Origin of the sequence: Pseudomonas sp. ME-P-057 (assembly GCF_030208975.1) — a bacterium.
In the GTDB taxonomy this organism is placed as follows: domain Bacteria; phylum Pseudomonadota; class Gammaproteobacteria; order Pseudomonadales; family Pseudomonadaceae; genus Aquipseudomonas; species Aquipseudomonas lutea.
Genome location: NZ_JARVSX010000033.1, coordinates 1 through 57,671 on the forward strand (window position 1 = coordinate 1; position 57,671 = coordinate 57,671).

General features: G+C 59.3%; 41 protein-coding genes and 1 rRNA gene (1 of these 42 running past the window's edge). 20 read left to right on the plus strand and 22 right to left on the minus strand.

What is annotated here, in order from left to right; all coding sequences use genetic code 11:
• Nucleotides 1-168: 168 nt before the first annotated feature.
• The 4 genes from rrf (at nucleotide 169) to recD (ending at nucleotide 9,768) form a co-directional block, all read left to right on the plus strand.
• Nucleotides 169-284 (plus strand): 5S ribosomal RNA (rrf, locus tag QRN48_RS16610).
• Between the two features lie 222 nt (nucleotides 285-506).
• Entirely contained in the window at nucleotides 507-3,989 is a 3,483-nt protein-coding gene (gene recC / locus QRN48_RS16615; protein WP_285351769.1) for an exodeoxyribonuclease V subunit gamma, read from the plus strand.
• Nucleotides 3,986-7,684 carry an exodeoxyribonuclease V subunit beta gene (gene recB, locus QRN48_RS16620; RefSeq protein ID WP_285351770.1) on the plus strand — a complete coding sequence of 1,233 codons (3,699 nt, stop codon included), beginning with the start codon at nucleotides 3,986-3,988 and terminating at the stop codon, nucleotides 7,682-7,684. The genes recC and recB overlap by 4 nt, the downstream gene beginning before the upstream one ends.
• The gene (gene recD, locus QRN48_RS16625; protein ID WP_285351772.1) at nucleotides 7,681-9,768 is read left to right on the plus strand and encodes an exodeoxyribonuclease V subunit alpha; all 2,088 of its coding nucleotides are present in this window, start codon (nucleotides 7,681-7,683) and stop codon (nucleotides 9,766-9,768) included. Before recB ends, recD begins: the two co-directional genes overlap by 4 nt.
• Nucleotides 9,769-9,980: 212 nt before the next feature.
• On the opposite strand, the gene QRN48_RS16630 is transcribed toward recD, so the two are convergent.
• From QRN48_RS16630 to QRN48_RS16650, 5 genes are all read right to left on the minus strand, one after another.
• The gene (locus QRN48_RS16630; protein WP_285351774.1) at nucleotides 9,981-11,549 is read right to left on the minus strand and encodes an amino acid ABC transporter permease/ATP-binding protein; all 1,569 of its coding nucleotides are present in this window, start codon (nucleotides 11,547-11,549) and stop codon (nucleotides 9,981-9,983) included.
• Nucleotides 11,550-11,714: 165 nt separating this feature from the next.
• Nucleotides 11,715-12,533, minus strand: a complete 819-nt coding sequence (locus QRN48_RS16635) for an ABC transporter substrate-binding protein (protein ID WP_285351775.1) — start codon at nucleotides 12,531-12,533, stop codon at nucleotides 11,715-11,717.
• A 74-nt stretch (nucleotides 12,534-12,607) separates the two neighbouring features.
• Nucleotides 12,608-13,672, minus strand: coding sequence for an isopenicillin N synthase family dioxygenase (locus QRN48_RS16640; protein ID WP_285351777.1), 1,065 nt, complete (start codon nucleotides 13,670-13,672; stop codon nucleotides 12,608-12,610).
• Between the two features lie 13 nt (nucleotides 13,673-13,685).
• On the minus strand, nucleotides 13,686-14,537 hold the full coding sequence (locus QRN48_RS16645; RefSeq protein WP_285351779.1) for a sugar phosphate isomerase/epimerase family protein: 852 nt from the start codon (nucleotides 14,535-14,537) through the stop codon (nucleotides 13,686-13,688).
• Nucleotides 14,538-14,968: 431 nt separating this feature from the next.
• Complete coding sequence (locus QRN48_RS16650; protein ID WP_285351781.1) at nucleotides 14,969-15,916, minus strand: LysR family transcriptional regulator; 948 nt, start codon at nucleotides 15,914-15,916, stop codon at nucleotides 14,969-14,971.
• Nucleotides 15,917-16,668: 752 nt separating this feature from the next.
• Here QRN48_RS16650 and QRN48_RS16655 point away from each other — a divergent pair.
• The 3 genes from QRN48_RS16655 (at nucleotide 16,669) to mmsB (ending at nucleotide 20,717) form a co-directional block, all read left to right on the plus strand.
• Nucleotides 16,669-17,997 carry an MFS transporter gene (locus QRN48_RS16655; RefSeq protein WP_285351783.1) on the plus strand — a complete coding sequence of 443 codons (1,329 nt, stop codon included), beginning with the start codon at nucleotides 16,669-16,671 and terminating at the stop codon, nucleotides 17,995-17,997.
• Between the two features lie 58 nt (nucleotides 17,998-18,055).
• A complete protein-coding gene (locus tag QRN48_RS16660; protein WP_285351785.1) occupies nucleotides 18,056-19,582 on the plus strand; it encodes a CoA-acylating methylmalonate-semialdehyde dehydrogenase in 1,527 nt (508 codons plus the stop codon).
• 247 nt (nucleotides 19,583-19,829) lie between these two features.
• Nucleotides 19,830-20,717, plus strand: coding sequence for a 3-hydroxyisobutyrate dehydrogenase (gene mmsB / locus QRN48_RS16665; protein ID WP_037012668.1), 888 nt, complete (start codon nucleotides 19,830-19,832; stop codon nucleotides 20,715-20,717).
• Nucleotides 20,718-20,950: 233 nt separating this feature from the next.
• Here mmsB and argH read toward each other — a convergent pair whose 3' ends face one another.
• Nucleotides 20,951-22,378, minus strand: a complete 1,428-nt coding sequence (argH, locus tag QRN48_RS16670; protein WP_285351787.1) for an argininosuccinate lyase — start codon at nucleotides 22,376-22,378, stop codon at nucleotides 20,951-20,953.
• A 262-nt stretch (nucleotides 22,379-22,640) separates the two neighbouring features.
• On the opposite strand from argH, the gene QRN48_RS16675 reads away from it, so the two are divergent.
• From QRN48_RS16675 to QRN48_RS16685, 3 genes are all read left to right on the plus strand, one after another.
• Nucleotides 22,641-23,405 (plus strand): sulfite exporter TauE/SafE family protein, encoded by a 765-nt coding sequence (locus QRN48_RS16675; protein WP_285351789.1) that lies wholly within the window; start codon nucleotides 22,641-22,643, stop codon nucleotides 23,403-23,405.
• A 229-nt stretch (nucleotides 23,406-23,634) separates the two neighbouring features.
• Complete coding sequence (gene mdaB, locus QRN48_RS16680) at nucleotides 23,635-24,219, plus strand: NADPH:quinone oxidoreductase MdaB (protein WP_191944309.1); 585 nt, start codon at nucleotides 23,635-23,637, stop codon at nucleotides 24,217-24,219.
• A 127-nt stretch (nucleotides 24,220-24,346) separates the two neighbouring features.
• On the plus strand, nucleotides 24,347-25,243 hold the full coding sequence (locus QRN48_RS16685; RefSeq protein ID WP_285351793.1) for a LysR substrate-binding domain-containing protein: 897 nt from the start codon (nucleotides 24,347-24,349) through the stop codon (nucleotides 25,241-25,243).
• 233 nt (nucleotides 25,244-25,476) lie between these two features.
• Here QRN48_RS16685 and QRN48_RS16690 read toward each other — a convergent pair whose 3' ends face one another.
• Entirely contained in the window at nucleotides 25,477-26,355 is an 879-nt protein-coding gene (locus QRN48_RS16690) for a LysR family transcriptional regulator (RefSeq protein WP_285351795.1), read from the minus strand.
• A 112-nt stretch (nucleotides 26,356-26,467) separates the two neighbouring features.
• On the opposite strand from QRN48_RS16690, the gene QRN48_RS16695 reads away from it, so the two are divergent.
• From QRN48_RS16695 to ggt, 3 genes are all read left to right on the plus strand, one after another.
• Nucleotides 26,468-27,424, plus strand: a complete 957-nt coding sequence (locus QRN48_RS16695; protein ID WP_285351797.1) for a DMT family transporter — start codon at nucleotides 26,468-26,470, stop codon at nucleotides 27,422-27,424.
• Between the two features lie 95 nt (nucleotides 27,425-27,519).
• Nucleotides 27,520-28,419, plus strand: coding sequence for an NAD-dependent epimerase/dehydratase family protein (locus QRN48_RS16700; protein ID WP_285351801.1), 900 nt, complete (start codon nucleotides 27,520-27,522; stop codon nucleotides 28,417-28,419).
• Between the two features lie 168 nt (nucleotides 28,420-28,587).
• On the plus strand, nucleotides 28,588-30,255 hold the full coding sequence (gene ggt, locus QRN48_RS16705; RefSeq protein WP_191944314.1) for a gamma-glutamyltransferase: 1,668 nt from the start codon (nucleotides 28,588-28,590) through the stop codon (nucleotides 30,253-30,255).
• Between the two features lie 246 nt (nucleotides 30,256-30,501).
• Here the strand turns inward: ggt and QRN48_RS16710 are convergent, their stop codons facing one another.
• Complete coding sequence (locus QRN48_RS16710; protein WP_285351805.1) at nucleotides 30,502-32,085, minus strand: peptide chain release factor 3; 1,584 nt, start codon at nucleotides 32,083-32,085, stop codon at nucleotides 30,502-30,504.
• Nucleotides 32,086-32,418: 333 nt separating this feature from the next.
• Between QRN48_RS16710 and QRN48_RS16715 the strand changes: the two genes are divergently transcribed.
• The 4 genes from QRN48_RS16715 to QRN48_RS16730 are packed head-to-tail and all read left to right on the plus strand — an operon-like array spanning nucleotide 32,419 to nucleotide 35,960.
• Entirely contained in the window at nucleotides 32,419-33,132 is a 714-nt protein-coding gene (locus tag QRN48_RS16715; protein WP_037012654.1) for an ABC transporter permease, read from the plus strand.
• Between the two features lie 28 nt (nucleotides 33,133-33,160).
• Nucleotides 33,161-34,129 carry a glycine betaine ABC transporter substrate-binding protein gene (locus QRN48_RS16720; protein WP_191944316.1) on the plus strand — a complete coding sequence of 323 codons (969 nt, stop codon included), beginning with the start codon at nucleotides 33,161-33,163 and terminating at the stop codon, nucleotides 34,127-34,129.
• Nucleotides 34,126-34,779, plus strand: coding sequence for an ABC transporter permease (locus tag QRN48_RS16725; RefSeq protein ID WP_191944317.1), 654 nt, complete (start codon nucleotides 34,126-34,128; stop codon nucleotides 34,777-34,779). The genes QRN48_RS16720 and QRN48_RS16725 overlap by 4 nt, the downstream gene beginning before the upstream one ends.
• 11 nt (nucleotides 34,780-34,790) lie before the next feature.
• Complete coding sequence (locus QRN48_RS16730) at nucleotides 34,791-35,960, plus strand: osmoprotectant ABC transporter ATP-binding protein OsmV (protein ID WP_037013288.1); 1,170 nt, start codon at nucleotides 34,791-34,793, stop codon at nucleotides 35,958-35,960.
• Between the two features lie 120 nt (nucleotides 35,961-36,080).
• On the opposite strand, the gene QRN48_RS16735 is transcribed toward QRN48_RS16730, so the two are convergent.
• Entirely contained in the window at nucleotides 36,081-36,542 is a 462-nt protein-coding gene (locus QRN48_RS16735) for a hypothetical protein (RefSeq protein ID WP_285351809.1), read from the minus strand.
• Nucleotides 36,520-36,915 (minus strand): polymorphic toxin type 44 domain-containing protein, encoded by a 396-nt coding sequence (locus QRN48_RS16740; protein ID WP_285352116.1) that lies wholly within the window; start codon nucleotides 36,913-36,915, stop codon nucleotides 36,520-36,522. Before QRN48_RS16740 ends, QRN48_RS16735 begins: the two co-directional genes overlap by 23 nt.
• Before the next feature lie 721 nt (nucleotides 36,916-37,636).
• On the opposite strand from QRN48_RS16740, the gene QRN48_RS16745 reads away from it, so the two are divergent.
• Nucleotides 37,637-38,800 carry a type III PLP-dependent enzyme gene (locus tag QRN48_RS16745; RefSeq protein ID WP_191944320.1) on the plus strand — a complete coding sequence of 388 codons (1,164 nt, stop codon included), beginning with the start codon at nucleotides 37,637-37,639 and terminating at the stop codon, nucleotides 38,798-38,800.
• Between the two features lie 53 nt (nucleotides 38,801-38,853).
• Here QRN48_RS16745 and QRN48_RS16750 read toward each other — a convergent pair whose 3' ends face one another.
• The 5 genes from QRN48_RS16750 to QRN48_RS16770 all read right to left on the minus strand — a co-directional run bounded on the left by QRN48_RS16750 (nucleotide 38,854) and on the right by QRN48_RS16770 (nucleotide 43,696).
• Nucleotides 38,854-39,681 carry a hypothetical protein gene (locus QRN48_RS16750; protein ID WP_285351810.1) on the minus strand — a complete coding sequence of 276 codons (828 nt, stop codon included), beginning with the start codon at nucleotides 39,679-39,681 and terminating at the stop codon, nucleotides 38,854-38,856.
• A gap of 59 nt (nucleotides 39,682-39,740) precedes the next feature.
• Nucleotides 39,741-40,736 carry an alpha-xenorhabdolysin family binary toxin subunit B gene (locus QRN48_RS16755; protein WP_285351812.1) on the minus strand — a complete coding sequence of 332 codons (996 nt, stop codon included), beginning with the start codon at nucleotides 40,734-40,736 and terminating at the stop codon, nucleotides 39,741-39,743.
• Nucleotides 40,737-40,748: 12 nt separating this feature from the next.
• Nucleotides 40,749-41,987 (minus strand): alpha-xenorhabdolysin family binary toxin subunit A, encoded by a 1,239-nt coding sequence (locus tag QRN48_RS16760; RefSeq protein WP_285351814.1) that lies wholly within the window; start codon nucleotides 41,985-41,987, stop codon nucleotides 40,749-40,751.
• 221 nt (nucleotides 41,988-42,208) lie between these two features.
• Nucleotides 42,209-43,012, minus strand: coding sequence for a tetratricopeptide repeat protein (locus QRN48_RS16765; RefSeq protein ID WP_285351816.1), 804 nt, complete (start codon nucleotides 43,010-43,012; stop codon nucleotides 42,209-42,211).
• A 3-nt stretch (nucleotides 43,013-43,015) separates the two neighbouring features.
• A complete protein-coding gene (locus tag QRN48_RS16770) occupies nucleotides 43,016-43,696 on the minus strand; it encodes a Fe2+-dependent dioxygenase (protein ID WP_191944325.1) in 681 nt (226 codons plus the stop codon).
• Nucleotides 43,697-43,901: 205 nt separating this feature from the next.
• Between QRN48_RS16770 and QRN48_RS16775 the strand changes: the two genes are divergently transcribed.
• Entirely contained in the window at nucleotides 43,902-46,154 is a 2,253-nt protein-coding gene (locus tag QRN48_RS16775) for a TonB-dependent receptor (RefSeq protein ID WP_285351817.1), read from the plus strand.
• 247 nt (nucleotides 46,155-46,401) lie between these two features.
• Nucleotides 46,402-48,960: a PepSY domain-containing protein gene (locus tag QRN48_RS16780; RefSeq protein ID WP_285352118.1), complete on the plus strand. Its 2,559-nt coding sequence runs from the start codon at nucleotides 46,402-46,404 to the stop codon at nucleotides 48,958-48,960.
• A 775-nt stretch (nucleotides 48,961-49,735) separates the two neighbouring features.
• Here QRN48_RS16780 and QRN48_RS16785 read toward each other — a convergent pair.
• The 7 genes from QRN48_RS16785 to QRN48_RS16815 all read right to left on the minus strand — a co-directional run.
• Nucleotides 49,736-50,710, minus strand: a complete 975-nt coding sequence (locus QRN48_RS16785; RefSeq protein ID WP_037012641.1) for a peptide ABC transporter ATP-binding protein — start codon at nucleotides 50,708-50,710, stop codon at nucleotides 49,736-49,738.
• The gene (locus QRN48_RS16790; protein WP_037012639.1) at nucleotides 50,710-51,678 is read right to left on the minus strand and encodes an ABC transporter ATP-binding protein; all 969 of its coding nucleotides are present in this window, start codon (nucleotides 51,676-51,678) and stop codon (nucleotides 50,710-50,712) included. The genes QRN48_RS16785 and QRN48_RS16790 overlap by 1 nt, the downstream gene beginning before the upstream one ends.
• A 10-nt stretch (nucleotides 51,679-51,688) precedes the next feature.
• Nucleotides 51,689-52,600 carry an ABC transporter permease subunit gene (locus QRN48_RS16795; RefSeq protein WP_285351819.1) on the minus strand — a complete coding sequence of 304 codons (912 nt, stop codon included), beginning with the start codon at nucleotides 52,598-52,600 and terminating at the stop codon, nucleotides 51,689-51,691.
• Between the two features lie 10 nt (nucleotides 52,601-52,610).
• Complete coding sequence (locus tag QRN48_RS16800; RefSeq protein ID WP_037012635.1) at nucleotides 52,611-53,621, minus strand: ABC transporter permease subunit; 1,011 nt, start codon at nucleotides 53,619-53,621, stop codon at nucleotides 52,611-52,613.
• Between the two features lie 64 nt (nucleotides 53,622-53,685).
• Nucleotides 53,686-55,248 (minus strand): ABC transporter substrate-binding protein, encoded by a 1,563-nt coding sequence (locus QRN48_RS16805; RefSeq protein WP_191944510.1) that lies wholly within the window; start codon nucleotides 55,246-55,248, stop codon nucleotides 53,686-53,688.
• A gap of 142 nt (nucleotides 55,249-55,390) precedes the next feature.
• Nucleotides 55,391-56,770: an OprD family porin gene (locus QRN48_RS16810; protein WP_191944327.1), complete on the minus strand. Its 1,380-nt coding sequence runs from the start codon at nucleotides 56,768-56,770 to the stop codon at nucleotides 55,391-55,393.
• Nucleotides 56,771-56,926: 156 nt separating this feature from the next.
• Nucleotides 56,927-57,671: the 3' portion of an ABC transporter substrate-binding protein gene (locus tag QRN48_RS16815; protein ID WP_420850609.1), read on the minus strand. It continues 839 nt past the right edge of the window; the window shows 745 of its 1,584 coding nt (coding positions 840-1,584); the start codon falls outside the window, past its right edge; it ends in the stop codon at nucleotides 56,927-56,929.

Sequence of the window (57,671 nt, forward strand, 5' to 3'; positions counted from 1 at the left end):
ATTGCCCGTGAGGCTTGACCATATAACACCCAAGCAATCTGCAGACAGACAGCAGATTGCGGTGTGTGAAGACGCATGAAGACGAAAGTTTGCGACCACACAGACAGACACCTGATCACATACCCGATTTGCCGAAGCGTTCGAGAGGACGAGTCGGTACCCGAATTTCTTGACGACCATAGAGCGTTGGAACCACCTGATCCCATCCCGAACTCAGCAGTGAAACGATGCATCGCCGATGGTAGTGTGGGGTTTCCCCATGTGAGAGTAGGTCATCGTCAAGATTAAATTCCAGAACCCCATCTGCTTACGCAGATGGGGTTTTGTTTTTGCGCGCTATTAAGTGCCAAGGCTCAAGCAGCCGATGAACAGGGGCAGTCTTTGCACGACTCTCTTCATGCAGGTGTCAGGGCTCGTTGCGTACCCGGCCTGTAAACGATCAGCCGCTAAAAACCCCTCATCCTCTGGTAGTCTTCTTTCTCTTTGAAAGACCAAGGGACGCAGCTATGCCGGTGACATCCGATCTCAACCCCGGATTTATGGTGGTTCATGGAAATCGCCTGGATGAGCTGCGGGGTCTTGTGGTGTCCTGGATGAGGCTTTACCCCCTGACGCCGCTTGAGAACGAAGTCGCACTGGTACAAAGCAATGGCATTGCTCAGTGGTTGAAACTTGCGTTGGCAGAAGACACTCATGATGATCAAGGGGGCTGCGGAATCGCCGCTGCGATTGATGTGCAGTTGCCCGGTAGCTTCATGTGGCAGCTCTATCGTGCCGTACTGGGCAAAGACGAAATCCCGGAAACGTCGTTGCTCGACAAAGCCCCACTGACTTGGCGCCTGATGCGACTGCTGCCTGGCCTGATCAATCAGCCACATTTTGAGCCGCTGCAACGGTTCCTGACGGCGGACACCGACCTGCGTAAGCGTTACCAGCTTTCAGAGCGCCTAGCCGACCTTTTCGATCAATATCAGGTTTACCGCGCCGACTGGCTTGCGGACTGGGCCGCTGGCAAGCATCAACTCAGGAACGTAAGAGGGGAGGCCAAACCCCTGAAGGCGGAAAACTGTTGGCAGGCCGAACTCTGGCGCGCGCTGCTGCACGATGTCGGCGCTGAAGGCATGGCGCAGAGCCGGGCTGGTGTGCATCGCCGTTACATAGAAGCTATCAACAGCCTCACTGAAGCGCCCTGCGGTTTGCCTGCAAGGGTCATCGTGTTTGGTATTTCTTCGCTGCCTGCTCAGGCACTCGAGGCGTTGGCAGGTTTGGCTCGGTTCAGTCAGGTATTGCTCTGCGTTCACAACCCTTGTCGTCATCACTGGGCGGACATCGTCGCCGACAAGGATCTCCTGCGTCACGAATACAAGCGACAGTCCCGAAAGCCGGGCATGCCTGTGGTTATGGACCCTGATGCCCTGCATCAGCACGCTCATCCCTTGTTGGCCGCATGGGGCAAGCAAGGCCGTGACTACATCAACCTGCTGGACAGCCACGACGATCCCCAGAGTTATCGTGCAATCTTCCGGGACGGCCGGATCGACCTGTTTAGCGAAAGCGAACCCGACACGCTGTTGAACCAGCTGCAGGACGACATCCTTGAGCTGCGGCCGTTAAGTGAAACACGCGAATTGTGGCCTCCCGTGCAGATCAAGACCGACCGCTCGATTCGTTTCCATGTAGCCCACAGCGCCCAGCGTGAAGTGGAGGTGCTGCATGACCAGCTTCTGGCGCGTTTCAGCAAGGACCCTGATCTGCGACCGCGCGACGTGATCGTGATGGTCCCGGACATCGACAGCTACGCCCCTCATATTCGGGCGGTGTTCGGTCAACTGGATCGCGACGATCGGCGCTTCATTCCTTTCACCCTTGCTGACCAGGGCCAGCGTGGGCGGGATCCGCTGCTGATCGCCGTTGAGCACTTGCTGAAGATCCCGGACAGTCGATTCCCGGTCAGCGAGATTCTGGACCTGCTGGACGTCCCTGCGCTGCGTGCGCGCTTTGGGATTGATGAGCGCGACCTGCCGACGTTGCACCGCTGGATTGAAGGCGCGGGGGTGCGTTGGGGACTGGATGCGAAACAACGTGAGGGGCTGGGACTCCCTGAACAGCTGGAACAAAACAGCTGGCATTTTGGCCTGCGTCGCATGCTGCTCGGCTATGCCGTCGGTGCAGGTGCTGCCTACGACGGGATTGAGCCCTATGACGAAATTGGCGGTCTGGACGCAGCGCTCATTGGGCCGCTGGTGTCGCTGATTGACGCTTTACAGGTTGCTCACAGCGAACTGTCGCAACCGGCGGCGCCTGCGTTGTGGGGCTTGCGACTGCAAGCGATCATGCAGTTGTTCTTCATGGCTGACAGCGAGCACGACGACTACCTGTTGAGTCAGCTGGAGACGCTACGGGAAACCTGGCTGCAGACGTGCGAAACCGTGGGCCTTGAAGAGCCCCTACCGTTGACGGTCGTGCGTGAAGCGTGGCTCGCCGGGCTGGATCAAGGACGATTGTCCCAGCGCTTTCTGGCCGGTTCGGTCAACTTCTGTACGCTGATGCCGATGCGCGCCATTCCGTTCAAAATTGTCTGTTTGCTGGGCATGAATGACGGCGATTACCCGCGCGCTCAGCCGCCGCTCGATTTTGACCTGATGGGCAGCGATTATCGTCCTGGCGACCGTTCCCGCCGTGAAGATGATCGTTATCTGCTGCTCGAAGCGTTGTTATCTGCCCGTGATCAGCTGTATGTCAGCTGGGTGGGCCGCAGTATTCGTGACAACTCGGAACGGCCGGCTTCGGTGCTTATCGGGCAGCTGCGCGATCATCTGGCCAGCGGGTGGCGGCTGGCCGGTGCCCATGAGTCTGAAGGTGATCAGAAGCGTGACCCGGGGCAGCAGTTGCTGCACGCGTTGACCGTTGAGCACCCGCTGCAGCCCTTCAGCGCCAAGTATTTTCGAGAAAGCCCTGAATTTTTCAGCTTCGCGCGCGAGTGGCAGGTTCTGCATGAGACAGTCACTGAAAAGGGGGACGTGAGGGCGCTGCAAAAGCACCAACAAGAGGAGCCGTTGAGCCTGATGCAGTTGCAGGATTTCCTGCGCAATCCGGTGAAGCACTTCTTCAGTCAGCGCTTGAAAATATTCTTTGAGGTCGCCGAAGCACCCCTTGCGGATGAGGAGCCCTTCGTACTCGACGCGCTTGAGCGCTACGGCATCAGTGACAGTCTGCTGCAGGCGGCGTTGTCGGACCCCGAGCATGTTCAGGTCTCGCTTGAGGCTCAGGCGACGCGCTTGCAGAGCAGCGGCGTGTTGCCGATGGCTGGCTTTGGCTCACTGCTACAGACCGAGTTGCTGGAGCCGTTACCAGACCTAGTGGCCAGGTATCAAGAATTGCTGATTCGCTGGCCATTGCGCTTGCACAGTGCGCTCCCGGTCAATTATGACCATCAGGGTGTAGAACTCGATGGCTGGCTCGACGGCCTCTATCAGAACCCTGAAAGCGAGCTGCTCGCGATAACCGCTATCCCCAATGCCATCGACGCCAGGAAGGCGCGCAAATGGCACCGCCTGAGCAAGCCGTGGGTAAACCATCTTGTGGCCTGCGCGTGTGATTTGCCGCTGACCACCGCGCTGGTCGCCAGCGACGAGACGCTGCTGTTGCAACCGCTGGACAAGGCATTTGCTACGCGCACCCTGAACGACTTGCTCCTCGCATGGCAGCAAGGCATGCAGCGGCCGCTGCCGATTGCCGTAAAAACCGCGTTTGCCTGGTTGAGTCAGACCGATGAGACAAAAGCTGAAGCCGCCGCGCGAAAGGCCTTTGACGGCGACGGCCAGAACAGTAAGGGCGAGCGAGCCGAAAGTACGGCCCTTGCACGCCAATTCCCTGACTTCGATGCCTTGCTGGCCAGCGAGGAATTTGTTGGCTGGTGCGAGGCGCTGTACAAGCCAATCTTTGACGCGCCCTGGCAGGCGCTATCGCATGCGGAGGTCGGCGCATGAGTGATGCTCAACAGCCTCTCGCACTGCGCTTCCCGCTTAAGGGCAGCCAGCTGATCGAAGCCAGCGCCGGGACCGGCAAGACATTTACTATCTCGGCGCTCTACCTGCGCCTTGTGTTGGGACACGGCAACGAGACCTCCGGATTCGGTCGTGAGCTATTGCCTCCACAGATTCTGGTGGTGACGTTCACCGATGCTGCCACCAAGGAATTGCGCGACCGTATTCGCACGCGACTGGCGGAAGCAGCGCGGTACTTTCGTGGAGAAATCCAGGCACCTGACGCGCTGATCGTAGGTCTGCGCGACGAATTTTCCGCCGAGCAGTGGCCCGGCTGCGCCAGCCGTCTCGATATCGCGGCGCAGTGGATGGACGAAGCAGCCGTCTCGACGATTCACAGCTGGTGTCAGCGCATGCTGCGTGAACATGCCTTCGACAGCGGCAGTCTGTTCACGCAAAGTCTGGAAACCGACCACAGCGACTTGCTGGGCGAAGTGCTGCGCGATTACTGGCGCAAGTTCTGCTACCCCATGAGTGGTGATGCGCTGATGTGGGTGCGCGAGCACTGGGGCGGGCCGGCGGCGCTGCTGCCAAAGGTCCGCGCATTGTTCGGCAGTGAGCGCGGCGCTGTCACGCAAACGCCGATACAGATCATCGAGCAGTCCATCCAGGAGCGGCGTGAACTCCTAAGGCAGCTCAAGGCGCCATGGGCCAACTGGGCGGCTGAACTGCATGCCATCTGCATCGACGGCGTTGCGTGTAAGGTGGTCGATGGCCGCAAGATGCAGGAGCGCTATTTCCGGCCGTGGTTCGACAAGCTGATTGCCTGGGCCAATGACGATGAGCAGGAACAGCTCGACCTCGGCACCGGCTTCACCCGGCTGACGCCCGACGGCATTGCCGAAGCGTGGAAGAACAACCCGCCGTCTCATCCTGCGTTCGAGGCAATGGTTGAGCTCAAGGTGGCGCTGGACACATTGCCCACGCCCGATGCAGCCGTGCTTGAGCACGCTGCCCAGTGGGTCGGGGCACGTTTTGAAGAAGAGAAGCGCCGACGCGCCGAAATGGGTTTCGACGACATGCTGCTGCGCCTGGATGCTGCGTTGCGCGGCAGCGGCGGGGAGCGTTTGGCGACGCTGATTCGTGAACAGTTCCCGGTCGCCCTGATTGACGAGTTCCAGGACACCGACCCCGTACAGTACCGAATCTTCGACAGCATTCACCGTCTTGAAGCCAACGACGAAAGCACAGGGCTGTTCCTAATCGGCGACCCGAAACAGGCGATCTACGCCTTTCGCGGCGCTGACATCTACACCTACCTGCGTGCGCGTCAGGCCACCACTGGCCGGCTGCATACGTTGGGCACCAACTTCCGTTCCAGCCACGCGATGGTCGACGCAGTCAACCATATCTTCCAGCGCGCGGAGACCAGCGAGACAGGCCGTGGTGCGTTCTTGTTTCGCACCGCAGAAAGCAATCCCGTGCCGTTTCTGGCGGTAGCGTCTCAGGGGCGTAAAGAGCGGCTGCAGGTGGACGGGGAGACACTCGCTGCGCTCAACGTCTGGCAGCTGGAAACGGATCAACCGGTATCGGGGACGATCTATCGTCAGCAGCTGGCGGCAAGCTGTGCGAGCGAGATCGCCCGGTTGCTCAATGCGGGGCAACAGGGGCAAGCAGGTTTCGTTAAAGATGGCGAGCCGTTGAAACAGTTGCAGCCCGCTGATATCGCGATTCTGGTGCGCGATGGCAAGGAAGCGCAGGCGGTCCGGGGCGAATTGTCGGCGCGCGGTGTACGCAGCGTGTACTTGTCCGACAAGGATTCTGTATTCGCGGCGCAGGAAGCCCATGACGTGCTCGCGTGGCTGAAGGCCTGCGCCGAACCTGATACCGAGCGGACGCTGCGCGCCGCATTGGCTTGCATCACTTTGGCATTGCCACTGGCCGAGCTCGAGCTGCTGAATCAGGACGAACTGGCGTGGGAAAACCGCGTCATGCAGTTCCGCGATTACCGCCGTATCTGGCGCACTCAGGGCGTGCTACCGATGCTGCGGCGTTTGCTTCACGACTTCAAACTGCCGCAAGCGCTTATTCAGCGCACCGATGGCGAGCGCGTACTGACCAACCTGTTACACCTCAGTGAACTGATGCAGCAGGCCGCTGCCGAGCTGGACGGTGAGCAGGCGCTGATTCGTCATTTGAGCGAGCATCTGGCCCTCGCCGCTCAGGCAGGAGAGGAGCAGATCCTGCGCCTCGAAAGCGATGAGCAATTGGTCAAGGTTGTGACCATTCACAAATCCAAAGGCCTGGAATACCCACTGGTGTTTCTGCCCTTTATCTGTTCAAGCAAACCCGTGGATGGCAGCCGTTTACCGCTGCACTTTCACGACGCCGACGGCCATGCGCAAATCAGCCTCAAGCCCACAGCGGCGCTGGTTGAGCAGGCGGATGACGAGCGACTTGCTGAAGACTTGCGTCTGCTTTATGTGGCCCTCACTCGCGCGCAACACGCGTGCTGGCTGGGGGTGGCTGATCTCAAGCGTGGGAGCAATGGCGCGTCGGTGCTGCACCGCTCGGCTTTGGGTTATTTGCTGGGCGGCGGCCAGAAGCTGCCTGAGTCCGTGGCGTTGGGGCAATGGCTGCGCTCGTTGGCAGAAGACCACGCGGCGGTTAAGGTTGGGCCTGTGCCGTTGCCGACAACCGAATCTTTCAGCGCGCCGCGCAGTGAAATGTCGTTGAGCAAACCGCGCGTCCCGCGCCGCAGCGCTCGTGAGAATTGGTGGATCGCGTCCTACAGCGCCTTGCGCATTGGTGACACCATTACTGACAGCGGCGATCAGTCGCCCGACAGTCCACAAGCACAGAAGCTTTTCGACGACGAGCGTCTCGACCCGGACGCACCTCGAGAGGTAATGGCCAGCGGCGGCGATATCCACCGGTTTCCCCGAGGGCCCAACCCCGGGACGTTCTTGCACGGCTTGTTGGAGTGGGCTGGGGAAAAAGGGTTCGCCGAGGCAGCCGCCGACCCGCTAGCGCTTGAAAAAGTCGTCGCCCAGCGCTGTAACCGACGTGACTGGAAAGGCTGGATCAACACCCTGACTGACTGGCTGCGGCATCTTCTGACGTTATCCCTCTATGTGGGCCCGGATGTTCAGCCCGTGGCGCTGTGTCAGCTGGATCAGCCGAACCAGTACCGCGTCGAGATGGAATTCTGGTTCGCTTGCACAAAAGTCGATGTGGCGCAGATGGATGCGCTGGTTCGCCGGTACACCCACAACGGTGCCCCAAGGGCGGCGGCAGAAACGGCCTCGTTGAATGGCATGTTCAAGGGCTTCATCGACCTCACGTTCGAGCACGAAGGCCGCTACTTCGTTGCGGACTACAAATCCAACTGGCTGGGCGTTGACGACGATGCCTATACCGAGCAGGCGATGGAAAACTCGATTCTGGACAACCGCTATGACCTGCAATACGTGCTGTATCTGCTCGCACTGCATCGTCAGCTCAAGGCGCGGCTGGCCGACTACGATTACGACCTTCACATGGGCGGAGCGGTGTACATGTTCGTGCGCGGCAGCCACGCTGCGAGTCAAGGCGCGTGGTTTACGCGTCCGCCCCGCGAGCTGATTGAAAGCCTGGATCTGCTGTTTCAGGGCCGTTCACCGGCGCAGGCAGATGTGCGGTCAGGAAAACTCGCATGAACCGTACATTCGCCCACTTGTTGCCGACGCCCTTGGACGCCGAAAGCCTGGCCGAGCTGAAGCCCCTTCACCGAGTCGATGATTTATTGCTGTTGTTGCAGCGCTGGGTCGAGCGCGGCTGGTTGCGCGCACTCGACAAGGCCTTCGTGGCGTTCCTGGCTGACCTTGATCCCTTCGCCGATTCACTGGTGCTGCTGGCGGCCACGTTGACAAGCCATCAATTGGGTCACGGCCATGTGTGCCTTGACCTGCACGAAACCTTGAAAGAACCGGATTTCGCTTTGTCGCTTCCGCCCGAGGGTGATGTGTTGTCGACGCCGATGCTGCTGCCTTCTTCGTTGCTCAAATCGCTGGATGGTGCGACGTGGTGCAAGGCACTGGAAGCCAGCACGCTGGTCGCTCGTGCCGATGATGACAGCGAAGCGGCGGCGCACAAGCCGTTGGTGCTTGCCGATCGGCGTCTGTATTTGCGCCGTTACTGGACGTACGAGCGCCGGATCGATGCGGCATTGAGTCGTCGATTGGCGCAGGTGGAGTCGGGGCTGAGCGATTTGCCGCAACGTCTGGATGCGTTGTTTGGCCCGGCCAGCACCGAGCCCGATGGATTGATCGACTGGCAGAAACTGGCCTGTGCGCTGGCAACGCGGCGCGCGTTCAGCATCATCACCGGCGGGCCCGGGACGGGCAAAACCACTACCGTCGTACGCTTGCTGGCGCTGTTGCAGTCGCCGGCGGTGGAGAACGGCAAACCGTTGCGCATTCGTCTGGCCGCGCCGACGGGCAAGGCGGCAGCGCGTCTGACCGAGTCGATCAGCCATCAGGTGCAGTCGCTGCAAGTGCCGGAGAACGTTCGGCAGAAAATCCCCAGTGAAGTCACCACCGTTCACCGCTTGCTCGGCAGCCGTCCGGGCACCCGGCATTTCCGTCATCACGCCGGTAACCCGTTGCCGCTGGACGTGCTGGTGGTCGATGAGGCTTCGATGATTGACCTCGAAATGATGGCCAACCTGCTGGACGCATTGCCGCCCCATGCGCGGATGTTTCTGCTGGGCGACAAGGATCAACTGGCATCGGTTGAGGCCGGCGCGGTATTGGGTGACCTGTGTCGCGACGCCGAGGCGGGAATGTATAGCCCGCAGACCCAGGCGTGGCTGGAGTCGGTCAGCGGCGAAGACCTCTCCAGGAGCGGTCTTCAGCAGGGCGATAGCCAGCATCACGCGCTGGCGCAACAAGTGGTGATGCTGCGCCATTCCCGGCGCTTCGTGGCAGGTAGCGGAATCGGTCAGTTGGCCGGGCTGGTCAATCGGCAACAGGACCAGGAAGCCCGCGCATTGCTCGCGGCGCGCCAGTACCCGGATCTGTTTTCTTTGGTGCTCAAGGGTGAGCAGGATCGGGCGCTGACCCGATTGCTACTGGAAGGTCATGCAGATGGCCCCCAGGGTTACCGTCATTATCTGAGCGTGATGCACGCGCAGCGGCCGCAGGGTTTGACCCAAATCGAGGACCCACGGTGTGTCGAGTGGGCGCGGCGGGTATTGAACGCTTTTGACGAATTCCAGCTGCTGTGCGCCGTCCGCAAGGGGCCGTGGGGTGTGGAAGGGCTGAATCGACGGATCACGGAAACGCTCTTCACCGCCAGGCTGATCGAGAATGACCATCAATGGTACGAAGGGCGTCCGGTGCTGATGACCCGTAATGATTACGGGCTGGGCTTGATGAACGGCGACATCGGCATCGCCTTGCGGCTGCCTGAAGGGCCGGTTGAGGAAAACCGTCAGGCGCTGCGTGTTGCGTTTCCGCGCAATGATGGCAGCGGCGGCGTGCGCTTTGTATTGCCGAGCCGGCTCAATGACGTCGAGACCGTGTACGCAATGACGGTGCATAAATCCCAAGGCTCGGAGTTCGCGCACACGGCGTTGATCTTGCCGGAAGCGCTCAATCCGGTGCTGACCAAGGAGCTGATTTACACCGGCATCACCCGGGCCAAGCATTGGTTCAGTCTGATCGAACCACGCCAGGGCGTGTTCGAAGAAGCGCTGCGGCGCAAGGTCAAACGCCTGAGCGGGTTGATGCTGGGGCTGTGACGGGCGCGTCTAGATCGGCCCTGCCATTGGAGCGGCCTGCTGGTGAGGGGGTTGGTCAGTCATCTTCTAGGTGAACGACCTGACGCATTCGCGGGCAAGCGCGCTCCTACAGTTGAACTGCGCCAGCTTCGAAATCTGCGATGTGCACCAAGTCTGTAGGAGCCGGCTTGCTGGCGAACGCATTCTGCCCGGCGCTACAACGGCGAATGAGACTAACCGACCTCGCCAGCAAGCCGGCTTTTACTTACGTTGTGCGGGCTCGGTGAATGCGAATCCAGCCCCATGAACTTGCGCACCCGCTCGCCGCATTGGTCGGCCAGGATGGCGTGGGGCGCGGCATCGTTCTGGACGATGCCGTTTTCCATGAAGATCACCCGATCGGAAATCGACAGGGCGAAGTCCATTTCGTGCGTAACGATCAACATCGTCATGCCTTCTTTCGCCAGGTCGGCGATCACTTTGAGCACGTCACCGACCAGCTCCGGGTCCAGCGCGGAGGTCGGTTCGTCAAACAACATGATCTGCGGATCCATGGCCAGCGCACGCGCGATCGCCACCCGTTGCTGCTGACCACCTGATAATTGATGCGGGTACTTGTGCGCGTGGGCCAGCAGCCCGACCTTGTCGAGCAGGGCATAAGCGCGTTGTTCACTCACCACGCGGTCGCGGCCGTGATAGCGCGGGGCCAGGGTCACGTTGTCAAGAATGGTGCGATGGGGGAACAGGTTGAAGTTCTGAAACACCATGCCGATGCGCTGAATCCCACGGCGGATCTGCGGGGCGTTGGGATTGTCGCCGGCGTGAATGTAGCTCTCGCCGAACAGGATGATTTCGCCTTGGTCGATGGTTTCCAGACTGTTCACCGTACGAATCAGCGTGGTCTTGCCCGAGCCTGACGGGCCGATGATCGAAATGACCTGGCCCGCTTCTACTTTCAGATCGATGCCCTTGAGCACCTCGTGCTGCCCGTAGCGTTTCTGGATGTTGACCAGTTGCAGCGCGGGCGCCGAGCCAGCACGCGCAGAGGGTTGCGGGGCCTGTGCGGGCTGACTGCCCAGGCGAGTCCGCAGGTCGACGAGCGCAGCGTCGTCGAGGGCCTGCGGCTTGCGGTTGCTCAGTTCCAGATGCTGCTCCAGCCAGTGAAACAGCCAGCCGAAGACCGTCACGATCATCACGTAGTACACGGCAACGGCCGACAGGGTTTCCATTACCAGAAAGTTTTGCGCGTACAGGCGCTGCCCCACCGTCAGCAGTTCGGTGAGGGAAATCACCGACACCAGCGAGGTCAGTTTCACCACCGTGATGTATTCGTTGACCAGCGTGGGCAGGGAGATACGGAACGCCTGTGGGATGACAATCAGACGCTGCATGCCGATCAGGCCGACACCCAGCGCGCGGCCCGCTTCTTTCTGACCTTTCGCCACCGAAATGAGGCCACCCCGGTGGATCTCCGCCATATAAGCTGCTTCGGTCACCACAAGCGCCAGGAGGCCTGAGTAAAACGGGTTGGAAAGCACGTCACGGGTCACCGGGAACATCTGCGGCAAGTTGTAGGTGAACACCACCAGCACCAGCAGAGGCACGCTGCGGAAAAACCAGATATAAATCGACGCCGGGACGCTGATCCAGCGCGCGGTCGAAAGCTTGGCCGACGCCAGCAGAAACCCCAATAGCATGCCGATGAACCAGCCCAACGCGCTGAGCTCGATGACCGTGATGCAGGATTCCCAGAAATCAGCGACCGAGAACAAGGAAAAAAAGTAGGACCATTCGAATTGCATACACACCTCAGCGGGGCCGGACCCTGCGGGATTCTCTTATCAGGCGCGAGCCCTTGTAGGAGTGAGCTTGCTCGCGATGACGTCGGTACATCCGATACACCTACATCGTCTGTCACGGCCAATCGCGAGCAAGCTCACTCCTACACGGGGTGAAGCATCAACCCGTCAGTTCTTGGGCTCTTCCAGGTTGTATTTCTTCAGCAGCGCCGCGTATTCGCCGGATTTCTTGGTCTCGTCGAAGGCCTTCAGCAATGCCTGATACAACTCGTCATTGCCCTTCTTCACATAGATGCCGAGCGTTTGCTGGTAGATCGAATGTTCGGTGCTGACCACCACGCGGCCCTTGGTGCGCTCGGCGATCATGCCGGCGGCGCCGTCGATTTCCACTTGTGCCTGGACGTTGCCTGACAGCAGCGCCTGAGTCACTTCGGGCGCTGAAGGGAATTCGCTGACGGCGACCGCGCCTTTGCCTTTCGGTACGCAGTACTCGGCGGACAGTTTGTTGAACTGGGTCACCCAGGTGGTGCCTTTTTCCAGGCCGACCTTAAGCCCACACAGGTCCTCCGGCACTTTGGGTTTGAGCGGGCTGTCCTTGAGCACCATGATCGCGGCGCCTGTCACGGCGTAGGGAATGGTTTGAGCCTGCGTCTGGCGCTCCGGCGTGATGTACATGCCGGAAATGATCGCGTCATAGTGGCCGGCATTCAGGCTGAGGATCAGGCTGGAGAATTTGGTATCGATGAACTCGGGTTTGAGCTCCAGATGCTTGGCAAGCAGGCGCGATAGGTCAGGGTCGGCGCCCACGACGTTTTTCTTCTCGTCGTAGGATTCGAACGGCGGATAGGTAATTTCCATGCCCACCTTGAACTGCCCGGGTGTAACAGTCGTGGCGGTCTGTGCGGCCGTCGCCGCGCCTGCTGACGCGCCGAGCACGGCGCAGGCAACCACGGTCAGGCGGACAGCAATGTTCGAAGTGTTGCGCATCGTCGGTGACTCCACGTCAGGAAAGCAGGGTTGGGGGTTCTGAACATTCGGGCGGGGCAGGGTGGCGCATCGCATCACGACGCATCCTGGGTCTGATTCTTCAAATGGCCGAAGCTCGATGGCTTGCGCGCCTTTTCGTACAGCTTGAGTTCGCCGCGCTCGACCTTGCGGCGCAGGTACTGATAGGTCTGCAGCGCCTGACCGAACATGTGTTCGCCGATGGTGATTTCTTCGTAGTCGGCGGTGCCCTTGTCGAACTGTGGCAGGGGTTTGATCTGCGTGTGGAAATCGCAGGCAAAGAACAACGGAAACGAGTACCGCTCTTCGCTCACGGTGCGCACCCGATGAGCTGTAGCAACGAACGTACCAGCGGTCATGACCTCCAGCATGTCGCCAATATTGACCACGAACGCGCCCTCAAGCGGAGGCGCATCGATCCATTGCCCCAGGTCGTTCATCACCTCAAGGCCAGGCTTGTCGGCCAGCAGCATGGTGAAGCACTCGTAATCGGTGTGCGCACCAATACCGGGCGCGTCTTGAGCGACGCCGTCGAACGGGTAATGAATCAATCGCAGCTTGGAGGGCGGGCGGGTCACCATCGACTCGAAGTAGCCTTCCTCCAGACCTAGCGCCAGCGCAAAGCCGTCGAACAGGCGTCGCCCCAAGGCAAACACCGCCGCGTAATACGCTTCGACGGCAGGCCGGAAACCCGGCAGATCAGGCCATTCGTTGGCGCCGATAAGCGGGGTTTTGGCGATCACCAGCGGATCGTCATCGGCCACTTCAAAGCCGATATCGAACGCCTCTTTGTGGTCAGGCTTGCCCTTGGCGTACACCTCTTCGCCCTCCGGCACGAAGCCTTTATGGCTGCGGGACGTGCCGATGTAATGCTGCATTTTGTAGTCGAGCGATTGTGCGAAGAGGTCCCTGGCGGCCTGACGCAGCCCCTCGATCAACGACGGCGCAATGCCGTGATTCCTGATGTACAGAAAGCCAACCTCCCGGGCGGCCTTGCCCAAGTCGTCGGCGACGGCCTGACGCCGTGCAATGTCGGGGCTGAACAGTCCAGCGATATCGACCACCGGGATGCTGCTGAAATTGGCGACCTTCGGGGCTGCCGCGTGCGACGGATCTGGCATGACGAAACGCTCCTTATCGGCTGGTTGTATGAGTGAAGCGCTGGAAATGTTCGCGTTCGGTCTGGGCCATCGACACGTTGAGCGACCACAGGTCCGCCACCGGCACGTTGGTGAAGGGCAGATGATGCAGATAGCCATCTGCGCCGAATTCAGGGGTCATCGTGGTGACTTGACAACCGCGCGCCTGCTGGGATTGCCACACGGCTTGCCAGTGCTGCTGATGGAAAGCCAGTTCGCGGGCGTACTCCGGTGCGGCGGGGTGAGGAACCTGAGGGCCCTGGTCATAACCGACCCGGGCCTGGATGTGATGAACGCGTTCAACGAAGGCGCCGAGATCGTCCTCAGGGTCGTCAAGAAGGCGCTCGCACGTGACGATCCAGTGGCTGATGTCACTGGTGAACCTCAGGTCGGGAAGTTGGCGAATCAGCTCAAGGGTGACCCACGGATTGAACAGCGAACGCGCCCGGTGGGTTTCAAAGACAACGGTCTGGCCGTGCTTGCGCGCCACCTCCAGCGCCTGACCAAAAAAATCCACCTGCTGCGGCAGCTGCCATCGGTCATTGCCGGCCAGCACGTTGACGAAACGCGGTGCCAGTTCGGTGGACCAGGCGAGCTTCTGCTCCAGATCGTTGAGGTGTTCCGCCGTGGTTGCTGACTGTTCGGGGAGGACGTCGTATGCCGTGAAGACGGTAGCGATGTAGGGCACGTGGTTGGCGCGCAGGAAGGCGCCGAACTCCGCGCGCTCGCCCGGCGTCAGCGGCAGGCGTGCTTCCATGCCGTCGAATCCGGCGTCGAGCAATTCATCCAGCGCCTGAGCCTTGCTGGCGCGGTAGCCCCACAGGGTGCGGAAGATTTCCAGTTTCATCGAGGCTCCTCAAAGATTGCAGCTGACGTGCGAGCCGCCACTGATTAACGCGACGGCTCAAGCCGAAACGGAGTACAGCGGCAGTCACATCAGAAAAAGGCAATCTTCGGGCCTGGTCTCTGCTGGACGGGCTCCTTTGTTGGCGCCGATCTTAGAGTTGGCTAATGAGGCTAAAGAATAGGAAAGCTCAAATGCATAGTTCAGAGATTTCTGAACTATGGCGCGAAGGGGCAGAACAGACGTTCGGACCTTTGCAAGAGCGCGCTGGCCCGCGAATAAACTCGCTCACTCACCAGAGCTTTAGCGGCCTGACGCCGCCTTCGCGAGCAATGTGCAGCGCTACCCGGTCATTCCCATAGAATCGGGCTTGCTGCGCAGCGGCGCGTTGTCTGAACGACCGGAGGCGCCTACCTCATGCCGTGACCGATGACTCAATCCACAAACGTCATCTGCCCGGTTTTACCCAGCAGAAACGCCTGGTTGCGCTCAGTGGTTTCGCGGATGTAATCCCACAGCAATGTGATCCGCTTGAGCTTCCTCAGATCTTCCCGGCAGTACATCCAGAACTGCCGGGTGATATCCACCTCAGTCTCCAGCACTGGCAGCAGTCGCGCATCCTGTGCCGCCAGAAAACACGGCAGAATCGCCAGTGCTCGTCCCTGCAATGCCGCGACGTATTGGGCGATGACGCTGGTGCTGCGCAGCGTGGCGTGAGCGCCGGGCAGAAGGTTGCTCAGGTACAAGAGCTCGGAGCTGAAGGCCAGATCATCGACGTAGCTGATGAAGGGATGCTCGGCCAGGTCCTCGGTTTTGCAAATGGGGGTGTGGCTGTCGAGATAGTCTTGGGTGGCGTAGAGGCGCAGGCTGTAATCACACAACTTGCAGCAGACGTAAGGCCCGTGCTCCGGTCGCTCCAGCGCGATGACGATATCGGCCTCGCGCTTGGACAGACTGATGAAGTGCGGCAGCGGCAGGATGTCGACTGAAATGGCCGGGTAGGTGTCGGTGAAATGACTGAGCTGCGGCGTGATAAAGAAACTGCCGAACCCTTCCGTGCAACCCATTCGCACATGCCCTGACAACGCAACGCCGGAGCCTGAAACCTGCTCGCACGCGATGTGCAGCGTACTTTCTATGGACTCGGCCGCGCCCAGCAGTCGCTGGCCCTCGGGCGTCAGGATAAAGCCAGTGTTGCGGGACTTCTCGAACAACAGCGTGCCGAGAGCCGCCTCCAGTGAGCTGATCCTGCGCGACACCGTCGTGTAATCGACGGCCAGGCGTTTGGCTGCGGAGCTGGCCTTGCGCGTGCGTGCGACTTCGAGAAAAAACTTCAGGTCATCCCAGTTCAGTCCACTCAGGGAGGTGATGTTTTTTTGCATGTTGGACCTGCTTTTATGTGCGTTCTTATTAGAAGTTTGCACATCTATACTCCGAAGCGCGGCCGGATCCAACCTGACCAGTTTCTTGGAACAACACCATCCGTAGGGGCCGGCTTGCTGGATCACCAGCGCAAGCGATCACACCAGTACAACGCGGTCTGTAGGAGCCGGCTTGCTGGCGAACCGGATTGTGCCATTGGCGCAGATGTCGCTGACCCGGTGGGTTCGCCAGCAAGCCGGCTCCTACAGGATTTGTGATTCGGCCAGAAACGTCGCCTAACCAGAAGAGGTAAACAGGCGAGCAAAATCACCAGCGTCAGTGGTCAAGCTATTCACACCAGTACAACGCGGTCTGTAGGAGCCGGCTTGCTGGCGAACCGGATTGTGCCATTGGCGCAGATGTCGCTGACCCGGTGGGTTCGCCAGCAAGCCGGCTCCTACAGGATTTGTGATTCGGCCAGAAACGTCGCCTAACCAGAAGAGGTAAACAGGCGAGCAAAATCACCAGCGTCAGTGGTCAAGCTATTCACACCAGTACAACGCGGTCTGTAGGAGACGGCTTGCTGGCGAACCGGATTGTGTCATTGGCGCAGATGTCGCTGCCCCGGCGCGTTCGCCAGCAAGCCGGCCCCTACAGGATTTGGCACCCATCCAGCTTTTTGTAACCCAATCGATATGAGGTAAGCGCTCCACCACATCGGCCCACCCACACGCATAACACCCTGCACAACAATAAATAAGCGGAGGAGTTTATGAAGAACGCTATAACGGCGGACGCCGGCGCACTCGATGCCGGCTCTGTAAAAGACGCCCGATCCTACCGGCTTGCCGGCGCGGCGAGCATGGCCGGGACCACCATTGAGTGGTACGACTTTTTTCTTTACGGCACTGCAGCCGCCCTGATCTTCAACAAGATATTTTTCCCTGCACTGGACCCGATCATCGGCGTGTTGGCGGCCTTCGCCACTTACGCGGTGGGCTTTCTCGGCCGGCCGTTGGGCGGCATCGTGTTCGGCCATTTCGGCGACAAGATCGGTCGCAAGTCCATGCTGCTGTTCACGCTGATGCTGATGGGGATTCCGACCATCATCATCGGCCTGATTCCCACCTATGAGCAGATCGGCTATTGGGCAGCGGTGTTGCTGGTGGCGATGCGCTTTTTACAGGGCATGGCGGTGGGCGGAGAGTGGGGCGGTGCGGTGCTGATGGCAGTTGAGCACGCCCCCGAAGGTCGCAAGGGCTTCTACGGCAGCCTGCCGCAAACCGGCGTCGGCGCGGGGCTGGTGCTGGCGTCGCTGGCCATGGGCATGGTCGCGAAGTTGCCTGAAGCCGACATGCTCAGCTGGGGCTGGCGAATTCCGTTCCTGGCCAGCGTCGTGCTGCTCGGCGTAGGTTGGCTGATTCGCCTGAAGGTCCCGGAATCGCCCGATTTCGAGAAGCTCAAAAAAGACAACATCGCCGTCAAAGTGCCGCTGTTCAAAGTATTCCGCGAGCACCCCAAAGAAACCCTGACGATCATTGGCGCGCGCACTGCCGAGAACGCCTGGTTTTACATGTCAGTGACCTTCGCGTTGGCGTATGCCGCCAACCAGTTGCTCATCCCCCGTGCCGATGTCCTGAGCGCGATCACTGCTGGCGCTGCGCTTTCGCTGGTGACGATGCCACTGTGCGGGCACCTGTCTGACAAAGTCGGTCAGAAGCGTCTGTATTTCGCCGGGCTTCTGCTGCTCTGCGCTTTCGTCTATCCGTTCTTCGCCATGCTTGGCACCCGCGAGCCGCAAATGGTGTGGTGGGCGATGGTGCTGGCCGTCGGCGTGGTCTTCCCGATCCTGTACGCCCCCGAATCGCTGCTGTTTGCCCGACAGTTTCCGGCCGAGATTCGCTACAGCGGTATCTCTGTGTCAGTGCAGCTGGCCGGCGTCCTGGGCGGTGGATTCGCGCCGATGATCGCTACCCAGCTATTGGCGCTAGGCGGTGGCAGCCCGCACTACGTGATCGTTTACCTGATCGGCATGGCGTTAGTGGCCCTGGTGTGCACCGCGCTGATGAAACGCGATCCACCTCGTCATCGCGCTGGCTGAAACGAACTTTTTTCAGTGCGCCGACGCACGCGCACTGCCTTGAATGGAGCGACTGTTAATGAACGTGTCATTGAACAAAAACAACACCACCGTGGCCCGCGTGAAATTGCTGATTGGCGGCGAGTGGGTCGATTCACAATCCAGCGAGTGGCTGGAGGTGGTCAATCCGGCAACCCAGGAAGTGCTGGCCCATGTGCCACTTGCCACTGCGGCTGAGGTCGATGCTGCCGTCGCCGCCGCTCAGAACGCATTCACCACCTGGCGGCACACGCCGATTGGCGCCCGCATGCGCATCATGCTCAAGCTGCAGGCACTGATCCGCGAACACTCCAAACGCATCGCTGCCGTTCTCAGTGCCGAACAGGGCAAAACCATTGCCGATGCCGAGGGCGATATTTTTCGCGGCCTGGAAGTGGTGGAGCATGCCTGCTCCATCGGCACCTTGCAGATGGGCGAATTTGCGGAAAACGTCGCGGGTGGAGTGGATACCTACACGCTGCGTCAGCCGATCGGCGTCTGCGCGGGGATCACGCCGTTCAACTTCCCCGCGATGATCCCGCTGTGGATGTTCCCCATGGCCATCGCCTGCGGTAATACCTTCGTGCTCAAGCCGTCCGAACAAGATCCGATGTCTACGATGCTGTTGGTGGAGCTGGCCGTCGAGGCGGGCGTACCTGCCGGCGTGCTGAACGTGGTCCACGGCGGTAAGGACGTGGTCGACGGCCTCTGCACCCATAAAGACATCAAGGCCGTGTCCTTTGTCGGTTCCACGGCGGTGGGCACACACGTTTACGACCTGGCGGGCAAACACGGCAAGCGCGTGCAGTCGATGATGGGGGCCAAGAACCACGCGGTGGTGCTGCCCGATGCCAATCGCGAACAGACCCTCAATGCGCTGGTTGGCGCAGGGTTCGGTGCGGCAGGTCAACGCTGCATGGCAACGTCGGTGGTGGTGGTGGTTGGCGCCTCGAAGCAGTGGATTCCCGATCTCAAGGCGCTGGCGCAAAAGCTGACCGTGAATGCGGGGAGCGAGGCAGGCACAGACGTCGGACCGGTGATTTCTCGGCGTGCGAAACAGCGCATCCTCGACCTGATCGAAAGCGGCGTTCAAGAGGGTGCCACCCTTGAGCTGGACGGACGCGGCATTACGGTGCCGGGCTACGAGCAAGGCAACTTCGTCGGGCCGACGCTCTTTACGGGCGTGACGACCGACATGCAGATCTACACTCAGGAAATCTTCGGGCCGGTGCTGGTGGTCCTGGAAGTCGACACGCTGGATCAGGCCATCGCGCTGGTCAACGCCAATCCGTTCGGCAATGGCGTCGGTCTGTTCACCCAAAGCGGCGCCGCTGCGCGCAAATTCCAGAGCGAAATCGACGTGGGGCAGGTGGGCATCAATATTCCGATTCCAGTGCCGGTGCCATTCTTCAGCTTCACCGGATCGCGGGGCTCCAAGCTCGGCGATCTGGGCCCTTACGGCAAACAGGTGGTGCAGTTCTACACTCAGACCAAGACGGTCACCAGCCGCTGGTTCGACGACGACAGCGTGAATGACGGCGTAAATACGACGATTAACTTGCGCTGAGCGCAGCGCGCTCATCAAGCATGACAACGCCGCTGGCAACCTACGGATTGTGGGAGTGAGCTTGGTGGCGAAGAGGCCGGGAAACCGCGACGTCTTCAGCGACTGAAATGCCGTCTTCGCGAGCAAGCTCGCTCCCACCGGGACTGTGCTTGCAGACCGACTGCGCAGCGCCCGTACGCCTCAGAATTTCCTAAAGAGATCGCATTCCGTTAGGCGCTATGGCTGAGTTTTGAACAAGGAGAACACCATGAAAATTGCATTCATCGGCTTGGGCAACATGGGCGCTCCAATGGCCCGCAATCTGATCCGTGCCGGGCATCAGCTGCATTTGTTCGACCTCAACCAACAGGTGCTGGCCGAGCTGGCGGAGCTGGGCAGTCGCATCAGTGAGTCGCCCAAACATGCGGCACAGGGCGCGGACCTGGTGATCACCATGCTGCCTGCCGCCGCCCACGTGCGTGCGGTGTACCTGAATGACGACGGGGTACTGGCCGGGATCAGTGCCGGGGTGCCGGCGGTGGATTGCAGCACCATCGACCCGCAAACCATTCGTGATGTGGCGGCTGCGGCCGCTAAACAGGGCGTGGTGGTCGGCGACGCGCCTGTGTCAGGCGGTACGGGTGGCGCGCAGGCTGGGACGCTGACGTTCATGGTGGGCGCCAGTCAGGAGCACTTCACGGTGCTCAAGCCAATTCTTGCGCAGATGGGCCGTAACATCGTCCATTGCGGCGATGTGGGCACCGGCCAGATCGCCAAGATCTGCAACAACATGCTGCTGGGGATTTCCATGATCGGTGTGGCGGAGGCGATGGCATTGGGCGACCGACTGGGTATCGACACCGGCGTGCTGGCCACCATCATCAACAGCTCGACCGGCCGCTGCTGGAGCTCTGAAATGTACAACCCATGGCCAGGGGTGGTGGAAACCGCGCCGGCCTCGCGAGGCTATACCGGCGGGTTTGGCGCTGAGCTCATGCTCAAGGACCTGGGCCTGGCGACCGAGGCCGCAAAAGCTGCGCGCCAACCGGTGCTCATGGGCGCGCTGGCGCAACAGCTGTACCAGGCGATGAGCTTGCGCGGCGATGGCGGCAAAGACTTCTCGGCGGTGGTTGAGGGGTACATCAAGAAAGGCTGAATACACCGCCCATACCCGACGCCTTCCCCGCTAAAGCCGGTCCCACACTATGCACGCGGTCAATCAGTGGGACCGGCTTCAGCCGGGAAGAGGCCAGCACCAATACCGCGATTTGGCGGCGTGACATCCGACGACTTCCCGGCTAAAGCCGGTCCCACAGTGTGCGCGCTTCCCGGCTAAAAGCCGGTCCCACACCATGCGCGCTTCCCGGCAAATGTCTGTCCCACTGACAACTAACCCCGCGGGCCGCTGTAATCGTTGGCCCACTGCTCCTGGGCGGCCAGGTGCAGTTTGAACCGCGCGATCTGCTCGGCCACCCGAACCGGTGACGTCCCGCCCCAACCGCTGCGCGCCGCCAGCGCCGCCTGCAGCGTCAGGCTCTCAAGCACTTCCCGCGTCAGGCGGGCATCGGTGTCCGCAAGCATTTGCGGTGTCAGCTCGGGCAAGCCGATGTCCTGCGCCTCACACAGTTGCACCAGTTGCCCGGTGATCTCGTGCGCTTCCTTGAACGGCACGCCGCGCACCGCCAGCCAGTCTGCGATTTCCGTCGCCAGGGTGAAGCCCAGCGGCGCCTGACGCAGCAACTCGTCCTTGCGCACCTTCATCGTGCGAACCATGCCGGCGAAGGCGGGCAGCACCAGATTCAGCGTGTCCACTGCATCGAAGATCGCATGCTTGTCTTCGCTCAAATCCCGGTTGTAAGACAGCGGCTGCGCCTTGAGCACCGAGAGAATCGCGGTCAGTGACCCGATCAGTCGGCCTGACTTGCCCCGGGCCAGCTCAGCGATGTCCGGGTTCTTTTTCTGCGGCATGATCGAGCTGCCTGTGGCGTAGGCATCGTCGAGCTCGACCCAGCGAAACTGCCGCGACGTCCAGATGCAGAACTCCTCGGCCATTCGCGAGATGTTGATGCCCAGCATGCTCGCACAGAACAGAAACTCAGCCACATGATCGCGGCTGGCGACGGCGTCGATGGAGTTCTCGCACGGCCCTGCGTAGCCCATCTCTGCTGCCGAACGCTGAGGGTCACGCGCAATCGCAGACCCGGCCATGGCGGCAGCGCCGAGCGGCGAAAGGTTGAAGCGCCGATCCCAGTCCTGTAGCCGCTGGATGTCGCGATGAATTGCTTGGGCGTGGGCCATCAAGTGGTGGCCGAAGACAATCGGCTGCGCCTGTTGCAGGTGGGTGAAGCCTGGCGCGATGGTGTTGACGTGCTGCTCGGCCTGGCCGACCAGCGCCTGTTGCAGATCGAGCACCGACAAGGTGAGCAGGCGAATCCGGTCGCGCAGAAACAGGCGCATGTCGTTGGCCGTCTGGTCATTGCGCGAGCGCCCTGCGCGAAGCTTGCCGCCCAGTGCGCCGAGCCGTTCGGTGAGCAGGCGCTCGATGAAGGTGTGTACGTCCTCGTCTGCGGCAATGGGCTGGACCTTGCCGGCGGCAAAGTCCTCGTCGATCGAGTGCAGGGCGGCGATGATGCGCTGCGTCTCTTCAGCGTCCAGCAAGCCTGCGCGTTCCAGCTCATGGGCGTGGGCTTTCGAGCCGGCAACGTCGTAGGGCGTCATGCGGAAATAGGCGGCCGGCGAGCGCGACAGGTTGGCCATCGCTTCGGCCGGTCCGGACTTGAAGCGCGCGCCCCACAGACGCTCGGTTGCATCGGACATAGACATTCCCCCTTCAAACATGTGATGGCTGGCGAGCCAGGCGTCAACGACGTGAGACGATCCTAGGAAATTGCTGGCGATGGGGAAACGTCACAAATGGCAAGTCGGGTTGGCAAAAATGGAAAGCTGGCCTGCTTGGTGTTTTAGCTGACAGCCAGCGCTCGGAAGCGATGCCGATGTTTCCCGTTTCCGCTGGTGGCCGAATGTGGTGAAGTGGCGCCGTTATTCGCTTTTCAACCGTCGACTTTCGCAGGATGCGCTCATGGCTGCTTTTTTCACTCTGTACCAGGACCTTGGCTGGAGTTTTTCGGTGCTGGTCATGCTGACGTTTCTGCTGGCAGGGACGGTCAAAGGGGTGATCGGCATGGGACTGCCGACGGTGGCGATGGGTTTGCTCGGGGTGATGATGCTGCCAACCCAGGCGGCAGCCTTGCTGCTGATTCCATCGACGCTCACCAATTTTTGGCAGCTGGCGACGGGCGGGCATCTGCGCGGCCTGTGGGTTCGTTTATGGCCGCTGTTGCTGATGATCGTCATCGGCACGATGATCGGCGCTTACACGCTGGGGCTCGGCAATGGGCACGGGATGGCGAGGGCATTGGGGGCTGCGCTGTTTGTGTATGCCCTGTGCGGGCTGTTCCTGCCGACACTCAATGTCCCGCCCGCTGCCGAGCGCTGGCTCGGGCCTCTGTGCGGGCTGGTCACGGGTTTGGTCACTTCAGCCACCGGCGTCTTTGTCATTCCCGCGGTGCCTTATATTCAAGGGCTGCGGCTGGATCGCAATGAACTGGTCCAGGCGCTGGGGCTGTCGTTCACTGTCTCAACGCTGGCGCTGGGCGTGGGGCTGTTCTGGAATGGCGCAGTGGGCAGCGCAGAAATGGGAGCCTCTGTACTCGCGCTGCTCCCGGCGCTGCTGGGCATGATGTTCGGGCAATGGCTGCGTCAGCGCATCAGCGCGTTGCTGTTCAAGCGCATGTTTTTCATCGGCATGGCATTGCTGGGCGCCCACTTGATGATTGCGGGTTAAGCGAGGCGCGTTGGCATCTAGTCGTTCGCTCATAGCATGCATTCTTAACATTGAGCGCGATAATTCACCAATATGTGTGTCATTCGTGAATCCAGCGCAAAGGTATTTTGCTGCGCCGCTGCTTATTCTTGCCCCATCCCATCGATATCCTGCCGTCCATTCCATACAGATAACGCTCAATCCGGCACTGCCCAGGCGCAGGCCGCGTTGACTTCGGACGAGGCTTGATATGAAGAAAGTACTGTTTCTCAACGGCGGCAAACAATTTGCGCATTCGGAAGGTCGTTATAACGCGACCCTGCATGAGGCCGGTCTGGCATTTTTGGACCGTGCCGGCTTTGAGGTGCAACAGACGTACATCGACGCAGGCTACGACGTGGCCGCCGAGGTGCAGAAATTTCTCTGGGCCGATGTGATCATCTGGCAAATGCCCGGCTGGTGGATGGGCGCGCCCTGGACGGTGAAGAAATACATCGACGAGGTGTTTACCGAAGGTCATGGCAGCCTTTACGCCAACGATGGTCGCAGCCGTTCCGATGCCTCGCGCAAGTACGGCAGCGGCGGCTTGCTGCACGGCAAGCAATACATGATCTCGGCGACCTGGAACGCGCCGCAGCCGGCCTTTGACGACCCGTCGGACTTCTTCGAAGCAAAGGGTGTCGACGCGGTCTACTTCCCTTTTCACAAAGCCAACCAGTTTCTCGGGATGACCGGCCTGCCGACTTTTTTGGCGGTTGACGTGATGAAGGTGCCGAACATCGACGCAGACGTGAGACGCTATGAAGCGCACTTGGCGTCGGTCTTGGCGGGCTAGGCTTCAAGCTTCAAGCTTCAAGCGTGTGTGCGATGCGGACGCTCGGCTTGTAGCTTGTAGCTTGTAGCTTGTAGCTTGTAGCTTGCAGCTAGTAGCTTGACGCTCTTCTTGCAGGCGAGGGATGACAGTGAAAGCCAGATCGGATGAGTTGCAGGTGTTTGTCACGGTGATTGAAAGCGGCTCGATTTCTGCCGCTGCCGAGCAGGTTGGCCAGACGCCTTCGGCAATCAGCCGCACGCTGTCGCGACTTGAAGGCAAGCTGGGGACCACGTTGATCAACCGCACCACGCGGCGCATGGACCTGACGGAGGAGGGCAAGTTTTTCCTTGAACGGGCCAGGCAGATTCTGAACCAGATGGAAGAGCTTGAAGAGCGCATGTCGGTGCGCCAACAGACGCCATCGGGTCGCTTGCGGATCAATGCGGCGTCGCCATTCATGCTGCATTCGATCGTTCCGTACGTTGCCGAATTCCGAGCGCTCTATCCCGACATCCAGCTGGAACTGAACAGCAATGACCTCATCATTGATCTGCTGGAGCAGAGCACCGACGTGGCCATCCGTATCGGCGTGCTGGCCGACTCGACGTTGCACGCCCGCCCGCTCGGCACCAGTCCGCTGAACATCCTGGCGAGCCCCCAATACCTCGAGAAACACGGCACGCCGAACACCGTGGCAGCGCTGAGCGAGCATTCGCTGCTGGGCTTCACGCAGACCGAAACCCTCAATCACTGGCCGCTTCGTCATGCCGACGGGGATCGCCTTTTCATCCAGCCAACGGTGTCGGCCTCCAGCGGTGAAACGTTACGTCAGCTGGCGCTGGCGGGGCAGGGCATCGTCTGCCTGTCACACTTCATGACCCACGACGACATCCGTCATGGCCGGCTCATCGTCATCCTGCCCGAGGCCAACAGCGGTTATCGTCAGCCGATCCATGCGGTCTATTACCGCAACTCACAGCTGGCGCTGCGAATTCAATGCTTTCTGGATTTCATTCAGCTGAAGCTGGCGGTGTACGCCGCTTAAGGCGCTTCCCCGTTCGTGGGCAAGTGCACCTCTACGCCGGGCCCCTGTGAATACTAAACCTGCGGACTGCACACATCCGTAGGAGCCGGCTTGCTGGCGAATGCATATTTTCAGGCGTTGCTGTGCTGAATGGACTTCCCCGTTCGCGGGCAAGCGCGCTCCTACAGCGGAATGCGTGCACCCGCGGCCGGCTCATTCAACCGATTGGCTGTCGGTGGGTTTGAGGTACGCCTTCAATCCGCACGCACCTCACTGAATTCCTCACGCAGCATCGCCACAAACGCCTCCCGTGCCGGATGATGTTCGGCGTTCTCGTGCCAGTAGAACAGGTTGTCGATGGAGGTCAGTTCAGCAAATTCATAACCGACCCAGCCCGAGCCTTTGCGGTATTGCTCATACACCCCCTTGGGCACCAGCGCCACGCCGGCACCCGCGCTGACGCATCCGACGATGGTGCCGTAATTGGCGATGCTGACAATGGACTGGGTTTGGCCATTGTTCTGTAGCCAGCGCTCCAGCGCCGCCCGATAGGGGCAGCCGTCGGGCCACATGAAAATGGATTTGCCCTGCAAGTCTGCCGCGCTGTGAATCGGCCCCAACGACTCGGCGGCGATCAGCACGAGGTCCTCGCGGTACATCGACGTGCGCTTGAGGCGCGGACGTTTCACATCAATGGCGACGATGGCTCCGTCGAGTTTTTGATTGAGCGTGGCGTCGAGCAGTTGCGTGCCGGTGCCGGTAGTCAGCTCCAGCGACACCTGCGGGTAGCGGGCATGGAAGCGTGCCAGCAACCGGGGCAGGCGGGCAGTTGCTGACGACTCGATGGCGCCGATTCGCAACGGGCCGGACGGCGCTGCATCCGGATGCACTGCGCGTTTGGCTTCGTCGGCCAGGCTCAACATCTTGCCCGCATACGTGAGGAAGATTTCCCCGGCCGGACTGATCCTCAATCCACGGCCCTGACGGTAAAACAATTCGGTTCCCAGCTCCGCCTCCAGCGTCTTGAGGCGCGCGGTGATGTTCGACGGCACGCAGTGCAACACCTCGGCGGCGCGGGCGATGCTGCCGGTGTCCGCGACGGTTTTGAACATGCGGATCTGAGCCAATTCCATTCATCACCAAAAGTGAGGAGTTAAGTCATTATTGTTCGGTTGTGGTGAGCATAGGATGTTTCGATACTCGCGGCCAAGGGCAGGCGGCGGGCCGGTTCACTGGAGTATCGATATGGCGGCGGTAAATGAAATTCTGCAGGGGCCGGGCTTTGCCGAAAACGCCGGCGTGCGCTGGCAGCGGCTGAAAGTCGTTCTCGCGACGTTCTTTGTAATCGCCTGCTGGGGTTTCTCGCCCACCGGCATCCGCATCGGTTTGCAGGCCTACGAGCCCGGTCATCTGGCGCTGCTGCGCTTTCTCATTGCTTCCGCCTTCATGCTGATCATCGCCTCGTCGTTGCGCATCTCTCTGCCGCGTCCGAAAGATTTGCCATTGCTCGCCGTGCTCGGTTTCTTTGCGGTCAGCCTTCATCACATCGCGCTCAACTTTGGCCAGGCTGGCGTGACCGCCGGGGCATCCAGCGTTCTGGTGCAATCGACGCCCCTGTTCACAGCGCTGCTGGCGCGTTTCGTCTTCAAGGAGCGGGTCAGCGCCTGGCGTTGGGGCTGCGTTGCGCTTGGGCTGGTGGGCGCTGCGATTGTCGTCACCGGCGACCGTGGCATTGGACACCTGAATGCACGGGGCCTGCTCATCCTGGTTGCGGCGTTTTCCTGGAGTGTTTATTTCTCCCTGCAGAAGCGTCACAGCTATCGCTACGACGGGCTGACCATGGTCTGTTACACAGTGTGGGCGGGCACAGTTTTCTTGCTGGTCTATCTGCCGGGGCTGATTGGCGAAATTTTCAACGCGCCGCTGCGGGTCAACGCGGCAGTGGGTGTTCTGGGACTCTTTCCCAGCGCGCTGGCTTATCTGGCCTGGGCCTACGTGTTGAAACACATGGATGTAAGCCGCGCGTCGATGAGCTTGTACCTCACGCCACCCATGGCCATCGCAATCGCCTCGGTGATGCTGGGCGAGTTGCCTTCACAGCAAGTCATTGTCGGTTCGATCGTCGTGCTGGCCAGTGTTCTGGCGATGAATCTGCGTCGGGAGCGGCCCGTCGTGTACCCGGTGGTGCAGAAGCATTCATGAGCTGAGCGCAAGACTGATTTGGTTTGGCCTGCCTTTTTCACAATCAACCATCGGCCGATACTCACTCCCACATTCAAGCCACAAGGGAGTCACCCATGCACGTATTCATTACCGGCGCCGCAGGTTTCATCGGTGGCTCCATCGCAACCGGTCTGGTCAACAAAGGCCATCAGGTCACAGGTCTGGTGCGCAACGCTGAACAAGCAGCCGAGCTCAAGGCGCTCGGCATCGAGCCGGTCATCGGTACGCTTGACGACGAAGCGTTGCTCATCGAGCAGGCGCGCAAAGCGGACGGCGTCATCAATGCTGCCAGCAGTGATCATCGTGGCGCGGTCGAAGCACTGCTCAGCGGTCTGCGCGGTACAAACAAGCCGTTCTTGCACACCAGCGGGTCAAGCATCGTTGGCGATGCATCGGGGGGTGAAGGCTCGGACAACATCTACTACGAAGGTCAACTGCCGACCGCCACTCCGGACAAGGCTGCACGGGTGGCGATCGATGATCTGGTTCTGGCCGCAGCGAATGATGGCGTACGCTCGGCGGTGCTGTGCAACTCACTGATTTACGGCCATAGCCTGGGTGTCCGTCGCGACAGTGTGCAGTTGCCGCGGCTCATCAAACAGGCGCGCAAAAGCGGCGTCGTTCGCCATGTCGGAACCGGCGGCAACATCTGGTCCAACGTGCACATCAATGACGTCGTCGAGCTCTACGCCCTGGCGCTGGAAAACACCCCGGCGGGCACTTTCTACTTCGTCGAGAGCGGCGAGGCGTCGTTCCGCGACATGAGCAACGCCATCGCAGAAGCCTTGGGCCTGGGCCCGGCTCAGGACTGGCCACTGAAAGACGCGGAGGCCGAGTGGGGTTATGAGATGGCCAACTACGGTCTGGGCTCCAACAGCCGAGTGCGAGGCAAACATGCGCGGAAGCTGCTGGGTTGGGTGCCTGAAACCACGTCGGTGCTGGACTGGATCAAGCGCGATTGCATCAAGGGCTGACCTTGTGGGCTTGACGGACCTTCCTGGCCAGGCCAAACGGTCACCTTCGGGTGGCCGTTTGCGTTTGCGGCAAGTTTCATCATTAATGTGCAGCCGGACCGTTAGTCTCTTCAGCCTCCAGACAGCACGTCAGCCTCAAGCTGTCGCATTTTTCATCAAGGAAGCCCCATGCGTGCAGTGACCCTCAAAACCCTTGCCCTGTCGGTGATGTTCGTCGCGAGCTCGCCGGTGTTTGCCGTGGCGCTGGAGGGCGGCGCCGTGGCGTCTCCTGATCAATACGGCGCTCAAGTGGCGGCGCAAATCCTCAAGAAAGGCGGCAACGCCGTCGATGCTGCCGTCGCCACAGCCTTTACGCTGGCGGTGACCTATCCCGAAGCGGGCAACATCGGCGGCGGTGGCTTCATGACGCTGTTCATGAACGGCAAGCCGTATTTTCTGGATTACCGCGAAGCGGCGCCCAAGTCCGCGACACGCAATATGTACCTGGACGATAAAGGCGAAGTCATTCCGGGAATGAGCCTCGTCGGGGCGCGCGCGTCAGGTGTGCCTGGCACAGTGATGGGCTTGTGGGAGGCGCATCAGAAGTTCGGCAAATTGCCGTGGTCAGAACTGCTGACACCGGCCATTGGTTACGCCAAAAATGGCTTCACGGTGGCCGACAAGCAGTACATGTATGGCGCCGAAGCGATCAAACAGCTCAACGGCAAGACCAACTTTGCCGACTATTTTGGCAACATGAAGGCCGGCGAGACGTTCCGTCAGCCGGAGCTGGCCAAGACACTGGAACGGATTGCCAGCAAAGGCGCCAATGAGTTTTATCAGGGCCAGACCGCCGATTTGATGGTTGCCCAGATGCAGCACGACAACGGCCTGATTACCCGGCAGGACCTGCAGGATTACAAAGCCATCTGGCGCAAGCCGTTGCACGTCAACTTCAACGGCAACACGCTCTATACCGCGCCATTGCCCAGCTCAGGCGGCATTGCCCTGGCGCAGCTGATCGGCATGAAGCAGCAGCTCGCGGACGACTTCAACGGCGTGCCGCTAAATTCGGCGCGCTACGTCCATCTGCTCGCTGAAATCGAAAAACGCGTATTCGCCGATCGCGCCAACTATCTGGGCGACCCGGACTTTTCGGTGGCGCCGGTGAGTCAGTTGACCGATCACGCCTACTTGGCCAAGCGGGCCCACGAGGTTAACCCGACGGCGATATCCCCCACGGAGAACGTAAAAGCCGGGCTTGAGTCGCATCAGACCACGCACTTCTCCATTGTCGACGCCAAGGGCAACGCGGTGAGCAACACCTACACCCTGAACTGGGATTACGGCAGCGGCGTGGTGGTGAAGGGCGCAGGCTTTCTGATGAACGACGAGATGGATGACTTCAGTTCCAAGCCGGGCGTTGCCAACGCCTTCGGTGTGGTGGGCGGTGATGCCAACGCGATTGAACCGGGCAAGCGCATGCTGTCGTCGATGAGCCCAAGCCTCGTCACCCGCGACGGGGCCGTGACGCTGGTGCTGGGTACCCCAGGCGGCTCACGGATTTTCACCACCGTGTTTCAGGTGCTGAACAACATCTACGACTTCCACATGCCGCTCAAGGACGCGGTTGCCGCCCAGCGGGTTCATCACCAGTTGCTGCCGAAAGACACGATCTACACCGAGAAATTTGCGCCGATGCCGGCTTCGGTTGCCGATGAACTCACCGCCATGGGGTACACCCTGAAAGACCAGGGCTGGTCGATGGGCAATGTGCAGGCAATCAAAATTGACGGCACGAAAGTCGAGACCGCGTCCGATCCTCGTGGGAGGGGAGTGGGGATGGTGGTGAAGTAAGGGTCAACTGATCGTTCACAGGTACTGCGGACGATCATCAAACGCCAATCTGGCTCACGCCGTTGCCCGGTGTAGGAGCGCGCTTGCCCGCGAAGGGTAGGTACAACCGACACAAATCCGTCGTCAGAAGTGCAGCTTCGCGGGCAAACGCGCTCCTACAGGGCCCTGCGCCTGACTCCAGGTTGATGATCGTTCCCACGCAGAACGTGGGAACGATCATCAATGCAGCCTGATGGTCACCACTGTTTAGTGATGCTCCCGCGTTGCGCGGAATTTCACGTCGGGCCAGCGCTCTTCCATCAAGGCCAGGTTGACCCGCGTCGGCGCCAGATAGGTCAGGTGGCCGCCGCCGTCCACCGCGAGGTTTTCCACGGCCTTGTTCTCGAATTCCTCGAGCTTCTTTTTGTCGCTGCAATCGATCCAGCGGGCTGACCACACGGTGATCGGCTCGTAGGCGCATTCGACCTTGTATTCTTCCTTCAGCCGGCTGGCGACCACATCGAACTGCAGCACACCGACGGCGCCGAGGATGATGTCGTTGCTGCGCTGCGGGAAGAACACCTGGGTTGCGCCTTCCTCGGCCAGTTGCTGCAGACCCTGCCGAAGCTGTTTGGATTTCAGCGGGTCCTTCAGGCGCACGCGGCGGAACAGCTCGGGGGCGAAGTGCGGAATCCCGGTGAAACCCAGGGCTTCGCCTTCGCTGAAGGTATCGCCGATCTGAATCGTGCCGTGGTTGTGCAGGCCGATGATGTCGCCGGCGTAGGCTTCTTCCAGCTGCTCACGCTCGCTGGAGAAGAACGTCAGTGCGTCGCCAATGCGCACGTCCTTGCCGGTGCGCACGTGTCGCATTTTCATCCCCTTGTCGTATTTGCCGGAGCAGATGCGCATGAAGGCGATGCGGTCGCGGTGCTTGGGGTCCATGTTCGCCTGAATCTTGAACACAAAACCGGTGAATTTTTCTTCGACCGGCTCGACCGTGCGCTCGTTGGCGACGCGAGCCAGCGGCTTGGGCGCCCAGTCCACCACGGCGTCGAGCACGTGATCGACACCGAAGTTGCCCAGCGCCGTACCGAAAAACACCGGGGTCAGCTGGCCGTCGAGAAATTCATGCTGGTTGAACTCATGGCAGGCACCCTGCACCAGCTCCAGTTGATCGACAAAGCGATCGTACTCATCACCCAGGTGCGCGCGCGCCTCGTCGGAGTCGAGTTTCTCGATGATTTTCACCTCGGTGCGCTCGTGACCGTGACCGGCGGTGTAGACGATGATGTAGTCGTCGGCGAGGTGATAAACGCCCTTGAAATCGCGGTAGCAGCCAATCGGCCAAGTGATAGGCGCGGCCTTGATCTTCAGCACCGCTTCGATCTCGTCCAGCAGCTCGATCGGGTCGCGAATGTCGCGGTCGAGCTTGTTGATGAAACTCACGATCGGCGTGTCGCGCAGACGGCAGACGTCCATCAGTGCAATGGTGCGGGGCTCAACGCCTTTACCGCCGTCGAGGACCATCAACGCCGAGTCGACAGCAGTCAGCGTGCGGTAGGTGTCTTCGGAGAAGTCTTCGTGGCCCGGGGTGTCGAGCAGGTTGATCATGTGATCGCGATAGGGGAACTGCATGACCGACGTGGTGATGGAAATCCCGCGCTGCTTCTCCATTTCCATCCAGTCGGAGGTGGCGTGACGGTCGGATTTACGCGACTTCACCGTACCGGCGACGGAAATGGCCTTGCCCATCAGCAGGAGCTTTTCAGTGATGGTGGTCTTACCCGCATCGGGGTGGGAAATGATGGCGAAAGTGCGGCGTTTCGCGACTTCGGCGGCCTGTCTGGTCATGGGAAATCGCCCGAGAGGTGATTCAAAAAAGGGCGGCGATTATAGCCCAAACCAAACCAATAACCGAACCGTTCAGTCAATCAGGGGTGGCCAGATACCATCTCACGTGGGAACCTTTGCGGTTAAGGAGACGTCCATTCCCTGGTATCGCTACACGCCAAGGGTTGAAAAATCAGCAAGTTAGCTTGACGAAGCTGCGCTCATGGCTTGTGTTTTCGCCGAGGTTAAAGCCTCTCTGGCGACCCACCCGCTGCTCTTCGCGAACGTTCGCGTGCTGCCTGCAACGGCCAGCTCCACGCCAGACGTTCGCCGACTGAAATAAGGAGTCCGCCTGTGGCTAATCGCTATGGCAAGGGGCTATTGGGAGGTGTGATTGTCATTGCACTCCTGGCCCTGCTGGTCCAATGGATCGGCATCAGTACCATCAAGCAATATCAGGACGATCTGCTGTTTTATCTGCAAGCCCACGTGGTGCTTGTGCTGGCTTCGATGCTGGCGGCACTGGTGGTCGGGATTCCCACCGGCATTGTCCTGAGCCGACCGAACATGGTTGGCCGCGCCGAACGCTTCATGCAGATCTTCAACATCGGTAACACCGTTCCCCCTCTCGCCGTGCTGGCCATCGCTCTGGGTATTCTGGGCATCGGCAGCGGTCCGGCGATCTTCGCTTTGTTCCTCGCTTCGTTGTTGCCCATCGTGCGCAACACCTACGAAGGCCTGAAAAACGTTCAGGGTTCCCTCAAAGAAGCCGCCCGCGGCATTGGCATGACACCCCGTCAGGTGCTGTGGCGTGTCGAACTGCCGAACGCCGTGCCGATCATCATCGGCGGTGTACGTGTGGCACTGGCGATCAACGTCGGGACCGCGCCGTTGGCTTTTCTGATTGGCGCGAACAGCCTTGGCAGCCTGATCTTCCCCGGCATCGCCCTGAACAATCAGCCGCAACTGGTGCTAGGCGCCGCGTGTACCGCGTTGCTGGCACTGCTGCTCGATGGCGCCGTGACCCTGGCAAGCCGTCTCTGGCTGGAACGCGGCCTGGCTCGATAAATCGAGCCCCGCCGAGAAAGGAATTGCTATGAAGAAGTTATGCACATTGATCATGGGCGTCGGGCTGTTGCTGTCCGGTTTTGCCCAAGCCGCAGATGCACCCGCCGAAGCGCCCGTCTTGCGCATTGGCGCGCGGGTGTTCACCGAGCAGACCATGCTGGCCGAGTTGACTGCCCAATACCTGCGCGACAAGGGCTATCAGGTTCAAATCACCGGCGGCCTGGGCAGTAACCTGGCGCGTAGCGCTCAGGAAAGCGGCCAGCTTGATTTGCTGTGGGAATACACCGGCGTGTCTCTGGTGGCCTACAACCACGTCGACGAGAAACTCGACAGCGAACAGACCTATCAACGCGTCAAGGAACTGGACATCAAGAAGGGGCTGGTCTGGTTGTCCCCCTCCAAGTTCAACAACACCTACGCGCTGGCACTGCCGGACAAGATTGCCCAGCAGTATCCACAGGTCAACACCATGTCTGACCTGACCACGGTGCTCAAGGCCGAGGCCGACAAGGGCCACATCGTTGCGCTGGACACCGAGTTCGCCAACCGTTCCGACGGGCTGGTCGGCATGGTCAAGCATTACGGCATGAACCTGGGCCGTGAAAACACCCGTCAGATGGACGCCGGCCTGGTCTACACCGCACTGCGCAACGGGCAGGTTTTTGCGGGCCTCGTTTACACCACCGATGGCCGTTTAAACGCTTTCAAACTCAAAGTGCTGGAGGACGACAAGCACTACTTCCCGGATTACACCGCAGCGCCCGTGATTCGCAAGGAATACCTGGACAAGCACCCGCAACTGGCCGACCTGCTCAAGCCACTCGCCGCGCTGCTGGATAACCAGACCATGCGTACGCTGAATGCGCGCATTGACGTCGACCATGAAAGTCCTACTGTCGTCGCGGCAGAATTCCTGCGCGAGCATCCGATCAATCCTTCCGCCGACAGCGTGCCGGTCGCACCGGCACCGGCGGCAAAACAGGAGGAGAAACCATGAGTTTCCTCAGCGCTTTCTCCCATCTGGACTGGAATCAGGTCATGCACCTGACCCTGCAGCACATCACTCTGGTGGGCATCGCCGTGACCCTGGCGATCCTCGTCGGCGTGCCCTTGGGCGTGCTGATGACGCGCTTCCCGACGCTTGCCGGGCCGTTGCAGGCCAGCGCAACGGTGCTGCTGACCATCCCGTCAATTGCTCTGTTTGGCTTGTTGCTGCCGTTCTACTCCAAGTTTGGTCAGGGCCTCGGTCCATTGCCCGCGATCACAGCCGTGTTTCTCTATTCACTGCTGCCAATCATGCGCAACACCTACCTGGCGCTGACCGGTGTCGAGCCCGGCATTCGTGAAGCCGCCAAAGGCATCGGCATGACCTTCGGCCAGCGCCTGCGCATGGTTGAACTGCCGATTGCCGTACCGGTGATCCTCGCCGGCGTACGCACCGCCGTGGTCATGAACATCGGTGTCATGACCATTGCCGCCACCATTGGTGCGGGCGGTCTTGGCGTACTCATCCTCGCATCCATCAGCCGCAGCGACATGTCGATGCTGATCGTCGGCGCCGTACTGGTCAGCATTCTGGCCATCTTCGCCGACCTGCTTCTGCAATGGCTGCAACGCTCGCTGACTCCAAAAGGACTCCTGAAATGATCGCCAAGCAAATGATTGAACTGCAAAACCTCACCAAAACCTTCCAGAGCAATGGCAAGGAAGTGAAGGCCGTCGATTCAGTGAGCCTGACCGTCAATGAAGGCGAGATCTGCGTGTTCCTCGGTCCATCGGGTTGCGGCAAGAGCACGACCCTGAAGATGATCAACCGGCTGATCATGCCCACTTCCGGCAAAGTGCTGATCAACGGCGAGGACACGACCGGTCTGGACGAAGTCACCCTGCGCCGCAACATCGGCTACGTGATTCAGCAGATCGGCCTGTTCCCGAACATGACCATCGAAGAAAACATCGTCGTCGTGCCCAAGCTGCTGGGCTGGGACAAGCAGAAGTGCCACGACCGCGCCCGCGAACTGATGAGCATGATCAAGCTGGAGCCCAAGCAGTATCTGCACCGCTACCCGCGCGAATTGTCGGGCGGACAGCAACAGCGCATCGGCGTGATTCGCGCGCTGGCTGCCGACGCTCCCTTGCTGCTGATGGACGAGCCGTTCGGCGCGGTTGACCCGATCAACCGCGAGATGATCCAGAACGAATTTTTCGAGATGCAGCGTGCGCTGAACAAGACCGTGATCATGGTCAGCCACGACATCGACGAAGCCATCAAGCTGGGCGACAAGATCGCCATCTTCCGCGCTGGCAAGCTGCTGCAGATCGACCACCCGGACACATTGCTCGCGCACCCGGCGGACGATTTCGTCAGCAACTTCGTCGGCCAGGACAGCACGCTCAAGCGCCTGCTGCTGGTCAAGGCCGAAGACGCCGCGGACAACGCGCCGTCTGTCAGCCCGGAAACCCCAGTGGCAGATGCCCTGGAAATCATGGACGAAAACGACCGTCGCTACGTCGTGGTCACCGACGCCGAGAACAAAGCCATGGGCTACGTCCGCCGCCGCGACCTGCACCGTCAGGCCGGGACGTGCGACCAGTACCTGCGCCCGTTCAACGCCACCGCCGCCTACGACGAGCACTTGCGCATCCTGCTGTCGCGGATGTACGAGTTCAACCGTTCGTGGCTGCCAGTGCTGGACGCGGAGAATGTGTTCCTGGGTGAAGTGACGCAGGAATCGATTGCGGCGTACCTGAGTTCCGGCCAGTCGCGCGGGATGAAGACCAGCATCGTTTCGCCGGCGGATCTGGTGGAGCAGGCTGCGTCTAACTGAGGTGCAGGGCCTGGGTACTTTGGTGCCCGGGCCGCTGTTGGCGTTGGCATTGCCGGGGCTCGATTGTCCGCGAGGCAGGAAGATTTCTGCATATCTTCATGGGCAAGTGCAGGCAGTGGTTCAGTTCCGGGAATGATCATCAAGTTGCGTCAAGGTGATCCGGTAAGCTCTCAGTTGATCTCCTTCAGTGACATACTCTTTGCTCGAATAACGATAGATGGCCCCTTTCACGGTTATCCCCAAGCCATTGGCGGTGTCACGAATGTGTACGTTCTCCAATGCGCTGTCCGTGACCAGGAATTCACTCGCTTTGTTTAGCGTTGAAAGTACACCTGCATCATCTCCTTCAATGGGCTTGCTAATATAAAATCGCAACGTGTCCATATCAGTCGCCATCGCGCCGTAATGGGTGATGTATAGCCAGTCGCCCTGAGGGAGCGGCCGTTTCAAAACTATTTCGTCAGCCCCGTTACCGAACTCAAATAACTCGCCAATGCTGAAGCGGGCAATCAATATTATTATCAAGGCCCAGAAGGAATGCTTATAGGTGAGACGGAAATCAGTAACCTCTTGATTTTGCACATAAAATTCCCATCTTGATCCACCTCTGGTCTTTAGGATCATCTCCGTAGGGAGGTAGCCAGAACCAGTAACCCCACTTGTGATTTTCTGCTTGTGTCTTGGCTTGCGCTTGCGCGTATCCGGCGGCTCTCAGTAACAGTTGCTCACTGAGCTGGCCAGCCGTGCCAACAGCACCGTAATGGAAGTTGCCAAAGTTTTCCCATTCAGGGTTTTGCTGTTTGTAATCCCATGCGCTGCGGTTTCGTACTTTTAAGTAAAACCAACTCATGAATGCGCCGGTCGCAGGATCTCGCTTCCATTGATCGCTTGCAATCTTCATATGGACGTCTGTGTTGACTCCCGGTGGGATGATAGCTGGAAACTCGTAATTCAATCCTATGCCCTTAGATTCGTTCAAAGAGGGCATGGCCACTTATCGCAGGTTGCGTCTCAGTCGGCCGAAATCGAGCGGTGCTCTTATGGGCTATTGCCAACTTCAGCCACCGCTTGGCTGCTTGACCGAGCAGGTATCCGGATGTGACGGCATTGGTATGTATCGTGGAGTAAGCGCGTTTTTGCATGACTGATCCTTGGTCGGGTTGATTCGTGGCCTCGGGCCGGGGCTTTGCGAGGCAGACCGATATCAACCCTAATGACCGGGATCAGATGGATGTGTGGCGGTGGGCGCTGTGGTGCGAAGGACGCTTCTGATGAGCTGGTAGGCGATATCCGACACGGAGGTGACTCGTATCCCGGCTTAGGAAGCGCCGGCCTCAGGGAACATCACCCTGTCACATCGGTCGGTTACTACGGGTTGATTGAACGCGCGTGGATTCCCGTCTGGCAAAAACGGGCAGAATCGCGACATTTTTAGTTGATCTCCGGCCCCTCAGGTCCTACAGTTCGCGCCGAACGTCCATGCTGGAAACGATCCATCCGGCTCAAGCACTGACGACGAGACAGCAAGGCCAACCGTGACGTATCGACGGATGGCCTTTTTGCTTTCGGCGAGAGGCCTTGGGAAGTAGGCGAACCAAAGTGGGGATACGGAGGACGTTCACGAGCCGCGCGCTCACACCCATTGTTTTTTACCGTTTGCCAACAGGAGTCCCCGCATGTCGATCCAGGTCGAAGATTATTTCGAGAAAAGCACCTTCGAGAAAATGAAGGCGTTTGCCGACAAGCAAGAAACCCCGTTTGTGGTCATCGACACCGCGATGATCAGCAAGGCCTACGACGACCTGCGCGCAGGCTTCGAATTCGCCAGCATTTACTACGCCGTCAAGGCCAACCCAGCGGTCGAAATCATTGATCTGCTGAAAGAGAAAGGTTCGAGCTTCGACATCGCCTCGATCTACGAGCTGGATAAAGTGATGGACCGCGGCGTCAGCCCGGACCGCATCAGCTACGGCAACACCATCAAGAAATCCCGGGACATCCGTTACTTCTACGAGAAGGGCGTGCGTCTTTTCTCCACCGACTCCGAAGCTGACCTGCGCAACATCGCCAAGGCCGCGCCGGGCTCGAAGGTCTACGTGCGTATCCTCACCGAAGGCTCGACCACGGCCGACTGGCCGCTGTCGCGCAAATTCGGTTGCCAGACCGACATGGCCATGGATTTGCTGATTCTTGCCCGTGAACTGGGCCTGGTGCCCTACGGCATCTCGTTCCACGTGGGCTCGCAGCAACGCGACATCAGCGTGTGGGACGCGGCAATTGCCAAGGTCAAAGTGATCTTTGAGCGTCTTAAAGAAGAAGACGGCATCGTCCTCAAGCTGATCAACATGGGCGGCGGCTTCCCGGCCAACTACATCACCCGCACCAACAGCCTGGAAACGTACGCTGAAGAAATCATTCGGTATCTGAAAGAAGACTTCGGTGATGACCTGCCGGAGATCATTCTGGAGCCGGGCCGTTCGTTGATCGCCAACGCCGGTATTCTGGTCAGCGAAGTGGTGCTGGTGTCGCGTAAATCTCGCACTGCCGTCGAGCGTTGGGTCTACACGGATGTGGGCAAGTTCTCCGGCCTGATCGAAACCATGGACGAGTCCATCAAGTTCCCGATCTGGACCGAGAAGAAGGGCGAAGTGGAAGAAGTCGTCATTGCCGGCCCGACGTGCGACAGCGCCGACATCATGTACGAGAACTACAAGTACGGCCTGCCATTGAACCTGGCCATCGGTGACCGTTTGTACTGGTTGTCCACCGGTGCGTACACCACCAGCTACAGCGCTGTCGAGTTCAATGGTTTCCCGCCGCTGAAATCGTTCTATGTCTAAGCGGCCGTTACCGTAAAAAGAAACCCGCGAGAGATCGCGGGTTTTTTATTGCTTCAGTCCCGGGTGTGGCGGGTGAGTGCCTCTGCCAGCTCCAGTCGAATCATCGCGGATTCGATCACGTGGTGGAAACCCTCGATCGTGACAGATGGGAAGAGATTCACAAACTCACTCAAGGCCCCAGACAGAAAATCTGCCAGATTTGAATAGCCCTCGCTGAGATCTTTCCGCGCCGCGGTCAACTTTTCAAGGTCGCGCTCGGTCTTTTGGATGAGCGTTCGTACTGTCAAAATTCGAGAGTCGTCACTGAGCGGGTCGATATTTTTGGCACGCGCGTAGGCACTGATTGCTGCCTGCATGAAGTTGATCAGGCGCGGCAGGATTGACGAAGCGCGCTGGTACAAGTTGCGGCACGCAAAGGATGCACCATCGTACTGGTACCACAGGTTATAAATAAGCTGCTTGGTCTGCTGAGCAAATGAATAGCCCGCGCCGGGGCTCATGACTTTCATCCGGCCGTTAAGCTCAAAGGGCGACTGCGAGAAGTCTAGCTCGGACACAAGCCCCTTGCGCTCAGTTGCGGTCAACTGATCGATGACCCTTGAGTATTCCGCGTCGAACAGCCTGATATCAGTGATGAGATCTGACTGTTGATAAAAAATACGATGGGGCCAGTCGAACAGTTCTGGCCAGTTCCGAAGCTGCTCATTGACTTGCAAAAAGGTGTCGTCAAGGCTTGGCTGGTGAAGCTGGATGAACGCCCGATCCGACGCCAGGTCCAGGTCGGCTTTGACACGTTCGGTCATATCCGATGCCTGATTGAGCATGATGCGGTAATCGTTGATGACCTCGAAATGGGTCAACTTGAAAAAAGGTGTAGACATAAAGACATCCTTGTCCTTGGTTGGCAGTGACAGCTAGCTGCCACTGCCGCTGGATGTCCCTAGTGGGCGCTGTTCACGTAAGCAATGAATGACGGGGCTGCGCCCACAAGCTGGTCCTCAAAGTCGGCTGTATCCGACAACGCCAGATGGTTGACAAATGCAATTACTGATTGGTCGATCTTTGCGTATTCGGCACGTGCGCAGAAAAAGCTCGCGAACAACTCATGAATGCTGGTCAACAACGTGGCTTTCTGGGTGACCGTCTTCACCTCTTTTAAGCACGCTTCCTTTTTTGATTTCACCCGTTGGATATCAGCGATGAGTTTGGCTCGTTGGTCGTACATTGTCTGGTAATTGATCGCTTCACTAATGCGCTCGAGAGTTTTGCGCATGTGTTCCATGGCCAACTTAATAAGTTCGACCTCGGGAGCGGCTAAACCGAGAGCGGAAAGGCTCTCAACCGTCAGCAACGTGTCTCTTGCAACGTCGGCAACGTTTTTTTTCTCCAGTAACGCCATGGCATCATTAATGATTGTCCTGGAACCATCCAGCGTCCTCAGATTTTCATCGATCGCAGTTATTTCTGCATTCAATGATGGCAGTTCGTCGAGCAGCTTCTCCTTGTAGGTCGTGGTCAGCGCCGGGTCGAATGTAACTCCGGAGATTGTCTTGTATTGGTCCTGCAGTGCTTTTACCGCCGTGGAGAACCCTTTTTTGAAGGTCTTGATTGTTTGCTCCCGCGCGTAGAGGTTTAAGCTGCGTTTTTCTTCGGACATGTCTTCAGTTATTTCAGCGCGGCACTCGTTAAGCTTTCTAAGCGCTTTGTCGGTAAGTGTTTCCAATGTGTACAATTGTTCATCCACTTTCAAGTGCACAGTGACGATGGAAGTACGCAACGGACTCGCTTTTTCATACACCGTGGGCAGGTATCCGGTCGCTTGAAACGCGAGCTGTGCATTAGCGCTCTGGGCAAGCATGGCGTCAAGGCTGACTTTGATTAGATCCATGTCGGGTGTAACGTAGGTGACGTCGTTACTAAATTTTAGAATATTCATTGTGGCAAGTCCTTATGCGGAAATGATTAGGCTATTGGCTTCTGCTTCGGCGTCCATGAAGACATCGTGCAGGTCGTTGGCTTGAGTCGAGATATGGGTCCACGGATCAATCACCTCGTCGAGGTGGTAGGCCAGAAATCTAACCTGCAGTGCATCCGTGATGGCGCCCGTTTGCTCTAGAGAAGTCTGGACATAGAGGTTGAGCGAGTTCCAGACGGTGACAAGATTCTGGGTGGCAGCGTCGGCCTCAAGGCTCAAAAATTCAATGTCCTGCATGTCCGCTTTGACTTCGTTCAGACGCTTCAGCACAGTGCTCTTCCTACCCATCTGACTATTCTTTTCATCCCGCTTGGTTTTTAGCTCATTGCGGGATTTGCGAACCTTTTCCGCTTCAACGCCAATATAAATGGCCATCCCCAAACCAATAACATTGAGTGCTGAGGCCGAGCTCAGCGAATCATTCACCATCTGCTTGTAACTGACACTTTGCTCATCGATATCTTTGTTAAGTGCTTCGATTTCGGCTTGAAGAAGAATGATGTCTTCCTTAAAAGTATTGTTCTCGATCGCTGTCAGGCGGATCTTGATTTCCCCTCGGACCACCGTAGCCAGTTGCTTGGCGAATGTGTCCAGGTCTGCTTTTAATTGCCCAGTATGGCGCGCTTGGATAGTGATCCTGTCGAGTAACCTATCCAAATAGCCCGAGAAGGTAGAGATCGCTTGCTCATCACCATCGTTGAGTTCAATTCCGGGAAATGCTGTGCCCATCTCCGCCTCAACTTTCCTCAAGTCATCCAGCGAAGTGATATTGTGTTCTTTCAGGAATTTTAGCGCCTCGATAGTGGCCAGTGCCCTCGATGCATGTTTGCCGGTATTAATAATGCTAGAAGCGAAGATCTTTAGCTCGCTGCTGATCAGTTTGATACGCTGCCGCAAACCATCCCATGTATTCGCATGGGACTTAATGATCGTGAACGTGTTCACGAAGTCCTTGATCTCGAGTCCCCGCCCAGGCGAAGTGCCCTGATCGTAGCCGAGATAAGCACTGACATCTGAAGCGCTGGTCGGTAGCAGCAGCCCTTTTTTCTCATAGCGATGCAAGCAGATGATCTGCTCTTTCGTTAATATCAACCCTTTGGGCCGTACGCTGCCCTTTATCGTTCCGTCTGACGCATCCATCATCGCTTTTGGCGCGTTTGCCGCAATGCTCGCGATGCTCGGCTCAGATGTGTTATCTAGCGCATAATTCATAAATAGTCCCTGTTCTAATGAGAGGCATCTTCCTGATGTCTCTTACTTATCGCTGCATTAGTTGCTGCAGTCATCGCAGACTAGTTCTGTGCGTCGCGGAGTGTCAATGCGGGTTCGGCCTAATTTACTGTAGGAATGTTTACAGTGGGAGTGCAGTAACGGCCTTAATTCTATATGGCCGGGGATATAGAACTGGATGATCAAGATGTTTCAGCAGAATGCTAAGCAGGCGTGGGAGTGTTACTTGACTTCGGCCCAGGCGTTTTGTCCTTGTTGCTGCCCAATTCGGCCGCCTTGCCGCAGTAGTCGATTGCCAGAGCGCGTATCTCGGCGTGGCTGGACAGCCTTAGCGCTTCGCCACTGCCCTGAAGGAAATTAAGGTTGCCCAGCTCAAGCGCAGAGTTGAACCAGACGATGGCCTCCTCGACATCACCATGATCCGCCAACACCGATGCATAACTGAACTGCCCCCGAAAATCCCCACCTTGAGCCGAGCGTCGATACCACTCATGCGCCGCAGGCAAATCCTGCTCGCAGCAAAGGCCTTCTTCCATATGACGGCCCACCAGATTCATTGACTTGGCGTGTCCCAGGTCCGCCGCTTTGCGATAGCACGCCAGGGCGCGCGCCTGATCCTTGTTCACGCCCCGGCCAGTGGCGAGCAGGTTGCCGTAGTTATAGAACCCCCAGTCAAGGCCCGCTTCTGCGGCGAGACGGTAATGCTCCGCGGCCTTGGCGGCATCCGCTTCACAGCCCCAGCCATGCTCGTAGCAACGGCCTGCCATGTTGTGCGCCATGGCATGGCCGTTGCGCGCGGCAATCTGGAACCACACCAGCGCCAGCGCCGGGTCGCGTTCAATGCCGGTGCCGTCGAGTAATATTTGCCCGAGCAGCGCCTGCGCGTCGACGATCTGCGCCTGCGCGGCGATCAGGATTGCTCGGGCGGCGCTCGCCGGGCTGTCTTCAAGCATGGCGCGCAACTGGTCACCATCGAGCACCTCTTCACGTCGCAGATTCCAGCTCATGACTCAGACCTCAACCCATTGGCGCAGCAGGTTGTGGTAGGTGCCGGTGAGTTGAAGCAGCGAAGGGTGTTCAGGCACGTCGCGGCTCAGCTGCTGAATCGCAGTGTCCATTTCAAACAGCAATGTGCGGTGCCCATCGTCTCGCACCAGGCTCTGGGTCCAGAAGAACGAGGCGTACCGCGCGCCGCGTGTGACCGGGTTGACTTTGTGCAGGCTGCTGGCCGGATAGAGCAGCAAATCACCCGCTGGCAATCTGACTTGGCGGGTGCCGAAGGTGTCCTGAATCACCAGCTCGCCGCCGTCATATTCTTTGGGGTCGCTGAAGAACAGGGTGGATGACAGATCGGTGCGCACCCGTTCGGCGCTGCCTTTGGCCTGCCGCACGGCGTTGTCGATGTGGAAATCAAAACTGCCGCCGCCGGTATAGCAATTGATCAACGGCGGGAAGATTTTGTGGGGCAGGGCTGCGGACATGAACAACGGGTTCTGCCACAAGCGCTCGACCAGCGCAGCGCCAATTTCCACGGCCAGCGGATGGCCCTCCGGCAGCTGCAGGTTGTGCTTGGCCTTCGCCGACTGGTGGCCGGCGGTGATCTTGCCATCGGCCCATTCGGTTTCCTCCAGCGCCAGTCGGATGCGACGCACCTCCTCAGGTGAAAACAGGCCTGGGATATGTAGGAGCATGATTGGCGATCCGTAGGAAAAGAGGGGCGAGCTGGAAAGGGCGAATGGTAGTGATTCTTATTGGCTGTGTAAAACCTCCAGGCGCGCGTGAATGGATCGATGTGAAAAATGAGTAATGGGAAAGTGTAAAGAATGTAAGTTTTCTGCGAATGCGAAACAGTCTCACTTATATTCCGCCGCCTTACTGTTTCCTTGGGGAAGGAAAATGCCGCGCCAAGCTCAACCCGTTTCTGCACACTCTCAGCGTTCCATTGTCGGTGCGGTAGGCGTCGCCATCGCAGCGATGTCGGCCGGCCATATGGCGCAGGCTGCCGAACCGGCAGCGGATAATGCGCTGAATCTGGGCGCCACCAACATCGATGGCGAACGGGTCGATACGGCTTACAAGACCGAGGAGTCAGCGTCTAAAAAGTACACCGCTCCGCTGCGCGAAACGCCTAAAAGCGTGACCGTCATTCCGCAGCAAGTGATCCGGGACACGGCCGCTACAAGTCTGGCCGACGCGCTGCGCACTACGCCGGGCATCACCTTTGGCGCGGGAGAGGGCGGCAACCCGAACGCCGACCGACCGATCATTCGTGGTTTCAACGCAGAAAGTGATGTGTTCATCGACGGCATGCGCGACGTAGCGGCGCAGAGTCGCGAAATCTTCAACGTCGAATCGGTCGAGGTCAGTAAAGGCCCGGGCTCTGCCTTCACGGGCGCAGGCTCCACCGGCGGCAGTCTGAACCTAATCACCAAGGGCGCGCACCTGGGTGACGCTTACAACGGCGGCTACACCTTTGGTTCGGACCAGACCCAGCGCTACACCGTGGACGTCAACAAGCAGATCACGGATACCGCGGCCTTCCGCCTGAACCTGATGAAACACGACGCCAACGTCGCCGGCCGCAACGACGTCGACAACAGCCGCTGGGGCGTTGCACCGTCGTTCGCCTTCGGGCTGGGCACGGACACACGGGTCAAGCTCGATTACTACCACCTTTCGACCGACGACATGCCCGACTACGGCATTCCGCTGACCAGCACCCCGGGCCGCAGCAAATACGTGGTCGACAAGCCGGCCCACGTCAACGAAAACAACTTCTATGGCCTGACCGACCGGGACTATCGCAAGAGCGTCAACGACAGCGGCACCTTCCGCATCGAGCATGACCTCAACGAGAACCTGACCATTTCCAACAGTTTCCGTATGTCGCGTTCGACGCTGGACTACATCGTCACCAACCCGGACGACAGCCGTGGCAACGTCGCCAACGGCCTGGTTTCGCGCTCCGCCAAGAGCCGCAACTCCACGTCCAGCGGCTTCGTCAACCAGACCGACCTGCAGGCGAAGTTCAACACCGGTTTCGTGGAGCACAGCCTGGTCACCGGCATTGAGTTCTCCTATCAAGACACCCATAACCGCGCCTATAACGTAACCAACGCCCGGGGCGGCGCCATTGGCTCTACCTGTAACGCGGGGCTGCTGGCTTCAGGCGACTGCACCAGCCTGTATAACCCCTCGCCAAAAGATGACTGGAACGGGACCATTACCGACAGCCAGGCCTACACCGACACCGACACCAAAACCAGTGCGGCTTATGTCTTCGACACCTTGAAATTCAACGAGCAATGGTCGTTGAACCTCGGCTTGCGGTATGACGATTACGACGTTCGCTCCAGTGGCTACAGCACGGGTGGTCGAGGCTCGGTGGCCGGTGATTTCAAGCGCGAGAACACCAGTCAGTTGTGGAACTACCAGGTCGGCGTGACCTACAAGCCGCTGCCGAACGGCAGCATTTACGCGGCGTGGTCCACGTCCAGCAACCCGTCGGGTGAGACCAGCGGTAACGGCGGCCTCGAAATCGCCGCGAACAACGCCAACCTCGATCCGGAAAAAAACCGCAACTACGAGTTGGGCACCAAGTGGGACTTCTTCGACGACAACCTGTCGCTGACCGCCGCGCTGTTCCGCACCGAGAAGACCAACGCACGGGTCAATGATCCCGACAACGCGACGTTCCAGGTGCTGGATGGCGAGCAGCGCGTCGACGGTCTGGAGCTGACCTACAGCGGCAACATCACCGGCAAATGGAAGGTCTACGGCGGCTATACCTACATGGAGAGCGAGATCGTCAAAGCCACCAGCAAGGCGGACGAGGGCAACCACATGCCGAGCACGCCACGTAACAGCTTCAATTTCTGGTCGACCTACGAACTGATGCCCAAGTTGACCGTTGGTGGTGGCGCGACGTTTGTGGACTCGCGTTTCGGCAACGAAGCCAACTCGGTGGAAGTGCCGTCCTACTGGCGCTACGACGCAATGGCTACGTACGCGTTGACCAAAAACGTTGACCTGCAGTTGAACGTGCAGAACCTGACCGACAAACGTTATTACGACCAGGTGTTCACCACCCACTACGCCCACATGGCTGCTGGCCGTACGGCGTTGATGAGCGCCAGCTTCCACTTTTGATCCGAAGGCGAACCTGTCACTCCTACAGAATTCGCCCTGGCCGCGCGGTGGTGGCGTGTCAGTACCTGTGGGAGTGAGATTGCTCGCGAAGGCGGACGCTCGGCCGCTGGATATCCAGCGGATGTACCCACCTCTTCGAGCAAGCTCGCGCCCGCGGCTTCTGCATCAAGAATCAGCTACAGATGAGAATGTTTGCCGTTTGTGCGCATAATGCGCGCCGTAGCGGGTTAACGAGGTGTCGAGGGTGTTGAAGAAAGTCCTGTTTCAAGTCCACTGGTTCTTTGGGATCACGGCGGGACTGGTGCTCGCCCTGATGGGAATCACGGGCGCACTGTATTCATTCGAGGAAGAAATACTCGACGCACTCAATTCCGATGTCCTGTTCGTGCAGCCCCAGGCCCGCCAGCTGTCGTTGGCCGAGATGGTCAGCAAAGTGGAAGCTCAGGGCAAAGACACGGTGGGCATGTTCCGCATTGATGCCGACGGCGACAGGGTCGCTCAGGTCTGGTTCAAGCCAGCACCCGGCCAGCGCCGTGGCGAAATGCACAACTTCAATCCCTACACCGGCGAGTTCACGGAAGATGCGGTCGGTCAGGACTTTTTCGGTTTCATCCTGAATCTTCATCGCTTCCTTGCGGCCGGCCAATACGGCAAGCAAGTCACGGCGGCGTGCACGTTGATTCTGGTGTTCTTCTGCCTATCCGGTTTGTATCTGCGATGGCCACGCAAGCCCCTTAACTGGCGCGTCTGGCTGACCATGGACTGGGCGAAGAAGGGACGCAGTTTCAATTGGGACCTGCACTCGGTGTTCGGCACCTGGTGTCTGTTCATCTATCTGATTCTGGCGATCACCGGGCTGATGTGGTCTTACGACTGGTTCAGCAACGGCATGACCAGGCTGATCGGTGATGCGCCGGTGGCAGGCGAGCAGCGCCGTGGTGGAGGTGGCCCGCGGCCCTCACCTGCAAAAGACGCTACCAAAGAAACTACGGTTGCCAGCTCGACACCGGATTACGACGCGATCTGGCAGACCATTCAGAGCACGGCAGGGCCGGATCTGAAAACCTACAACCTGCGCATGCCGCAGGCACCGGGACAGATGGCGACGGTGTTCTACATCCTCAAATCCGCTCCGCACCCTCGCGCGCTGAACCAGATCACCCTGGACCCTGCCAACGGCGAGCTCAAAGCCGTGTCGCGCTACACCGAGAAAAGCCTCGGGGCGCAGTTGTTGATCAGCAACTACGCGATTCATACCGGCAGTTACTTCGGGCTGACCGGGCGGATTATCGCGACGGTCGCCTCAATGCTCATGCCATTGTTCTTCATCACCGGCTGGTTGCTGTACCTGGACCGCCGACGCAAGAAACGCGACATTCGCAATGCCCGAGGTGGAGTCGCTGCGCCGGCAGGTGAGCCGGGTGCGGCATGGCTGATCGGCTTTGCCAGCCAGAGCGGATTCGCCGAGCAACTCGCCTGGCAGACCGCGAGCCAGCTGCAAACCGCTGGTATGCCGGTCAAGGTGCAGCGTCTGGGCGACATCACCGAGCAGGATCTGCATCAAAGTCACAACGCTTTGTTCGTGGTGAGTACGTTCGGTGACGGCGAGGCGCCGGACAGCGCTCGGGGGTTTGAGCGCAAAGTACTGGGCCGGCCGCTGGCGCTTGGCAATCTCAACTACGCGGTGCTTGGACTGGGCGATCGCCAGTATCAACAGTTTTGCGGTTTCTCCCAGCGGCTGCACGGCTGGCTGGCGGAGCGCGGCGGTCGCACGCTGTTCGACCCAGTGGAAGTGGACAGCGGCGACGGTGCAGCGCTGCAACGCTGGCAACAGCAGTTGGGCCAGTTGACGGGTTCGACGCCGGCGACGGTCTGGCAGGCGCCGGATTATCAGAACTGGACACTGGTGGCCAGGGAGTGGATGAATCCGGGGAGCGCCGGCTCGAAGGTGTTTTTGCTTGGGTTAGCGGGTGAAGAGGCGACGCTTTGGCAGGCCGGCGATCTGGTGGAGGTATTACCGCGTAACCCGACGGCTGCGGTTGAGCAGTTCCTTTCAGGGCTGGGAATCACGGCTGACACATTGGTGGTGGTGGACGGGTTGAGTGAGACGCTCGGTCAAGCCTTGAGCACGCGTCAGCTACCGGTAAGCCGCAGTCACTTGGTGGGCTTGCATGCACAGGCATTGGTAGACGCACTGGTGCCGCTGGCCATGCGCGAATACTCGATTGCGTCGATTCCCGAAGACGGTTCGTTACAGCTGATCGTGCGCCAGGAGCTGCATCCTGATGGCACTCTTGGGCTGGGTTCGGGCTGGCTGACCGAGCATGTTCAGGTCGGCGGCGCGCTCAGTATGCGGGTGCGTCGCAACAGTGGTTTCCATCTGCCGGCCGAATCGGCGCCGATGATTTTGATCGGCAACGGTACCGGCTTGGCGGGCTTGCGCAGCTTGCTGAAAGCCCGGATTGCAGCGGGCGAGCAGCGCAACTGGTTGCTCTTTGGCGAGCGCAACGCAGCCCACGATTTCTATTGTGCCGATGAGCTCAACGGCTGGCTGGCGAGGGGTGATCTGGCGCGTCTGGATCTTGCGTTTTCCCGGGATCAGGCCGAAAAAGTCTATGTGCAGGATCGTCTTCGCGAGGCCGCTGATGAGCTGCGTCACTGGCTGGATGGTGGCGCTGTGATCTACATCTGCGGCAGTCTGGAAGGCATGGCCGCTGGCGTTGACGAAACGTTGAAAGTGTTACTGGGTGACCGCGCCGTTCAGGACTTGATCGAGCAGGGCCGTTATCGGCGGGATGTGTATTGATCAGGTGCGGCGGTGACTGTGACTGCGGTTGCGGCTGCGGCTGCGGTTGCGACTGAGCCGGCGATTGCGACTGCGGTTGTGATTGCGAAGAAGCGAAGCGAAGTGGGGTGCGTGCAGCTTTCGGATCCGCAGTTCCTCTGATACCACGCACTACTCTGTAGGAGCCGGCTTGCTGGCGAACGCAGTGTTTCAGTCGAGATTTCGTAGCTGACCCACCGCGTTCGCCAGCAAGCCGGCTCCTACAGGGATTTTTGTGCTCAGCTAGAGGGTCGGCGCTTCCAATGATGCTGGTGGCTATTGTCGGCACTTCCAATGATGCTGGAGCTGGAGCTGGAGCTGGATGCCGGATGGTTGGTGGTCTTTGAGAAAACGAGCGCAAGCCCCTGTGCTGGACGAATCAACTTTAGCTGCAGGATCGAGGTGGCCGGGCGATTTACATCCGTAGGAGCCGGCTTGCTGGCGAACGCAGTGTTTCAGTCGAGATATTCGTATCTGACCCACCGCATTCGCCAGCAAGCCGGCTCCTACACGGATGGGTCGTAAGCAAGCCGGTATCTACAGGGATGGGTCGTAAGCAAGCCGGTATCTACAGGGATGGATCGCCAGCAAGCCGGTTCCTGTAGGGATGGGTCGCCAGCCAGCGGCATCCAAAGATGCGGTCGCCGGCATTCTGTTTTTTCAGTGACTACGAGCGGCCAGTTGTCTGGGTAACCAACTCCGACCCATAAAAAAGGCCGTTACGCTCACACGCAACGGCCTTTTCATTACTCAGCCATCACACCACAAACTGTTCCGCGTAATGGCAGGCAACGTGGCGGTTGTCTACCAGGCGCAGTTCCGGCACTTCCGTGACGCAGCGTTCTGTCGCGTACGGGCAGCGCTTGTGGAACGGGCAACCAGACGGCGGGTTCAGCGGGTTGGGCAGCTCGCCGACGATCTTGATCTTCGGCTTCGACGGGTCCGGGTGGATCGTCGGAGTCGCTGACAACAGCGCCTGAGTGTAGGGGTGCAGCGGACGGTTATAGATCTCTTCCTTGGGACCCATTTCGGCTGGCTTGCCGAGGTACATCACCAACACCGTGTCGGCGACGTGACGCACCACCGCGAGGTTGTGGGAGATGAACACGTAACCGGTATTGAACTCCTGTTGCAGGTCCATGAACAGGTTCAGTACCTGGGCCTGGATCGACACGTCGAGCGCGGACGTCGGTTCATCGGCCACCAGCACTTTAGGCTGCAGCATCATCGCCCGCGCCAGAGCGATACGTTGACGCTGACCGCCGGAGAACATGTGTGGATAGCGCTGATAGTGCTCGGGACGCAGGCCGACCTGCGCCATCATCGCCTGCACTTTCTCGCGGCGCTCGGCACTCGACAGGCTGGTGTTGATCAGCAGGGGTTCGCCCAGTTGATCACCGACCTTCTGCCGTGGATTGAGCGATGCATACGGGCTTTGAAACACCATCTGCACGTCTTTGCGCAGCTGCTTGCGTTGTGCCTTGGTGGCGCCGGTCACTTCCTGGCCGGCGATCTTCAGCGAACCGGATGAAGGCTCTTCGATCAGCGTCAGGGCGCGGGCGAGGGTGGACTTGCCGCAGCCGGACTCGCCGACCACAGCCAGTGTCTTGCCAGCTTCGAGTTCGAACGACACGCCGTTGAGCGCGCGCACGGTTGCGTGCGGCTTGAACAGCCCACGGGACACGTCATAGTGACGAGTGAGGTCACGAGCGGTGAGTACGATTTCGCTCATTACGCCACCTCCTGATTACGCGGAAAGAAGCAACGGGCCAGGCTCTGTACTTTGGGATCGAGGGCCGGGCGTTGCTGGCGGCATTTTTCTTCGACATACGGGCAACGCGGTGACAGCAGGCAGCCACTTGGACGGTCATAGCGGCCCGGAACAATGCCTGGCAGCGTCGACAGGCGCGCCGCTCCCATGCTGTGCTCGGGAATCGCTGCCAGCAGCGCTTCACTGTAAGGGTGCGCAGGGATGTCGAACAGTTGAGGAACCTGACCGACTTCAACAGCCTGGCCGGCATACATCACGCAGACCCGCTGTGCGGTTTCAGCCACTACGGCGAGGTCATGAGTAATGAGTACCAGGCCCATGTCCTGCTCTTTTTGCAGGGCCAGCAACAGGTCCATGATCTGCGCCTGAATGGTCACGTCCAGCGCCGTGGTCGGTTCGTCGGCGATCAGCAGTTTCGGCTCGCCGGCAATGGCCATCGCGATAGCAACACGCTGGCTCATGCCGCCCGAGAGTTGGTGCGGATAGGCGTCCAGACGCTGTGCTGCGCCCGGGATTTCAACCTTCTGCAGCAGTTCGAGTGCGCGCTGATGAGCCGCGCGACCGGACAGGCCCAGGTGCTGCTTGAGCACTTCCTTGATCTGGAAACCCACGGTGTAGCTGGGGTTCAACGCGGTCATCGGGTCCTGAAAGACCATCGACAAGTCTTTGCCGACGATTTGCCGACGCTGACGCGAATTGAGCTTGAGCATGTCTTTGCCGTCGAACACCAGCGCGTCGGCGGTCACTACGCCGGGGTGCTCGATCAGGCCCATGAGCGCCATCATGGTCACGGATTTACCCGAGCCCGACTCGCCCACGATGGCCAGTACTTCGCCCTTGTCGACCGTCAGGTCGAGGCCGTCTACGACCGGCGTGGCCGTGGCGTCGCCGAAGCGCACGTTGAGGTTCTTGATGTTTAAAAGAGACATTCGGACGTCCTCAGGCGGCGTTCTTGAGTTTCGGGTCCAGCGCATCGCGCAGACCGTCGCCCATCAGGTTGATTGCCAGCACGCTGAGCAAAATGGTCAGACCCGGAAGGCTCACCACCCACCAGGCGCGTTCGATGTAGTCGCGGGCCGAAGCGAGCATGGTGCCCCACTCAGGCGTTGGCGGTTGAACGCCCAGACCGAGGAAACCCAGCGCGGCGGCGTCAAGGATGGCCGACGAGAAGCTCAGCGTTGCCTGGACGATCAGCGGTGCCATGCAGTTGGGCAGGACGGTGATGAACATCAGGCGCGGCAGGGTAGCGCCGGCCAGGCGCGCAGCGGTCACGTAATCGCGGTTCAGTTCGCCCATCACGGCGGCGCGGGTCAGACGTACGTAAGACGGCAGCGACACGATGGCAATGGCGATGACGGTGTTGATCAGGCCAGGGCCGAGGATTGCGACGATCGCCACAGCCAGCAGCAGCGATGGCAGTGCGAGCATGATGTCCATCAGACGCATGATGGTCGGGCCGAGGATTTTCGGGAAGAAGCCGGCCAGCAGGCCCATCAGAATCCCGGGAATCAGCGACATGACCACCGACGACAAACCGATCAGCAGCGACAGGCGCGAGCCCTGAATCAGGCGTGACAGCAAGTCGCGGCCCAGTTCATCGGTGCCCAGCAGGAACTGCCATTGCCCGCCTTCCAGCCAGACCGGAGGGGTCAGCAGGAAATCACGGTACTGCTCGCTTGGGTCATGGGGGGCGACCCACGGCGTGAAGAGGGCGCAAAACACGATGACCAGCATGAATGCCAGACCGGCCACGGCGCCTTTGTTCTTCGAGAAGTGCTGCCAGAACTCTTTGTAGACAGACGGGTAGAGCAGGCTTTGATCGACTGCTACTACGGGAGTAGTTGTGCTCATAAAAAGGATCTCAGCGCTGATGACGAATGCGTGGGTTGGCAAAGCCGTAGAGGATGTCCACCACGAAGTTGACCAGAATCACCAGGCAGGCGATTAGCAGGATGCCGTTTTGCACGACAGGGTAGTCGCGGGCGCCGATGGCTTCGATCAGCCACTTGCCAATGCCCGGCCAGGAGAAGATCGTCTCGGTCAGAACCGCACCGGCCAGCAGTGTGCCGACTTGCAGGCCGAACACGGTCAAGACCGGGATCAACGCGTTGCGCAGGCCGTGAACGAACACCACGCGCGCCGGCGACAGGCCTTTGGCACGGGCGGTCCGCACGTAGTCTTCACGCAGGACTTCGAGCATCGAGGAGCGTGTCATCCGGGCGATGACCGCCAATGGAATGGTGCCCAGCACGATGGCCGGCAGGATCAGGTGACGCAGGGCGTCCATGAACGAGCCTTCTTCATCGCTGAGCAAGGTGTCGATCAGCATGAAACCGGTTCTGGGAGGAATGTCGTACAGCAGGTCGATACGACCCGATACCGGGGTCCAGCCCAGCGATACCGAGAAGAACATGATCAGGATCAGGCCCCACCAGAAGATCGGCATCGAGTACCCCGCCAGGGAGATACCCATGACCCCATGGTCGAACAGGGACCCTCGCTTCAAGGCTGCAATGACCCCGGCCAGCAGCCCGAGAATGCCTGCAAAGATCAGCGCCGCAATCGACAGTTCCAGTGTTGCCGGGAACAGCGAGGTGAATTCGGACCACACGCTCGTGCGCGTACGCAGCGATTCGCCCAGGTCGCCATGGGCGAGTTTGCCGACGTAATCGATGTATTGCGCATAAAGGGGTTTGTTCAGGCCAAGACGTTCCATGGCTTGGGCGTGCATTTCCGGATCGACCCGGCGTTCACCCATCATGACTTCCACAGGGTCGCCCGGAATCAGACGGATCAGTGCGAAGGTCAGCAAGGTGATGCCGAAGAAGGTGGGTATGAGCAACCCCACTCGGCGAGCGATAAAACTAAACATCTTCTCGTGTACCTCATCAGGTCCCGGCGGTTCTCTGGGTAGCAGAGCCCGCCGGATTCTTCTTCTACTTCACTTGGGTGGTAGCGAAGTTATTAGTGGTGAGAGGGCTGATGTGGTAACCCTCCACGTTGTTGCGCATTGCAGTGAACATCTTGGTGTGTGCCATGCTGATCCAGGGCAGATCTTGATTGAAGATTGCCTGGGCCTGCTCATAAAGCGCGGCACGTTCGGCCGGGTCGGTTTTTTCCCGGGCCTGATCGATCAGCGTCTGAAACTTCTGATTGCACCAGCGCGCGTAGTTTTCGCCGTTTTTGGCGGCCTCGCAACTAAGGTTCGGGGTCAGGAAGTTATCAGGGTCGCCATTGTCACCTGCCCAGCCTGCGGACACCATGTCGTGTTCGCCGTTTTTGGCACGTTTGAGCATTTCGCCCCATTCCATGACGCGTATATCTAACTTAATGCCGACTTTGGCCAGGTCGGCCTGCATCATTTGCGCGCCGAGCATCGGGTTGGGGTTGGTCGGCCCGCCGCCGTTGCGGGTGAACAGTGTCAACACAGTGCCGTCCGGCACGCCGGCTTCCTTGAGCAACGCTCGCGCCTTGTCCAGGTCATGCGCCGGGTTCTTCAGCGTCTTGTTGTAACCGAGCAGGGTATCCGGGTAGGGGTTGACCGCAACGGTTGCGTTGCCTTTGCCAAACAGCGCGTTGACATAAGCCTCTTTGTCGAAGGCAATTTCAATCGCCTTGCGCACTCGCACATCGCTCATGAATTTGTGGGTCGTGTTCATGGCGATGTACGCGGTCGTCATCGCGTTCAGCTCGTCGACCTTGAGGTTGGAATCTTTCTTGATGCTGGGGATGTCGTCAGGCTTGGGGTACAGCGCGATCTGGCACTCGTTGGCCTTGAGTTTCTGCAGGCGAACGTTGTTATCCGTGGCGATGGCGAAGATCAGCGTGTCAGCCGGCGGCTTGCCGCGGAAGTAATCCGGATTGGCCTTGAAGCGCACCTGAGCATCTTTGGCATAGCGCTGGAAGACAAACGGACCGGTGCCGATGGGTTGGCTGTTGAGGTTGTCGGTCTTGTTGGCTTTCTGCAATTGGTCAGCGTATTCGGCCGAGTAGACCGAGGCGAATGCCATGGCCACGTCGGCCAGGAATGGCGCCTCACGGCGAGTCAGGGTGAATTTGACGGTGCTGTCGTCGACCTTCTCGACACTCTTCAGCAGCTCTTTGAAACCCATGCTCTCGAAATAGGGGTAACCGACCTGTGACTGTTTGTGCCACGGGTGGTTGGGGTCCAGTTGACGCTGGAAGCTCCAGACCACGTCATCGGCGTTCATGTCGCGGGTTGGTTTGAAGTATTCGGTGGTGTGGAACTTGACGCCCTTGCGCAGGTGGAACGTATAGGTCAGACCGTCATCGCTGATTTCCCAGGTGTCGGCCAGCGCGGGAACGATCTCGGTAGAGCCCGGCTTGAAGTCCACCAGACGGTTATAGATGGTTTCCGCCGAAGCATCAGCGGTCACGGCCGTGGTGTAGAGCGCAGGGTCGAAACCTTCCGGACTGGCTTCAGTGCAGACCACCAGAGGCTTGGCCGAAACGCCGACTGCGACGCTGAACAGCGCCATGGCGACTGCGCCACGCAATGTTGCGAGTTTGAATGTCGATTTCAAGTAACGCACTCCGCAAGTGATGAAGCCATAGATGAGTCGGTTTCGGGCTACTTGGTTCGATAAGAACGGCAGCCCGATGCCTGATCGATAGCGCTGATTACAAAATGTTGAACGGAACGGTGGTCACCAGACGGAACTCGTTGATGTTGCCATCAGCCTGGTTTTCGCTCGCGCGGTGGGTGGTGTACGTAGCACGCATGGTCGACGCCTTGAGCGGGCCGGACTGCAGGGTGTACGAAGTGCCGACACCATATTCGTAGTGGTTCTCGTCGTCCATCTTCGAGACGTCGTAGGCGGTGCCTTTGTAGTGCGTGCCGTCGATGTCGAAACCGCGAGCCTGGTAAATGTTGAACTTCAGGCCTGGCACGCCGTAGTCCGCCATGTTCAGCAGGTAGCTCAACTGGACCGACTTCTCGTTCGGGCCGTTGAAGTCCGAGAGCAGGGAGTTGGCCAGGAAGATGGCGTTGGTGTCATGCAGGTAGTCGAAGTAAGTATCGCCTTCAACTTCCTGGTACGCGATGCTGAAGCTGTGCGCTTTGTGAGTGGCGGTCAACGACAGGCTGTAGGTGTCATTGTCGATTTCACCCATCTTCTTTTTGCCGGAATCTTTGGTCTTGTAATAATTCAGGTTGGTGCTCAAGCCCAGCACGTCGGTGTCACCCATCTCATGGGTGAAGGCGAAGTAGTACTGATGCCAGAAGTCTTCAACATTGGAGGCATAGAAGCTGGTGGTCAGGCTTTTGAATGGCTTGTAATCGACGCCTGCCATGTCAACGTGATCGGCAGTGGCGGTGTTGTTGGTGTATTCGGAGCGGAACTTGGTCAGGCTCTGCTCGGTACGCGGCGACACGCGATCAAAGCTGCCGGCCTGGATCGAGATGTTGTTGAACTCATCACTCTGAACGCTCACACCTTCAAAGCTTGAAGGCAGCGCACGGTTGCCGATGTAAGCCAGCACCGGGGTGTTCATCGATTGACGGCCAGCGGTCAACGTTGTGTTGGAGACGCGTGCCTTGATATTACCCAGGCCCAACTTGCTCCACTGACCGACCGGGTCGCCGTTGTTTTCGGTCAGCGTACGGTTAGCGCCGCCCATCAGGTCGTCTTTGTCGCGGTCCAATGCAACAGCGTTGTAAAGCGCCATCTGGGTGGCGAAGCCGACAGTGCCCTGAGTGAAGCCCGACGTGTAATCAACGATCGTGCCCTGTACCCAGTTGATCCGGCGCGGGTCGCTGTCAACGACAACGCCGTTCTCGCTGCGGCGGAACTCGCCGCCACGACGCAGCAGTTCGTTGGCGTACCAGTTCTTGGTCGAACCGGTCAGTTTGGAGTCTTCCAGAAAGCCCTTGGCTTCGCTTTGGGCGTTGTTGGGGGCCAGTGTGGTCGGAACGAATTCCTGACTGGTTGGCTCTGCCTGGGCCGCAACGCTGAGTGCGAGGACGGATAAGGCGAATACAGCGGTGCTGGCTTTTTTCACGTTATGAAGCTCCCGATTACTGCTTTTTTAGAGGCGGGCTTTTTATGGTGTAGCCCGCTCGATGGTGCGGCCTCATGGGCCATTGTTTGCCTACCCGCTTAAATGCGGATAAAGCAATGCCAAAGGGCGTTGTGGCGCCCCCGGCATGTTTTTGAATTATTCGGCGATACTGACGCCGGAGAAGTTATTGCGATTGAACGGACTGACCATGAAGCCCTGCACTTCTTTGCGCATTGGCTGGATCACCGTGGAATGGGCAATCGGTGTGATAGGCACCTGTTCCTTCAGGTAGTGCTGGGCTTGCTTGTAGAGTGAAATGCGTTGGTCCTTGTCAGCGGTGGCGACGGCAGCCTTGACCAACGCGTCATACTTTTCATCGCACCACATGGAGTAGTTGTTGCCGCCGATGGACGCGCAGCTGTACAGCGTGCCCATCCAGTTGTCCGGATCACCGTTGTCACCGGTCCAGCCAATCAACGAGATGTCGTGCTCGCCGTTTTTGCTGCGCTTGAGGTATTCGCCCCACTCGTAACTGACGATAGTGGCTTTGATACCGACTTTCGCCCAATCCGCCTGGAGCATCTGGGCCATCAACTTCGCGTTGGGGTTGTAAGGGCGCTGGACCGGCATGGCCCACAGCGTCAGCTCGGTGCCTTCCTTGACACCAGCGGCGCGCAGCAACTCCCGTGCTTTTTCGGGGTTGTAAGGGGCGTCTTTCACCGTGTCGTCGTAGGACCATTGCGTTGGCGGCATGGCGTTCTGGGCCAATTGGCCGGCGCCTTGATACACCGCGTCGATGATCGCTTTCTTGTCCACGGCCATGTCCAGGGCCTGGCGCACTTGCAGGTTGTCCAGTGGCGCGTGACGTACGTTGTAGGAGATATAGCCAAGGTTGAAGCCC

Coding starts and splice junctions, on each gene's coding strand:
- recC (WP_285351769.1), top strand. CDS start 507: ATGCCGGTGACATCCGATCTCAACCCCGGATTTATGGTGGTTCATGGA.
- recB (WP_285351770.1), top strand. CDS start 3,986: ATGAGTGATGCTCAACAGCCTCTCGCACTGCGCTTCCCGCTTAAGGGC.
- recD (WP_285351772.1), top strand. CDS start 7,681: ATGAACCGTACATTCGCCCACTTGTTGCCGACGCCCTTGGACGCCGAA.
- QRN48_RS16630 (WP_285351774.1), bottom strand. CDS start 11,549: ATGCAATTCGAATGGTCCTACTTTTTTTCCTTGTTCTCGGTCGCTGAT.
- QRN48_RS16635 (WP_285351775.1), bottom strand. CDS start 12,533: ATGCGCAACACTTCGAACATTGCTGTCCGCCTGACCGTGGTTGCCTGC.
- QRN48_RS16640 (WP_285351777.1), bottom strand. CDS start 13,672: ATGCCAGATCCGTCGCACGCGGCAGCCCCGAAGGTCGCCAATTTCAGC.
- QRN48_RS16645 (WP_285351779.1), bottom strand. CDS start 14,537: ATGAAACTGGAAATCTTCCGCACCCTGTGGGGCTACCGCGCCAGCAAG.
- QRN48_RS16650 (WP_285351781.1), bottom strand. CDS start 15,916: ATGCAAAAAAACATCACCTCCCTGAGTGGACTGAACTGGGATGACCTG.
- QRN48_RS16655 (WP_285351783.1), top strand. CDS start 16,669: ATGAAGAACGCTATAACGGCGGACGCCGGCGCACTCGATGCCGGCTCT.
- QRN48_RS16660 (WP_285351785.1), top strand. CDS start 18,056: ATGAACGTGTCATTGAACAAAAACAACACCACCGTGGCCCGCGTGAAA.
- mmsB (WP_037012668.1), top strand. CDS start 19,830: ATGAAAATTGCATTCATCGGCTTGGGCAACATGGGCGCTCCAATGGCC.
- argH (WP_285351787.1), bottom strand. CDS start 22,378: ATGTCCGATGCAACCGAGCGTCTGTGGGGCGCGCGCTTCAAGTCCGGA.
- QRN48_RS16675 (WP_285351789.1), top strand. CDS start 22,641: ATGGCTGCTTTTTTCACTCTGTACCAGGACCTTGGCTGGAGTTTTTCG.
- mdaB (WP_191944309.1), top strand. CDS start 23,635: ATGAAGAAAGTACTGTTTCTCAACGGCGGCAAACAATTTGCGCATTCG.
- QRN48_RS16690 (WP_285351795.1), bottom strand. CDS start 26,355: ATGGAATTGGCTCAGATCCGCATGTTCAAAACCGTCGCGGACACCGGC.
- QRN48_RS16695 (WP_285351797.1), top strand. CDS start 26,468: ATGGCGGCGGTAAATGAAATTCTGCAGGGGCCGGGCTTTGCCGAAAAC.
- QRN48_RS16700 (WP_285351801.1), top strand. CDS start 27,520: ATGCACGTATTCATTACCGGCGCCGCAGGTTTCATCGGTGGCTCCATC.
- ggt (WP_191944314.1), top strand. CDS start 28,588: ATGCGTGCAGTGACCCTCAAAACCCTTGCCCTGTCGGTGATGTTCGTC.
- QRN48_RS16710 (WP_285351805.1), bottom strand. CDS start 32,085: ATGACCAGACAGGCCGCCGAAGTCGCGAAACGCCGCACTTTCGCCATC.
- QRN48_RS16720 (WP_191944316.1), top strand. CDS start 33,161: ATGAAGAAGTTATGCACATTGATCATGGGCGTCGGGCTGTTGCTGTCC.
- QRN48_RS16725 (WP_191944317.1), top strand. CDS start 34,126: ATGAGTTTCCTCAGCGCTTTCTCCCATCTGGACTGGAATCAGGTCATG.
- QRN48_RS16730 (WP_037013288.1), top strand. CDS start 34,791: ATGATTGAACTGCAAAACCTCACCAAAACCTTCCAGAGCAATGGCAAG.
- QRN48_RS16745 (WP_191944320.1), top strand. CDS start 37,637: ATGTCGATCCAGGTCGAAGATTATTTCGAGAAAAGCACCTTCGAGAAA.
- QRN48_RS16750 (WP_285351810.1), bottom strand. CDS start 39,681: ATGTCTACACCTTTTTTCAAGTTGACCCATTTCGAGGTCATCAACGAT.
- QRN48_RS16755 (WP_285351812.1), bottom strand. CDS start 40,736: ATGAATATTCTAAAATTTAGTAACGACGTCACCTACGTTACACCCGAC.
- QRN48_RS16760 (WP_285351814.1), bottom strand. CDS start 41,987: ATGAATTATGCGCTAGATAACACATCTGAGCCGAGCATCGCGAGCATT.
- QRN48_RS16765 (WP_285351816.1), bottom strand. CDS start 43,012: ATGAGCTGGAATCTGCGACGTGAAGAGGTGCTCGATGGTGACCAGTTG.
- QRN48_RS16770 (WP_191944325.1), bottom strand. CDS start 43,696: ATGCTCCTACATATCCCAGGCCTGTTTTCACCTGAGGAGGTGCGTCGC.
- QRN48_RS16775 (WP_285351817.1), top strand. CDS start 43,902: ATGCCGCGCCAAGCTCAACCCGTTTCTGCACACTCTCAGCGTTCCATT.
- QRN48_RS16785 (WP_037012641.1), bottom strand. CDS start 50,710: ATGAGCGAAATCGTACTCACCGCTCGTGACCTCACTCGTCACTATGAC.
- QRN48_RS16790 (WP_037012639.1), bottom strand. CDS start 51,678: ATGTCTCTTTTAAACATCAAGAACCTCAACGTGCGCTTCGGCGACGCC.
- QRN48_RS16795 (WP_285351819.1), bottom strand. CDS start 52,600: ATGAGCACAACTACTCCCGTAGTAGCAGTCGATCAAAGCCTGCTCTAC.
- QRN48_RS16800 (WP_037012635.1), bottom strand. CDS start 53,621: ATGTTTAGTTTTATCGCTCGCCGAGTGGGGTTGCTCATACCCACCTTC.
- QRN48_RS16805 (WP_191944510.1), bottom strand. CDS start 55,248: ATGGCGCTGTTCAGCGTCGCAGTCGGCGTTTCGGCCAAGCCTCTGGTG.